The organism is Nocardia sp. NPDC046473, from assembly GCF_040645995.1.
In the GTDB taxonomy this organism is placed as follows: Bacteria; Actinomycetota; Actinomycetes; order Mycobacteriales; family Mycobacteriaceae; genus Nocardia.
This window is the reverse complement of sequence record NZ_JBEYZJ010000018.1, coordinates 1-55,324: the sequence shown is the minus strand read 5'-3', so window position 1 is coordinate 55,324 and position 55,324 is coordinate 1. Positions and strand designations below refer to the sequence as shown.

Below are 55,324 nucleotides of genomic sequence, written 5' to 3'. Positions count from 1 at the left end.
GTCTCGGCGCACGGGTATGGCTATGGTCCGGCGTTCCAAGGTTTGCGGCGGATGTGGCAGCGCGGCGAGGAGCTGTTCGCAGAGGTTGCGCTGCCCGAGGACGGGGGTTCGCCCGCTGGTGAGTTCGCCGTGCATCCAGCATTGTTCGATAGCGCGCTGCATGCGATGCTGCCCGGCGTCAGCGACCGTCACGACCAACTCGGTCGCGCAGGACTGCCGTTCCTGTGGCGCGGTGTGCGCGTGCATGCCGTCGGTGCCGACCGCGCGCGCGTCCGCATCGCGCCCGCCGCGGCGGACGGGGTAACGATCCGCCTGGTCGACGAGGACGATCACCCGATCGTGACCGTCGACTCGCTCACCGTCCGTGCAGTCCCCGGTCAACTACTCCGGTCGACAAACACGGCGCGGCAGGACTCGTTGTATCGGCTCGACTGGATCGAACAGCCACTTCCCGTGGCGGTGCCGGATGACCGGTCGCAGTGGATGTTCTTGGGCGCCAACAACACCGATACCGACGATCTGGCCGGTGTCGTGGCCGATGAGCTGCGGACACCGGATCTGACGGCATTGACCGCGGCCATCGATGCCGGCCGTCCGGTGCCGCCGGTGGTGGTGGCATCGATCGCGGTTCCCCGGTCCGTCGAGACGGTTGCCGCCGGTGTGCGGCAGTGCCTGGACGAGGTGCTCGGGTTGTTGCAGGCGTGGTTGGCCGAGCCGCGCTCGGCTGAATCCCGGCTGGTCGTGCTGACTCGTGGCGCCACCGGCATCGGTGGTGAATCCGATGGGGAGGCAACAGATCCGGCCGTGGGTTTGGCGGGCGCGTCGGTGTGGGGTCTGGTGCGTTCGGCACAGACGGAGAATCCGGGTCGGATCGTGCTGGTCGATATCGATGACACGGTCGAATCGAGCCGCGCGCTACCGGCGGTGGTCGCGGGCAGCGAAGCACAGGTGGTGTTGCGGGCCGGGGCTATCCAGGTCCCGCGGCTGGCGCGGGTAGATGTTCCGCAGCGGTTGGTGCTGCCCGAAGATCGGCCGTGGCGGATCGGTGCCCCGGAGGTGGGGTCGCTGGACGCGCTGCAGGCGGTCAGCGACCGAGCGGCCGAGCACGCCGCTACCGGAGTACTGGAGTCCGGACAGGTGCGGGTAGCCATGCGCGCGGCCGGGGTGAACTTCCGGGACGTGCTGATGACGTTGGGCATGTACCCGGGCGAGGTCGCCCTCGGCGGCGAGGGGGCCGGCGTCGTCGTGGAAGTTGGACCAGACACAACAGGTTTCGCGCCCGGCGATCAGGTGATGGGTATCTTCCGAGAAGCGTTCTCCCCGGCCGCGGTGGCTGATGCGCGGATGCTGGCGCCCATGCCGGCGGGGTGGTCGTTCGAGCAGGCCGCGGCGGTGCCGGTGGTGTATTTGACCGCCTACTACGGGCTGGTGGATCTGGCCGGGTTGCGGGCAGGCGAATCGGTGCTGGTGCACTCGGGCGCCGGTGGCGTAGGCATGGCCGCGATCCAGTTGGCGCAACACTTGGGTGCGCGGGTGTTCGCGACGGCGAGCCCGGGCAAGTTCGCAGTGCTACGGCAGTTGGGGCTCGATGACGCTCATATCGCGTCGTCGCGCACCATCGAATTCGAAACCGCTTTCCTGGCGGCAACGGCGGGCGACGGCATCGATGTCGTCCTCAACTCCCTCGCTTACGAATTCTTGGACGCCTCGCTGCGCACGACCGCCGCGCACGGCCGATTCATCGAGATGGGCAAGACGGATCCGCGCGACTCCCAGGAGCTTTCGCGCGAATTCCCGACTATCGAGTATCGAGCCTATGACTTGATACGTGACGCCGGCGCCGAGCGTATCCAGCAGATGCTCGCCGAAGTGCTGGAGTTGTTCCGAGTCGGCGCGTTGCGGGTGCGCCCGGTTCGGGTGTGGGACGTGGCACGAGCGCCGGAGGCGTTCCGATTCATGCGCGAGGGCCGGCACATCGGCAAGAACGTGTTGCGCGTGGACGGTTCCGCTCCGATGTGGGATGCGCAAGGGACGGTGTTGATTACGGGCGGTTCGGGTGTGTTGGGGTCGATGCTGGCTCGGCATGTGGTGGGTGTGCACGGTGTGCGGCGGGTGTTGTTGGTGAGTCGGCGTGGTGCTTGTGCTGAGGGGTTCGCTGTGTTGCGGGAGGAGTTGTTGTCCGCGGGTGCGGTGTCGGTGGTGGCGGTGGCGGCGGATGTGGCTGATCGTGGGCAGTTGGCGGCTGTGTTGGCCGGGGTGGATCCGGCGTTTCCGGTGCGGGTGGTGGTGCATACCGCTGGTGTGCTCGACGATGGTGTGATCACCTCGCTCACGCCTGAGCAGGTGGATCGGGTTCTGGCCCCGAAGGTGGCCGCGGCGTGGCACCTGCATGAATTGACCCGGGATCTGGATCTACGCGGGTTTGTCCTGTACTCCTCGGTGTCGGGAGTGCTGGGTTCGCCGGGGCAGGGCAATTACGCGGCGGCCAACGCCTTCCTGGACGGGCTGGCTCACTACCGGCGCGGTCTTGGTCTGCCTGCGACGTCGTTGGCGTGGGGTTTGTGGGAACAGGCCTCGGGCATGACCGGGCATCTGCAATCCAGTGATCGGGAGCGGATGAACCGGGGCGGGTTGGTGGCTATGACCGGCGGCGAGGGGCATGAGCTACTGGATCGGGCACTGACCATGCCGGCACCGGCCTTGGTCCCGGCGCGGTTCGATCCGAACATGCTGCACGCCAACGGTATCGGCGGCATCTTCGCCGGTCTGTCCGCCCTCGGCACGGATCGGCGCACGACCTCGAATCGTGGCCGCGCGGCGTCGGCCGGGTTGGCCGAGCGATTGGCCTCGGCGCCGGTGGAGCGGCGGCAGGCGCTGCTGACCGAGGCGATCACCGGTGAAGTCGCGGCCGTGCTCGGACATGACCACGGCGGCGAGATCGCTACCGGTCGCACGTTCAAAGACCTGGGGTTCGATTCGCTGACCGCGGTGGAGTTGCGTAACCGGCTCACCAAGCTGACCGGACTGCGGTTGCCGACCACTCTCATCTTCGACTATCCGGACGTCAGCACCCTCACCCGATACCTCGACGAAGGCTTCGGTCAGCCTGTGCGGCCGTTTGATTCGCTGATGAACGACATGCGCGTGATGCGAGGCAAGCTGCCGACCCTGCTGTCGAACGAATCACCTCGGGATGAATTCATCGCGCAATTACAGGAAATGATCGAACTCTGCCGGGAGTCGATCAAGTCCGAGCTGCCCGATCTCGACGCGGCGTCGGATGACGAGTTGTTCGCGTTGGCCAATGAATTGGACTGATCCAGGTCCGTCTCGAGAATTTAGGTGGGAATGACATGACCAACGAAGAGAAGCTGCGCGAGCACCTCAAGCTTACGATCGAGAAGGCGCGAACCGCCCGCGACCGGCTCCGTGAGGTCGAGGGCCGGTTGACCGAACCGATCGCGATCGTCGGCATGGGTTGCCGGTTCCCGGGTGGTGCCGCCTCGGCGGAACAGTTGTGGGAACTGGTCGCCGACGGGGTGGACGCGGTGGCGGGTTTGCCGACGGATCGTGGGTGGCCGGTGGATATGTTCGATCCGGACCCGGACGCGATCGGGAAGAGTTATGTGCGGGAGGGTGCATTCCTCTATGACGCAGCGGATTTCGACGCGGAGTTCTTCGGGATCTCGCCGCGGGAGGCGTTGGCGATGGATCCGCAGCAGCGGTTGTTGCTGGAAGCCGCGTGGGAGACCATCGAGCACGCGGCCATCGATCCGGTCAGCCTGCGCGGCACCGACGTCGGTGTCTATGTGGGCGCGATAGCCCAGGAGTACGGGCCGCGGATAGGCCGCGGACCCGCTGACGTGGAGGGGTTTTCGGTCACCGGCAGCACCTTGAGTGTGGCTTCGGGCCGGGTCTCCTACGTGCTGGGGTTGGTGGGTCCGGCGGTGTCGGTGGACACGGCATGTTCGTCGTCGCTGGTCGCGATGCATCAGGCGGTGTCCGCGTTGCGGGCGGGGGAGTGCTCGATGGCGTTGGCCGGTGGCGTGACGGTGATGGCGACCCCCGGGACATTCGTGGAGTTTTCGCGGCAGCGTGGCTTGGCTCCCGATGGCCGGTGCAAATCGTTCTCGTCGACCGCGGATGGTGTCGGTTGGTCTGAGGGCGTGGGTTTGCTACTGCTGGAACGGCTTTCGGAGGCGCAGCGGTTGGGCCATGAGGTGTTGGCGGTGGTGCGTGGTTCGGCGGTGAATCAGGATGGCACGTCGAATGGTTTGACCGCGCCGAACGGTCCGTCGCAGCAGCGGGTTATCCGGCAGGCGCTGGTCAGCGCGGGACTCGGCACCGCAGACGTGGATGTGGTGGAAGCGCATGGCACGGGGACTCGGTTGGGTGACCCGATCGAGGCCGAGGCGTTGCTGGCGACCTACGGGCAGGATCGGCCGTCGACGCGGCCGCTGTGGTTGGGGTCGGTGAAGTCGAATATCGGTCATACCCAGGCGGCCGCGGGGGTGGCCGGGGTGATCAAGATGGTGCAGGCGATGCGCGAGGGCGTGTTGCCGAAGTCGTTGCATGTGGAAGCGCCGTCGCCGCAGGTGGATTGGGCGGCCGGTGCGGTGGAGTTGTTGACCGAGGCCAGGCCGTGGGATACCGATGGTTCGCCGCGGCGGGCGGCGGTGTCGTCCTTCGGGATCAGCGGCACGAATGCGCATGTGATCCTCGAACAAGCACCCGAGTACGCGGGTGCGCAATCCCTGGCCGCTGGTGCCGTAGACCAGCCAGGCAAGAGCTGAAACAGTGGTCCCGGCACGGTGGGGCGAAGCCGGCGCACCGTGCCGGGAGTTACTCAGCCTCGGGCGGCGGACTGCAAACCGATCTGCATGTCCCGCAGCTTTGCGGTGAACGCGGCGACATGTGCGTCCACCTGAGCCGGTCGGTCGGCCGGTGTGGCGGGGCTCAGGAGAGGCTTCCTGGCATGCTCGAGCCGCCCCGCGGTGATGGTGTCTACGCCGAGGTTTTCGAATACATAATCACGGACGCCGAAGTAATCACCCTGGCCGAGCATGAAGGCTAGCTTTGTGCCGCAGCATGCATCGAAGGACTCCCGGTGACACACAATGTCGGTCGCGACAGTTCGGAGTGACATCGCGGTCCGGCGGGATTTTTGGTTCTGCGTCCCATGAATGGTGTCACCGCGCAGGACAAGCAGATCTCCCGCTGCCAGTTGTGGCGTCCTCGCAATCGACGCGAGGTCGGTGCGAAATGGCGTATAACTGCCGGTGTTGTCGTCGAAGCGCATATCTGTCGTGTAGCGAGCTGCCCCGGCCCCGACGACCAGCGCATGGAGATCCGGCTCGACTGTCGCGAGCTCTGAAAATGGAATGACAGTAACGTTGGAATTGGCAATATCGTCCTTCTGGAGAACGATGTACAGATTCGCGTACCGCAGGTGATCGCCGATGTCGTAGTAACTGCCGTGTTCCTGATGTAGTGGAAAATTTGCTGATTGTTCGGGACTGTCGGGATCTACCGAAAAGAAAACACCCTGGGTCAGTGTCATGTCGTATCCGAACAGTTCCGACTGCAGCTTCTTGACCTTATCTTGCACTGATGTGCTGATTTGTAGAGGGTCATTGATTACCGAGACGAGACGCCTGCCAAGCGATCCCTCGCCGCTGCCGTGGCCGGTGGACTCGGCGAATTCGAGTAGATCATCGATCTCGCGTGCATCGAGGAATGCTTCGATGTGGACGAATCCATCGTTTGCGATCGTTTCTTGTAGGGTCATTTCAGCCTGCTCCTTCCGGGGGTATCCCATATACTTCGCGTTGGAATCCCCTATTTGTCCACCCCTGTGTTACCCCTATTTTCGCTGTCTGACGTGGCAGTATTGGTAATCCGAAATGGCTGTCAACCTTCGCGCCTTCGTGTGATCGCAAGGAGAAAGATAGGGGTCTCATAGGGGTTTCAGTATGGGGATGCGAGCTACCTATGCTCTATCAAAAATCACTATGGCCGGCGGCGAGGAATTCTCCCTATGCATTTTCAGGCTCAATTGGATTCGCCTGGCGGGCAGCAGGGTTCGCTGCCGGCACCGGGGTGGGTGCTGTCCGGTCGTAGCGAGGCGGCGTTACGAGGTCAGGCGGCCCGGTTGCGGGAATTCCTGAACCGGCAGCCGGATCTCGTGTCGGCGCCGGACGGGTGTGCCGAGGTGGGCTTCTCGCTCGCCACGACGCGGACGCGGTTCGAGCATCGCGCGCTGGTGACCGGCGCCGACGGCGGGGATCTGCTGTCCGGGCTCGACGCTCTGGCCGGGCACATACCGGCGGCGAATGTGTTCACCGGCAGCGATTTGCGGGGCGGGACGGTATTCGTCTTCTCCGGTCAGGGTGCGCAATGGCTCGGCATGGGCCGCGAATTGCTGGAAACGGCACCGGTGTTCGCCGAGAGCATCCATGCCTGCGCGCGGGCGCTGGAACCATTCGTGGCATGGTCGCTGCCCGAGGTGCTCGGCGCCGAACCGGACGCCGCGGCGCTGGACCGGGTGGACGTGGTGCAGCCGATGCTGTGGGCGGTGATGGTCTCCCTGGCCGAACTGTGGCGTTCCTATGGCGTCGAGCCCGATGCGGTCGTGGGTCATTCTCAAGGCGAAATCGCCGCCGCCTGCGTCGCGGGCGCCCTGTCGCTGCAGGACGCGGCTCGGATCGTGGCCTTGCGCAGCAAGGCCTTGTGCGCGGTTGCCGGTGACGGCGCCATGATGTGGCTGGCTGCCTCCCCGCAGTCGGCCGCCGAACTGCTGGCACCGTGGCGCGATCGCCTCGCGATCGCCTCGGTCAACAGCCCCGCATCGGTGGTTGTCTCGGGGCCGTGTGGTGCGCTCGACGAGTTCGAACGGGTCGTGTCCAAGGCCGGGATCTGGCGTTGGCGCATCCCCGGTGTGGATTTCGCGGCGCATTCACCGGCGATCGACCGGTTGGCCGAGACATTGCACGAGGATTTGGGCGCCGTCACGCCGATGCCGAGCCGAATCCCGTTCTACTCCACCGTCACCGGCACCCGGATCGACACCATCGAACTCGACGGCGGCTACTGGTACCGCAACTTGCGTGAGACGGTGCAGTTCCACGCCGCTACCACCGCATTGCTGGCCGACGGTCATGCCTTGTTCATCGAGGTCAGCCCGCATCCGGTGCTGGGCATCACCGTGCAGGAAACCGTCGACGACACCGGAGCTCGTGCAGCCATAGTCGAGACACTGGCCCGGGACCGCGGCGGCCTGGACCAGTTCGGCACCGCCCTCGCCCGCGCTCATCTGTGGGGCGCCGAAGTCCATTGGCCCGCAGTATATTCCGGTCATCGTCGGCCGATCCGGTTGCCTACCTATGCCTTTCAACGCCGTCGCTACTGGCTCGCCGCCGGTGCCGAAGGCGGGGATGTCGCCGCGGTCGGATTGACCACGGCCGATCATCCGCTGGCCGGAGCCGTCGTGCTTGCGCCCGAGACGGGCGGTGTGACCTTGTCGGGCCGGTTGTCCTCGGCCACGCAGCCATGGCTGGCCGATCACGCGCTGAGTGGGACGGTGCTGTTCCCCGGGACCGGTTTCGTGGAGTTGGTGGTCCGCGCCGGTGACGAGGTCGGCTGCCCAGTGATCCAGGAACTGACGCTGCTGGCACCCCTGGTGCTGCCCGCCGACACTGCCGTGCACATCCAGATCCTGATCGCCGCGGTCGGCGAGAGCGACCCGGCCGGCAACACGGTCGAGTCGCGGGCGGTGTCGGTGTATTCCCGTGTGGAGAACAGTGACCGGGAGTGGACGCTGCACGCGCGTGGAGTTGTCACCCCCGACACCGCCGCTACGGCTGCGGTGGTGTCGGGTGATTCGGCGGATTTGACGGTGTGGCCGCCGATGGGCGCGGTCGCTGTACCGATCGACGGCCTCTACGAGCGGCTGGCCGCGGCCGGATACGAGTACGGCCCCACGTTCCAGGGCCTGCAAGCGGTATGGCGTCGTGGCGAGGATCTCTTCGTGCAGGCCGCGCTGCCCGAGCCGGTCACCGACGCGCAACGCTACGGACTGCACCCCGCATTGCTGGACGCCGTCCTGCACGCGACATTGGCCGACCAAGATTTCGGTCGCGACGACGACGCGATCGTTACGTTGCCGTTCGCGTGGGAGCAGATCGACCTGCGCGCGACCGGGGCATCGGTAGTGCGCGCCTGCATTACTCCGCAAGCTGAGAACGCAGTATCGATCGAGGTTGCCGACGGGACCGGTCACCCGGTGATATCGATCCGGTCGCTCACCTCACGACCAGTCACCGCCGAACTTCCCACTACCTCGGCCCGCGAGCCTCTGCACACCGTGCACTGGACGTCGCTACCGGTGGTCACCGACTCGGCGTTGCCGGTAGCGGCAACTCCTGCGCTGCTCTACTCCGACTGGATCGATAGCAGTGAGCCGATACCACCACCGGTGGTCGTGCTCGACATGCGAACCACTGCTGGACATACCGATACCGACGTGTTGCCGCGGGTGCATAGCGCTACTCATGAGGTGTTGGCGGTGTTGCAGGGGTGGTTGCCGGAAGAACGGTTCGCGTCGAGCACATTGGTGGTGCTGACATGTGATGCGCTGGGTGTGGCCGGATCGGCCGTCACCGATCTGGCCGGATCTGCGGTGTGGGGTCTGGTGCGGTCGGCGCAGTCGGAGAATCCAGGCCGGATCGTGCTCGTCGACACCGACTCCACCAGAGGCCTCGATACCGCGGATCTCACGGAACTCGCCGCGACGCTGTCGACATCACAAGAACCGCAGATCGCGATCCGCCGGGGTGTTCCGTATCGGGCTCGTGCCGTCCCAGCACGCCATGATTCGCTGTTGACGGTCCCTGAGGAACAACCGTGGCGGCTGGAAGTCGGTGACATAGGTTCGCTCGACAGTCTGGAGTTGGCCGGCTACCCGTCGGCCGGCGAGCCGCTCGAAGCAGGGCAGGTACGGATAGCGATACGTGCTGCCGGTTTGAATTTCCGGGACGTTCTGGTCGCGCTCGGCGTCGTGAACCTGCCCTGGGAAACCCTGCAAGGCGAGGGGGCCGGTGTGGTCGTCGAGGTCGGGCCGGGAGTGGTCGACCTCGCTCCAGGTGACCGAGTGTACGGCTGTATGGGGAGTGGGATCTGCTCTGTGGGGATCACGGATCACCGTCTGGTCACCCGGATCCCAGCAGGCTGGACTTTCGCCGAGGCCGCCGCGATCCCAGCGGTGTTCATGACGGCCTATTACGGTTTGCGGGACCTGGGCGGGGGGCGGTCGGGGGAGAAGTTGCTGTTGCACGCGGCTACCGGTGGGGTGGGTATGGCAGCGGTGCAGTTGGCCCGGCATTGGGGTATGGAGGTCTTCGCCACCGCGAGCCCCGGCAAGTGGGACACGCTGCGCGCGATGGGCTTTGATGATCAGCACATCGCGAACTCCCGGACGCTCGAGTTCGAGGCGGAGTTCCTTCGGGCCACCGGCGGCCGAGGAATGGATATCGTGTTGAACTGCCTGGCCGACGAGTTCGTCGATGCCTCGTTGCGGTTGTTGGTGCGGGGCGGACGCTTCCTGGAGATGGGTCGGACCGACCTCCGCGACAGCCGGCAGGTCGCCGCTCGATATTCGGGAGTGGCTTATCAGGCGTTCGGTATGTTCGACGCCGGAATAGACGGGATGCAACGCATACTCGCCGAGCTCGCTGTCATGTTCGACAGCGGCGTGATCAACCGCCTTCCGGTGCAGGCATGGAACATTCAGCAAGCCCGCGAAGCCTTCCGGTTCTTCAGCCAGGCACGCCATATCGGCAAGATCGTTCTGACGATCCCCGCCGGCCCCGACACGATGTCGGGTGGGACGGTGCTGATCACCGGTGGCACAGGTGGTCTGGGTGGTCTGGTGGCCCGGCACCTGGTGGCGGTTCATGGTGTCAGATCGTTGCTGTTGACCAGCCGCCAGGGCATGGCAGCTCCGGGTGCGGCCGAGTTGGCGGCAGAACTGCAGGGGTTGGGCGCCCGGGTGCGGGTGGTGGCCTGTGATGTGTCGGATCGGGCGGCGCTCGCGGAACTGTTGACCACGGTCCCGGTCGAGCATCCGTTGACCGGTGTGGTGCATGCCGCGGGTGTGCTCGACGACGGGGTGATCGCCTCGTTGACCCCGGACCGGATCGACACCGTGCTGGCACCTAAAGCCGCCGCGGCGTGGCATCTGCACGAGCTCACCCGGCACCTGGACCTGACGATGTTCGTGCTGTTCTCCTCCGCCGCAGGCGTCATCGGATCACCCGGGCAAGGTAACTACGCCGCTGCGAGCACCTTCCTCGACGGACTTGCCCAACACCGCCATGCACACGGCCTGCCCGCCACCTCCATCGCGTGGGGACTGTGGGCCATCCGAACGGGATTGACCGGGGGGCTGACCGACGCCGATATCGCACGGATGAACCAGGGCGGCTTCCTGGGGTTGTCCGAAGAGCAAGGTCTCGCATTCTTCGACGCCGCACTCGCACAGCCACATCCCACCGTGGTGGCCGCCCGCCTGGACGAGGCGGCCTTGCGCAACCAAGCCCGGACGGCCGGGCTGGCGCCTTTGTGGCGACAGGTGATCACCGCTTCGCGGCGCATGGCCGGCGACGGTGCGACGACTTCGGCCTTGCGCCAGCGCCTGCACGGACTGTCACAAGCCGAACAGGTGGCCGCGGTGCTCGAGTTGGTGCGGTCGCAGGCCGCGCTGGTACTGGGACACGAAGGGCCCGGCGCGATCACGGCCGACCGCAACTTCCGCGACCTGGGCTTCGACTCACTGACCTCGGTCGAGCTCAGGAACAGGATCAAGGCAGCGATATGAAACAGGTACCCAGCACGATGAACAACGATCCTGCGGTTCCACTGCGTAGTCGGTCCGCGGCTGGTGTGTCACTGCCAGTGACCGTGGTTTACGACTATCCGACGCCTCGACTGCTGGCCGAACACATCGTGGCTGAGCTTGCCGGAGCGACCGAGGCGAGCGTCGATGTGCCTCAGTCGAACGCGTCGGCCGAGCCGATCGCGATCGTGAGCACGAGCTGTCGTTTCCCCGGCGGCGTCGGCTCGCCGGATGACCTGTGGCAGTTGGTGATACGCGGCGAAGATGTCGTCTCCGGATGCCCCGACGATCGTGACTGGGATGCCGAGCAACTGCGCTCGGCCGCGACCCGCCAGGGCGGATTTCTCTACAACGCTGGAGATTTCGACGCCGAGCTGTTCGGTATCTCGCCCCGGGAGGCGGCGGCGATGGACCCGCAGCAGCGGTTGCTTCTGGAGACGTCGTGGGAATTGTTCGAACGCGGGGGGATCGATCCGCGGTCGCTTCGTGGTAGTCAAACCGGTGTCTATGTCGGCATGTCCGGGCGTGACTACGGCGGTGATCTGATGAACATGCCGGAGCAGACGGACGGCTATCTGGTCACCGGCAACGTCATGAGTGTCGCCTCCGGCCGTATCGCCTATACCTTCGGGTTCGAGGGGCCCGCCGTGACGATCGACACCGCGTGCTCGTCCTCGCTGGTGGCGCTGCACTACGCGGTGCGTGCGCTGCGCGGTGGCGAATGTACGCTCGCGGTCGCCGGCGGCGTGACCGTCATGGCGACGCCGGCGCTGCTGCTCCAGCAGGAATTCTCCAGGCAGGGTGGCTTGGCCGCGGACGGTCGCTGCAAGTCGTTCGCCGACTGCGCCGACGGGACCGGCTGGAGCGAAGGCGTCGGCGTGGTGCTGCTGGAGCGGCTGTCGGACGCGCGGCGCAACGGTCACCGGGTGCTCGCGGTGGTGCGTGGCACCGCGATCAATCAGGACGGCGCCTCCAACGGACTGGCCGCGCCGAACGGTGTGGCGCAGCAGCGGGTGATCCACCGGGCCTGGGCGGATGCCGGTGTGACCGGCGCGGACGTCGACGTGGTCGAAGCCCACGGCACCGGCACTCGGCTGGGCGATCCGATCGAGGCACAGGCCCTGCTGGCGACCTATGGGCAGGACCGTCCGGCGGATCGCCCCTTGCTACTGGGATCGCTGAAGTCGAATCTCGGTCATACCCAAGCCGCCGCGGGCGTTGGCGGCGTGATCAAGATGATCGAGGCGATGCGGCACGCGATGATCCCCGCGACCCTGCATGTCGATGCGCCGACGACCCACGTCGACTGGCATACCGGTGGGGTGGAGCTGGCGACGGAGTCCCGGCCGTGGCCCGCGGCCGACCGTCCCCGCCGAGCCGGTGTGTCGTCGTTCGGAATCAGCGGAACCAACGCACACGTGATCTTGGAGGAGGCGCCCGCCCTCGCGACCGACGCCGCAGGCGATGTGTCGAACAGGCCCGATGTGTTGCCCTTGGTGCTGACCGGAAAGAACCCGAATGCGTTGCGGGCGAGCGCATTACGCCTGTCGACCTACCTCGCGGAGCAGCCGCGGGTCGATCCGGCCGATGTGGCGTGGTCGTTGGTCGCCGCCAGGGCCGAGTTGGACTGTCGCGCCGTGGTGGCGGGCCGCGACCGAGACGAGCTGATCGCCGGTCTGACCGCGCTGGCGCAGGACGGAACGAGTATTCGTCCGGCGCATCCGGGTGAGCCGGTGGCGGTGGTGTTCTCCGGTCAGGGTGCACAGCGGCTCGGCATGGGTGGACAGCTGTACCGGGAGTTTCCGGTGTTCGCCGCGGCGTTCGACGAGGTGTGCGCCATCGCCGAACCGTTGCTGGACCGCTCGCTGCCCGACATCGTGTTCGGCGACTGTGCGCAGACGCTGAACCGGACGGAGTTCGCCCAGCCTGCGCTGTTCGCGCTCGAATACGCGCTGTATCGATTGATCGAGTCCTTGGGCATCCCGGTCGATTTCGTGATGGGGCATTCGGTCGGCGAGATCTCCGCCGCGTGCGTGGCCGGCGTCCTCTCGGTCGAGGACGCCACCCGGCTGGTGGTGGCGCGCGGCCGGCTGATGCAGACGCTGCCCGAGGGCGGCGCAATGGTGGCCGTGCGGGCCTCGGCGGACGAAGTGCAGCCGTTGCTGACCGGCCGGGTGTCCATCGCGGCGGTCAATGGTCCTGCGTCCGTGGTGGTTTCGGGTGCTGCGGGAGAGGTGCGACCGATCGTGGACCACTTCTCGGCGTTGGGGCGCGAAACCAAGGCACTATCGGTCTCCCACGCTTTCCACTCACCGCTGATGGATCCGATGCTGGCGGAGTTCGGCCTGCTGTGCGCGGGCCTCGAGTTTCGCGCCCCCCGAATTCCGGTGGTGTCCAATCTGTCCGGGACCGTGACCACCGGCGACGAACTGGGCAGGCCCGAGTATTGGGTTCGGCATGTTCGCGACACGGTTCGGTTCGCGGACGGCGTGCGCACCCTGGCGGTGCGCGGGGTCACCCGGTTCTTCGAACTGGGACCGGATTCGGCCCTGTCCTCGATGGTGCGAGAATCCCTGCCGGACAGCGCAGCACACGTCGTGACGGCCGCGTTGCGCCCGCGGCGGGCGGAGGTCGCCGGCGTGCTCGGCGCGCTCGCGGAGCTGTACGCGTCCGGCGTACCGGTTCGGTGGGAGTCCTATCTCGCGGCGGGGCGTGTAGTCGATCTGCCTACTTATCCGTTCCAGCGGCGACGCTACTGGCTGACGCCGACCTCCTGGTCGCGCCCGGCGGTGGTGGCCGGCGACGCATGGCTGTACCACGAGACGTGGCGCCCGATGACGCCGCCCGCGGCGCAGCCGACAGGCGCCTGGCTGGTCGTCTCCACCGAGGATGTCGACGACGAGTGTGTCCACACCGCGATCGGCCGGTCGGCGGAAGTGATTCGCCGGTTCGTCGCCGATGATGATCGAAATCTGTTGGCGGACAAGCTTCGTGCGCTGCCGCCGCTGACCGGTGTGGTGTCCCTGCTCGCCTTGGACGAGCGACCGCACCGCGACGAACCGGCTGTTACGCGCGCAGTGGCCTACACGGTCGCGTTGATCCAGGCGCTGGGCGATGCCGGCGTCGAGGCCCCGCTGTGGACTGTCACCCGCGGGGCCGTCGCGGTCTCGCCGGCCGATGCGGCGCCGAGTCCGGCGCAGGCGCAGGTATGGGCGCTGGGCCGGGTTGCGGCGCTGGAACATCCCGGGCGCTGGGGTGGGCTGGTCGATCTGGCCGCGGCCGCGGACGAGCACGAACCGCAGCGTTTGGCGGCGGTGCTCGCGGGCCCGGGTACGGAGGACCAGCTCGCCATCCGCAATTCCGGGACACTCGTTCGGCGGTTGACGCGCGCCGCCCGAGGAGCCGCCGATCCTTGGCGCCCGAGCGGTACGGTGCTGATCACCGGGGGCACCGGGGGCATTGGTTCGCGACTGGCTCACTGGGTGGCTGCCCACGGTGCGGAACATGTTGTGCTGGTAAGTAGGCGGGGCGCCGCGGCGCCCGGTGCGGACCGGCTCGCCGCCGAGTTGTCCGCGTCCGGTGCAACGGTGACCATCACCGCCTGCGATGTCACCGATCGCGCCGCGGTGGCGGAACTGATCCGGGACCTACCCGCGCCATTGACCGCCGTGCTGCACGCCGCGGGCGTGGCGCGATTGGCCGCGCTGGACAGCCTGACGACCGCCGGTATCGCCGAGGATGTCGCGGCCAAGGTCACCGGGGCCATGGTGCTGGACGAGCTGACCCGTGCGCATCCGATCGAGGCGTTCGTGCTGTTCTCCTCCGGCGCAGCAGCCTGGGGCAGCGGCGGACAGGGCGCATACGCCGCGGGCAATGCCTTTCTCGACGCGCTGGCCCGCCGCCGCCGCGCCGTGGATCTCCCCGCCACGGCGATCGCCTGGGGTAGTTGGGCAGCCGGCGGCATGGCCGACGGCGCACAGGCGCAGGAATATTTGCGGCGGAACGGATTGCGGTGTATGGATCCGGATCTGGCGATCGAGGCCCTCAGCGGCGCGGTCGGCAGCGGTGCGGACCATCTGATCGTCGCCGACATCGACTGGACCACCTTCGCTCCGCTGTTCACCAGCGCCCGTCCCAGCCCGCTGATCGGCGATCTCCCCGATGTCAAGACGCTCTCCGATCGGACCGTTGCACCGGAACATGCGGTAGCGCGGCGTGATCTGGCAGCGGTCGCCGATGCGGAACTGGATCAGGTCCTCGATGCGCTGGTCCTCGAGGCGGCGGCGCGGACGCTCGGTCACGCGTCCGCAGCGGACATCGCCCCGCAGCGGGCGTTCAGAGAGGCGGGCTTCGACTCGCTCATGGCGGTCGAATTCCGTGATCGCCTCGGCGCGGCCACCGGTATGACTCTGCCCGCGACGCTGACCTTCGACCATCCCACCCCGCTGGCCGTGCGTCGGTATCTGCGCGCCGATCTCACCGGGGCCGGTACCGATCGGAGCGCGACCGTACGGATTACGCCGGCCGACGACGATCCGGTGGTGGTCGTCGCGATGTCGTGCCGCTACCCCGGCGGCGTCGCCTCGCCGGAGGATCTGTGGCGCCTGATGGAGGCCGAACACGAAGCGCTTGGCGAGTTTCCGGCGGATCGAGGCTGGGATCACGCCCGGCTTCGAGACCTGGCCGGTGGCGGTTTTCTCGACGGTGCGGCCGATTTCGATGCGGCGTTCTTCGACATCTCACCGCGTGAGGCGTTGGCGATGGATCCGCAGCAGCGGTTGCTGCTCGAGGCGTCGTGGGAGTTGTTCGAGCGTGCAGGCATCGACCCGATATCCTTGCGGGACAGCGCGACCGGTGTATTCATCGGAAGCAACGGCCAGGAATACGACGCGGTGGTGCGGGCCGCACTGGAACAGGCCGAGGGCCATGGCCTGACCGGCGGCGCGGGCAGCGTGCTGTCGGGCCGGATCTCGTATGTTTTCGGTCTGGTCGGTCCTGCGGTGACGGTGGATACCGCGTGTTCGTCGTCGCTGGTGGCGCTGCACCAGGCGGTGGCGGCCGTGCGTGCGGGCGAATGTTCGATGGCGCTGGCCGGTGGCGTGACGGTGATGTGTTCGCCGGTGGCGTTCGTGGAGTTCGCGCGGCAGGGTGGTTTGGCCGCTGACGGGCGGTGTAAGTCGTTTGCGGCGGCAGCCGATGGGACCGGGTGGTCCGAGGGGGTCGGTCTGCTGTTGGTGGAACGTCTTTCGGATGCGCGTCGTGCGGGGCGTGAAGTTCTTGCGGTGGTGCGCGGTTCGGCCGTGAATCAGGATGGTGCGTCCAATGGTTTGACGGCGCCGAACGGTCCGTCGCAGCAGCGGGTCATCTGGCAGGCCCTGACCGCCGCGGGCCTGACCGCCGCCGAGGTGGATGTGGTGGAGGCGCACGGCACCGGGACGGTGCTGGGTGATCCGATTGAGGCGCAGGCGTTGCTGGCGACCTATGGTCAGGATCGGGATCGGCCGCTGCTGCTGGGGTCGATCAAGTCGAATATCGGTCATACGCAGGCTGCTGCGGGTGTGGCCGGTGTGATCAAGATGGTGCAGGCGTTGCGTCGCGGTGTGGTGCCTGCGACGTTGCATGTGGATTCGCCGACGCCGCAGGTGGATTGGTCCGCCGGTGCGGTGGAGCTGGCGACCGAGGCACGGGTGTGGCCGGAGGTCGGCCGGGTGCGTCGGGCGGCGGTGTCGTCGTTCGGGATCAGTGGCACCAACGCGCACGTCATCCTCGAGCAAGCGTCCGAGGTAGCCGACACCCCACTCGGTTTCGACCGACGACCGGTCGTGGAATTGCCGCTCGTGCTCACCGCGAAGACTCCGGATGCGTTGCGCGCGCAGGCCGCTCGCTTGCTGGAGTTCGTCACGGCACAGCCGGAGGCGGACCTCCTGGAAATCGGGCACTCGCTGTTGCGGCGGTCGGTTTTCGACCATCGTGGCGTGGTCTTCGGTGCCGATCGAGCACAGGTACTGCGTGGCTTGGCCGGTCTCGCCGAAGGCGACGCGGACGCGACGCCGCACGGCACCACCGACCGGCAGGGCAAGACAGCATTCCTGTTCCCTGGACAAGGATCTCAGCGACTCGGGATGGGGCGCGAACTGTACGACGCGTTCCCGGCCTTCGCCACCGCACTCGATGCGGTGCTCGACGAACTGGATCCGCAACTGCCGCGCCCGCTCCGCGAGGCGATGTGGGGCGAGGACGCGGCGCTGCTCGAGCAGACCGTCTTCGCCCAGCCCGCGCTGTTCGCGGTGGGCGTGGCGCTGTTCGAACTGCTGGAGTCGCAAGGGATTCGACCCGACTACTTGGTGGGACATTCCGTCGGCGAAATCACGGCGGCCTGCGTCGCCGGGGTGATGTCGCTACCGGACGCGGCGCGGTTGATTGCCGCGCGCGGTCGCCTGATGCAAGGACTTCCGGTCGGTGGCGTGATGGTCGCCGTGGCGGCGTCCGCGGCTGAGGTCACGCCATTGCTGCGTGCCGGCGTCGATATCGCCGCGATCAACGGACCGGCATCGGTGGTGGTCTCCGGCGCGGCAGCCGAGGTGCTCGCGGTCGCCGATACCCTGCGGGAGCAGGGGTACAAGACGACTCGGTTGACGGTGTCGCACGCCTTCCACTCGGCGCTGATGGAACCGATCCTGAACGAATTCGGCGCGGTTGCCGCGACGATCGCCGTTGCGGCGCCGCGGATCCCGATCCTGTCGAACATCACGGCCATGGTTGCGGACGACGATTTCGGCACGCCGGAATATTGGGCGCGGCACCTCCGCGAGACGGTCGCCTTCGCCGAGAGCATCGGGTTCCTCGAATCTGCCGGTGTGCGTCGGTATGTGGAGCTCGGCCCAGGGAGCGCGCTGACGGGGAACGTGACGCAAACGCTGGCGTCCACGACCGTGCCGGTCCTGGCACCGGTGCTGCGCGGCGGCCGGGGTGAAGTGACCGCGCTGCTGGAATCGCTACGCTCCCTGTATGTTTCGGGTGCTGACGTCGATTGGACGGCCCTGGTCGGCGCATCCCACGGGCGCCGGATCGGCTTGCCCACCTATGCCTTCCAGCACAAGCGGTACTGGCTGCAGCCGTCCGGCGATATCGGCGACGCCGCTGGTTTCGGCCTGACGTCGGCCGCCCATCCGCTGCTGGGGGCGGTCGTGCGGAGCCCGCACTCCGGCAACGTGCTGTTGACCGGGCGCCTCGCCCTGGACACGCAGAAATGGCTGGCCGATCACCGGATCGGTGGCGTAGTAGTCGTGCCCGGCGCGGCCCTGGTCGAGCTCGCGGCGTATGCGGCGGAGGTGACCGACGGCCTGCGGGTACAGGAGTTGGTGCTGCAGGCGCCGATGGCCGTGCCCGACCACGGCGGTCTGCAGGTGCAGGTCGTCGTCGGTGATCCGGACGCGTCCGGTGACCGGCCGATATCCATCTATTCACGCGTCGAGCAGGACGGCCAGGACCCCCGTTGGACCCTGCACGCCGAGGGTGTGCTGACCGCGAGCGAGCCGGCTTCGACGGCGGGCGAGGCCCGGCTGACGGACTGGCCACCGGTTGATGCGGCCGCGATCGACGTTGCGGGTGCCTACACCCGGCTGGCAGAACTCGGCTACGAGTACGGGCCGGTCTTCCGTGGGCTGCGGGCCGCCTGGCGGCGTGGCAACGAAGTATTCGCCGAGGTCGATCTCCTGGAACGAGTCGCGCTGCAGGCCGGGCGATTCGGCCTGCATCCGGCATTGCTCGATGCCGCGACACATGTCGTTATGTTTGCCGACATGCCAGGCGCGGCGGATCGAATGTTGTTGCCGTTCGCCTGGACCGGGGTGTCGCTGCACGCGATCGGTGCTACGAGGCTCCGTGTCGCGATGGCTCCGGTCGGCGATGATCGGGTGGCGATCCGGCTGGCCGACGCCGCGGGCGATCCGGTGGCGACCATCGAGGGACTGACGCTGCGTGCGGTGCAAGCCGATCGCCTTGCGGGCCAGCCCGCGGCCGATGTCGATTCGTTGTACGTCGTGGACTGGACCGTGCTGCCAGGATTGCCTGATACACCGACGATTTCGGCCGATTCGGTAGCGGTGCTGCGGTGTGACGACGCGGATATCGATGGTGCCGCAGTCGAATTCGGCGATGCGGTCCGCGATCGAGTGTTGTCGGTGCTCGACCGAGTCCAGCAGTGGTTGACCGATGAACGTGGCGATGCCGCCAGGCTGGTCGTCATGACCCGATCGGCGGTTGCCGCCGACGGCGGCGACGACGTGGCCGATCTGCGGTATGCGCCCATCTGGGGCCTACTCCGCAGCGCGCAGACCGAGTTTCCGGGGCGCATCGTCCTGGTCGACGTCGACGATTGGTCGGCGGCAGATCGGGCGGCCGCGGTCGCCGCGGCGGTCGACGAACCCCAATTGGCGTTGCGGCGCGGGGTGTTCCGGGTACCACGATTGGTTCGAGCGAGCAGCGACATCGTCGCGGGCACCGGCGACAATCAGCCGTGGCGGCTGACGGCTGCGGGTAAGGGCACCTTGAACGGTGACAACCTCCGCGCGACCGCGTGGCCCACAGCCGGACAGCCGCTGGCCGCCGGCGAGGTGCGGATCGCCGTCCGAGCGGTCGGGCTGAACTTCCGTGATGCGCTTGTCGCCCTGGGCATGTACCCCGACCCAACCGCCGAGCTGGGTTGTGAAGGCGCCGGACAGGTGCTCGAGGTCGCCGACGATGTTCGGGACCTGGCGCCCGGCGATCGGGTGATGGGTTTGTTCACCGGTATAGGTCCGGTTGTGGTGACCGATCGCCGGTGGGTGAGCACGATGCCTGCCGAGTGGACCTACGCCACCGCGGCCGCGGTCCCCATCGTCTTCCTGACGGCGTATTACGCACTCGCCGAACTGGCGCGGGCACGCCGGGGCGATGCCGTGCTGATCCACGCGGGCACCGGCGGCGTCGGCATGGCCGCGATACAACTGGCGCGACACTGGGGGCTGGAGGTGTTCGCCACCGCCAGCGCGCCGAAATGGAACACCCTGCGCGCGTTGGGTTTCGACGACGAACACCTCGCGGATTCGCGCACGCTGGAGTTCGAACAGCGGATTCTCGCCGCGACCGGCGGCCGGGGTGTGGACGTCGTGGTGAACTCGCTGACGGGCGACCTCCTCGACGCCTCACTGCGACTGTTGCCGCGCGGCGGCATGTTCATCGAGCTGGGTAAGACCGACCCGCGTGATGCCGAAGAGGTGGCTCGCACCCATCCCGGGGTCGAGTACCACACGTTCACCCTGTTCGAAGTCGGACCCGACCGGGTCCAGCAGATGCTGGCGGAGCTGGCCGGTCTCTTCCGAGCCGGGAGCATCCGGCCGCTGCCGACCGCGGCATGGGATGTGCGACAAGCCCCGGCGGCGCTGCGATATCTGAGTCAGGCGCGCCACATCGGCAAGCTTGCGCTCGTGCTGCCCACCGCGCCGAACCTCGAAGGCACCGTGCTGGTTACCGGCGGCACCGGTGCGCTGGGTGCGCAAGTCGCCCGGCACCTGGTGGCCGAGCACGGCGCGCGGCACCTGGTGCTGCTCAGCCGCCGCGGGCCGGCGGCCGCGGGGGCCACCGACCTGGCCGCCGAATTGACCGGACTCGGTGCCGAGGTCCGCATCGTGGCGTGCGACGTCGCCGATCGAGCCGCGCTGGCCGCGGTGATCGACTCGATCCCGCAACGTCATCCGTTGTCCGTGGTGATCCATGCCGCGGGCACGTTGCGCGACACGGTGTTCACCTCGGTCGACCGCGTCCGCCTGGATACCGTCTTCCGGCCGAAGATCGACGGCGCCTGGCATCTGCACGAGTTGACCAAAGATCGCGATCTGTCGGCATTCGTGCTGTTCTCCTCGGCCTCGGGCGTGATCGGCTCGGCCGGGCAGGCGAACTACGCGGCCGCCAATGCCTTCCTCGATGCGCTGGCTCGCCATCGACAGCATCGGGGTCTGCCTGCGACCGCGTTGGCCTGGGGGCTGTGGGCTCCGGACAGTGGGATGGCGGCACAACTGGACGAGCGAGGCGTCGCACGGTTGAGTCGTAGTGGATTCACCGCGCTGAGCCCGCGGGAAGGCCTGGCGCTCTGGGATGCCGCTGCCGCACTGGGTTATTCGGCGATTGTGCCCGCGAACATCGATACCCGCACGCTGGCTGCGGCCGATTCGGTCGCCCCGATATTCGCGCGACTCGTCCGCGGCGTGCGCCGTACGGCGAGTACCGATGCCGCCGCATCGGCGGGGCCGGAGATCGGGACGCGGCTGACCGGATTGACCGTCGGCAAGCAGATCCAGGAATTGCTATCGATGATCAGGACCCATGCCGCCGTGGTGCTCGGCCACGAGGCAGCCGAGGCGATCAAGCCCGAGCACGCCTTCAAAGAACTCGGCTTCGATTCGCTGGGCGCGGTCGAGTTCCGCAACCGGCTGCAAACCGCTACCGGGGTAAAGCTCACTCCTACCGCGATTTTCGACTACCCGACACCGCTGGCCCTGGCCGAGCACATCCAGACGCTGGTGGCCCCGGCCCAGGCCTCGGCCGCTCAGCTGCTCGCGGATATCGAGGCAGTGGCGTTGGCCTGTGCCGAAGTGGAGCTGGATGACGCCGAGCGGCGGGATCTGCTGGCACGACTGTCCGAGATCGACCGCCGGATTCGTGCCAAGGACGAGTCCGGCCAGGCGGAACCGGCGGTGCAGATCGAGACGGCCGATGATGCCGCGATCTTCGACTTCATCGACAGCGAACGGTGACCACCGGCCGCGCTGGCTCTATTTTCTCGTTTCGAAGGGTTGGAAGTGGCGATGGCGAATGCGGACGAACTCCGGAACTACCTGAAGAAGGCGGCTACGGAGTTGCAACAAGCGCGCGAGCGTTTGCGCGAGGTCGAGGCTCGGGAGTCGGAACCGGTGGCCATCGTCGCCATGAGCTGTCGCTTCCCCGGTGGCGTTGATTCGCCGGAACGGTTGTGGGAGTTGGTGTCCGGCGGTGCGGACGTGATCGGCGCAGCACCGACGGACCGCGGCTGGGAACTCGGCGCCTTCGCCGACGCGCCGGTCGGCGGCTTCATCGAGGACGTCGGTCGTTTCGACGCGGGGTTGTTCGGCATCGCGCCGCGGGAGGCGTTGGCGCTGGATCCGCAGCAGCGCCTGTTGCTGGAGAACTCGTGGGAACTGCTGGAGCGGGCCGGGCTCGACCCGGTGTCGTTGCGGGGCAGTCGCACCGGTGTGTTCGTCGGCACGGCCGGCCAGGACTACTGGGACGTTGCGCGGGCAGCAGACCCGGAAACCGCCGCCAACGCGGGGACCGGCACGCTGGCGAGCGTGATGTCCGGTCGGATCTCCTACCTCTTCGGGTTCGAAGGTCCGACGATGACCATCGACACGGCGTGCTCGTCGTCCTTGGTCGCGATGCATGTGGCGGTGCGGTCGCTGCGCGGCGGCGAATGCTCGCTGGCGCTGGCCGGCGGAGTCATGGTGATGTCGACACCGTTTGCCTTCGAGGAGTTCACCCGACAGGGCGGACTGGCCGGCGATGGCCGATGCAAGGCGTTCTCGGCGGCCGCGGACGGCACCGGGTGGAGCGAGGGCGTCGGATTGGTGCTGCTCGAACGGCTTTCCGATGCGGTACGCAACGGCCGTCGGATACTGGCCGTGGTGAAGGGCTCCGCGGTGAATTCCGATGGTGCGTCGAACGGGATGACCGCGCCGAACGGCCCGGCGCAGCAGCGCGTCATCAGGCAGGCGCTGGCGGACGCGCGGTTGGTCGGCGGTGATGTCGACGCGGTCGAGGCGCACGGCACGGGTACCGCGCTCGGCGATCCGATCGAGGCGCACGCGCTGCTCGCTACCTACGGTCAGGGACGTCCGTCCGAGCAACCACTTTGGCTCGGATCGATCAAGTCGAACATCGGTCATACACAGGCTGCCGCGGGCGTCGCCGGTGTCATCAAGATGGTGATGGCGATGCGGCACGGCACTCTGCCGAAGACCTTGCATGCCGAGCAACCGACGCCGCATGTCGACTGGGATGCCGCGGCGATGCGGCTGTTGACCGAGGCGCGCCCGTGGCCCGCGTCGCACCGGCCACGCTGTGCCGGGGTCTCGTCCTTCGGCCTCAGTGGCACCAACGCGCATATGATCCTGGCGGAGGCTCCACCGGTGCCGGATGCCGGTGCCGAGGCGTTGGTTGACTTGGAAATGCCTAGTACACAAGCAATTCCGTGGGTGCTCTCCTCTCGGAGTAGCGTCGGTGTACCGGCCCAGGCGCGTCGGCTACGCGACTATGTCGCCGCGCACCCGGATATCTCGCCTGCGGCCATCGGACGAGCGCTGGCGACTTCGCGTGCGGCACTCGAATGTCGTGCGGTGCTGCAGGCCGAGGATCGGGCGGGATTTCTGGCGAGCTTGGACGCCGTTGCGGCGGGCCGGCCCGCATTGGGCGTGGCACTCGGCCAGTCGATCGACGGCAAGGTGGCCTTCCTGTTCCCGGGGCAGGGCGCACAGTGGGCCGGCATGGGACGTGAACTGCTGGCCACCTCAGCAGTTTTCGCGGCTCGGATCGACGAGTGCGCGGCTGTGCTGGATCCGATGACGGGCTGGTCACTGCGGGCGGTGCTGGCCGGTAACGCGGATTCGCTGAGTCGCGTCGATATCGTGCAGCCGGTGTCCTTCGCGGTGATGGTGGCGCTGGCGGCCGTGTGGGAATCGCACGGCGTCACCGCGGATATCGTGGTCGGGCACTCGCAGGGCGAGATCGCGGCGGCTTGTGTAGCGGGTGCGTTGAGCCTGGCCGACGCGGCGAAGATAGTCGTCACGCGCAGCCGGGTGATCGCTGCGCGGCTGTCCGGTCGCGGTGCGATGGTGTCGATCGCGCTTGCGGCAAGCCGAGTCCAGCCGATGCTGGACCGATTCGGTGACCGCCTGGCCGTCGCGGCCGTCAACGGCCCTGCCTCGACGGTGATTTCGGGTGACGCCACGGCGCTCGACGAGGTATCGGCCGAGTGCGTGGCAGCCGATGTTCGGGTCCGTCGAATCGAGGTGGACTACGCATCGCACTCGGCACAGGTGGACGACGTGGCGAAGGAACTGACCGAGGCGCTGGCCGGAATCGCCCCGAGGGCGGGTCATATTCCGGTCTATTCCACTGTGCGTGCGACACAGTTCGACGGCACCGAGATGGATACCGCGTACTGGGTGGAAAACCTTCGGGAGCCGGTGCAATTCGCCCCGGTCGTGGACGCGCTGCTCGACGGCGGCTACCGGTTCCTCATCGAAGTGTCGTCGCACCCGGTCCTGGTGCCCGCGGTCGAACAGGCCATCGGGGACAAGGAGTTGACCGCGGTCACGATCGCCACGTTGCGTCGTGGCGCAGGCGGTCGTGATCAGGTGCTCGCCGCGCTAGCGCAGGCATGGGCACACGGTGTGGGTGTCGACTGGATGACGTTGCTCGCCGCCGCGTCTGGCGAAGTGGTGGATCTGCCTACCTACGCCTTTCAACGCACCCATTTCTGGCCGGAGTCCGCCGCCGCGACCTTGCATGCGGCGAGCGCCGATACGCCCGCGCTCGATGCTGAACGCGCGACCGACCTGCCGTCGAACCGTTTCACCGGGCTGTCGGCAGCGGAGCGCTCCCGGGCGCTGGCCGATCTGGTGCTCACCGATATGGCCGCGGTGCTCGGTTACGAGTCACCGGAGGCCTTTCAGCCCCGGCGGACCTTTCAGGAGCTCGGATTCGACTCGCTCTCGGCGGTCCGGTTCCGGAACCGGTTGACGGCGACGCTCGGCCTGCGGCTGCCCGCCACCCTCGTTTTCGACTACCCCACCAGGGACGCGCTGGTCGGATTCCTGGACTCGGAGTTGACCGGCGCGACGACGAGCACCCCGGCGATCGCGGCGTCCTCGACCGCCTCTCATGCCGATCCGATCGTCATCGTGTCGGCCAGTTGCCGCTACCCAGGCGGTATCGCGAATCCCAGCGATCTCTGGCGGGCCGTGCTGTCGGAGACCGACGCGATCTCCGACTTTCCGGCCGACCGCGGTTGGGACGCCGCCCGATTGGCCGGACTCAGCACGTCGACCGGTGGATTCCTGCGTGGCGCAGCTGATTTCGATGCTGGGCTGTTCGGTATTTCGCCGCGTGAGGCGTTGGCGATGGATCCGCAGCAGCGGTTGTTGCTGGAGTCGTCGTGGGAGTTGTTCGAGCGGGCGGGTATTGATCCGTTGTCGTTGCGCGGCAGTGCCACCGGGGTGTTCATCGGGCTGGCCGGTCGTGACTACGGCGGCGATCTGCTGAGCATGCCCGACCAGACCAATGGGCATCTGCTCACCGGCGTCGCGGGAAGTGTTGCGTCGGGCCGGATTTCATATGTGTTCGGCTTGGAGGGGCCTGCGGTCACCATCGATACCGCGTGCTCGTCGTCGTTGGTGGCGTTGCATTCGGCGGTCGGGTCGGTGCGTAACGGTGAATGCGAGCGGGCGATCGCCGGCGGCGCGACGGTGATGTCGACACCCGGTGCGTTCGTGGAGTTTTCGCGACAGGGTGGGTTGTCGCAGAGCGGTCGGTGCAAGTCGTTCGCGGCGGGCGCCGACGGGACCGGCTGGGGCGAGGGTGTCGGCCTGGTGCTGGTGGAGCGACTGTCGGAGGCACAGCGCTTGGGGCACAGGGTGCTTGCCGTGGTGCGTGGTTCGGCGGTGAATCAGGATGGGGCGTCGAATGGTTTGACCGCGCCGAATGGTCCGGCGCAGCAACGGGTTATCCGTCAGGCGTTGGCCAACGCGGGTTTGACGACTGCCGATGTGGACGTGGTCGAGGCGCACGGCACCGGCACGGTGCTGGGGGATCCTATTGAGGCGCAGGCGTTGCTGGCGACCTATGGTCAGGATCGGGATCAGCCACTGTGGTTGGGGTCGATCAAGTCGAACATCGGTCATACGCAGGCGGCGGCCGGGGTGGCCGGTGTGATCAAGATGGTCGAGGCGTTGCGCCATGGCGTGCTGCCCAAGACGTTGCATATGGATGAGCCGACGCCGCAGGTGGATTGGACCGCCGGCGCGGTACAACTGCTGACCGAACCGCAGGCGTGGCCGGAGATGGGGCGTCCGCGTCGGGCGGCGGTGTCGTCGTTCGGGATCAGTGGAACCAATGTGCACGTCATCCTCGAACAGGCACCAGACGCCGAGGTCCACGCAGTTGAGATCCCCGGCGCCGGAGAGCAGCAGGCTCGCGAACCACTGCTGCCTTTCGTGTTTTCCGGCAACTCACCCGAAGCACTACGTGCCCAAGCCGGACTGCTGCGCGACCTGGTGCACGCGAGTGCGGAACTCGATCTCGCCGATCTGGCCTGGTCGCTGACCATCGGGCGCGCGAGTTTGGATCATCGAGCCGTGGTGGTCGCTCGGGACCGCGACGAATTGCTCTCCGGTGCGGCCGCGGTGCTGCATGAGGACGCGCCGAAACCGCGTGCACGCCCGGACGGCCGACTGGCCTTCGTGTTCTCCGGGCAGGGTTCCCAGCGTGTCGGTATGGGGCGTGAGCTATACGAGACCTACCCGGAGTTCGCGAGTGCATTCGATGAGGTCTGTGCGGAGATAGACCCGCTGCTGGGTCGCTCGCTGCGCGACATCGTCTTCGACGAGTCGGCGTCGCTGGACCGGACGGAGTACGCGCAGCCGGGCCTGCTGGCGTTCGGCGTGGCATCGGCGCGGCTGCTCGAATCGTGGGGAATCGTGCCGGACGCGGTGCTCGGTCATTCCGTGGGTGAGATCGTGGCGGCGTGTGTGGCCGGCGCCGTGTCGGTGCCCGATGCCGCGCGAATGGTGGTGGCCAGGGGGCGGCTGATGCAGGCGTTGCCGCCCGGCGGCGCGATGGCGGCGGTGCAGGCCTCGGTGTCGGAGATCGACGCATGGGTGAGTGACACAGTCTGTTTGGCCGCGATCAACGGTCCGGACGCGGTGGTGCTCTCCGGCGCCAGGGACGCGGTCGAGCAGGTCGTGCATCGATTCACCGAGCAGGGGCGCAAGTCGAAATGGCTGGCGGTGTCGCACGCGTTCCATTCCGCGTTGCTCGATCCGATGCTCGCGGAGTTCGAAACCGTCTGTGTGAGCGTGCAGTTCGTCGCCCCACGGGTGACGCTGGTGTCGAACACCACCGGCCGCCCGGTATCGGCGGCAGAGCTCGGTTCGCCGAACTACTGGTCTAGGCACGCGCGGGAGACCGTGCGATTCGCCGATGGCGTGAATACGCTTGTCGAACAAGGAATCACCAGGTTTGTCGAGGTCGGCCCCGAGGCCGCACTGGCACCGCTGGTGCGCGGCTGTCTGCCGGCGGATGATCCGGCCGTCGTGGTCGCGATCACCCGGGCGTCCGGACCTGAACCGATGACGTTGCTTTCCGCTGTCACCGAACTGTTCGTGCACGGTGTTCCCGTTTCGTGGGAGCGCTACCTGGGCAACGGGCAGCTGGTCGAGCTGCCGACCTACCCTTTTCAGCGACAGCGCTATTGGGCCATGCCGGTCGCGACAGTCGCGGCGTCCGACGCCGACACGGAGTTCTGGAATCTCGTCGAACTCGCCGATCTCGACCAGCTCGAACAGCGGATGGGCCTGGACGCCCGGCTCCCGCTCGGCGATGCCCTCCCGGCGATGGCGCAGTGGCGCCGTCGGCAGCAGCAACTGTCGACCATCGACGGCTGGGCCTATCGACTGCGCTGGACGCCGGCCACCGATCTGCCGGCCGAAAGTCGTTCCGGCAGTTGGCTGGTGGTGCTGAGCGATTGCCCAGCGGCCGAGCGCGTAGCCGAACTGCTGACCGGCCCGCACTTCGTTCCCGTTGTGCTCGGACTCGACGACGATCGCGCCGCCGTCGCGCAGCGGCTGCGCGACGCGATCGACGGTTCGATAGCCGGTGTCGTCTCCCTGCTCGCGCTCGACGACGAATTGGGCGCGAAGTTCAACGCCCTACCTCGCGGACTGGCGGCCACGGTGACCTTGGCCCAAGCACTCGCCGATGTGCCGCGACCGGTGCCCTTGTGGATCATTACCCAGGACGCGGTGGCGGCGGCAGCGGGCGACACGGTCACCGGGGTGAACCAGGCCACGCTGTGGGGACTGGCTCGGGTATTGCCGAACGAATACCCTGATCGGTGGGGCGGCATCATTGATCTACCGAAAAATGCTGATGCTCAGCATGTTTCGTTGCTCGGCAGGCTATTCGCCGCAGCGGCGGGCCCCGATCAGTTCGCCCTGCGCGGGACAGAGCTTCTGGCTCGCCGCATGGAACGAGCTCAACTCTCGACCGCGCCGCTCTGGGAACCCACCGGCACCGTGCTGGTGACCGGCGGCACCGGCGCCCTCGGTGCGCACGTGGCCAGGTGGCTCGTCGACCGCGGGGCCGACCACGTTTTGCTGACCAGCAGGCGCGGGATGGATGCGCCGGGCGCGCGCGACCTCCACCGTGAGTTGCGTGAACGCGGTGCCGAAGTGAGCATCGAGGCCTGCGATATCAGCGACCCGGATGCGCTCGCGGCGCTGCTCGACCGCCGCACCGGCGAGTATCCGCTGACCGGAGTGGTGCACGCGGCAGGCCTGCTCGACGACTGTCTGCTCGACGAACTCACCGCCGACCGAATGGACGCGGTGCTGCGGACCAAACTGCTGGCGGCGACCAACCTCGATGCCGCCACCCGCCACCTGGAGTTGGACGCCTTCGTGCTGTTCTCCTCTGCCGGAGCCACTTTCGGCGCGCTCGGTCAGGGCAACTACGCGCCGGGTAACACGTTTCTCGATGCGTTGGCCGCGCGGCGGCGGGCGGCGGGATTGCCGGCGACCTCCATCGCGTGGGGTCCGTGGGCGGGCGCCGGTATGGGGGAGTCGGCGCGAGAACTGGCCGCGCGCAACGGGAGCCCGGGACTCACGCCGGGCCCGGCGTTGGACGCACTACAGCGCGCCGTCCGGCACAGCGAACCGCACCTGGTGATCGCCGACGTGCGCTGGTCGCGGCTGTCGGCGGCGAGGGAACGCGCCATCAGGCGGGACGCGCTGTTCTCGGTGCTGCCGGAGGTACGGGAGTCGGCAATCGATGCGGTGGTCCCGGTGGAGCGGTCGGCATTCCGGACGCGGATCGAGACGACGCCGCCCTCGGAACGCAGACAACTTCTGCTGGAGTGTGTGCGCCGCAATGTCACCGCGGTGCTCGGCCACACCTCACCGAGCTCGGTGAGCACCGACCGCGCCCTGCGGGAGCTCGGGCTGGATTCGCTCGGGGCGATGGAGCTGCGCAACCGGCTGGTCGTCGAAACGGGCGTGCCCATGGCGCCCGCGGTGGTCTTCGACCGGCCGACGGTGGGCGGCCTGGCACAGTATCTGCTGGAGCACTTCGAGTCCGCCGAAGCGGCGGCGGACACCTCGGTCCTCGATCAGCTCGAGCGACTCGGTACCAGTCTGGCCGAGGAGACCTTTGATGCCCGAGCTCGTTTCGAGGTGGCGGCCCGGCTCCGTGTGCTGGCGGCGAGGTGCGAGGAAACGGGGACCGATGAGCTGACCGCCGAGCTCGAATCGGCCAGTGACGATGATCTTTTCGACTTCATTCGAACGGAATTCGGGAAGAGCTGAGGACAGTGCTCCGGCCCGATCCAAAGGCGGCGAATCCGGAAAGCACTATGCGTTCGAGGGGTGGCGCAGGGGTTGTCGACAGGGGTATGAACCTCATTACTCTCCCGCTTATACGGCGTTCGCACCCCGATTGATCCGCGCACAGCCAACGTCAGTAGGAGAAAGAGATTCACATGGCGAATGAGCAGGAACTGCGGGAGAATCTCCGTTGGGTCACCGGCAAACTGCATCGCACGCGGCAGCAGTTGGCGGAAGCGGAGTCTCGCACGGCAGAGCCGATCGCCGTCGTCGGTATGGCTTGCCGGTTTCCAGGCGGAATCTCTTCGCCTGAACAGCTGTGGCGCGTCGCGGCCGACGGCACCGACATGGTCAGCGCCCTGCCCGCCGACCGTGGCTGGGAACTCGACGATCTCTACGATGATGAACCCGGCAGGCCGGGCAAGCTGTACACCCGCGGCGGCGGGTTCCTGGTCGATATCGATCGGTTCGACGCCGCGTTTTTCGGAATCAGCCCGCGAGAAGCCGACGCGATGGATCCGCAGCACCGTTTGCTGCTGGAGACCTCCTGGGAGGCATTCGAGTCCGCGGGTTTGGATATCGCCGCGTTGCGCGGCAGCCGGAGCGGAGTCTTCGTCGGCTCCGTCGGCGGCGACTATCGCAATCTTGCGTTGCGGGCGGCCGAGGACGTCGAGGGTCACCTGTTGACCGGCAACGCAGGCAGCGTCGCGTCCGGTCGAATCGCCTACACGTTCGGCCTCGAGGGCCCGGCCATCACCATCGACACGGCCTGTTCGTCATCACTGGTCGCGCTGCATCTGGCCACGCAGTCGTTGCGGCGCGGCGAATGCGACCTCGCACTGGCCGGCGGCGCGACCCTGATCACCACGCCGGCCCTCCTTGTCGAAATGAGCAGGCAGCAGGTGCTCACCCGGGATGGTCGTTGCCGGTCCTATGGGGCGGGCGCGAACGGCATGGGCTGGGGTGAGGGAGTCGGCATGCTGGCGCTCGAGCGGCTGGCCGACGCGCGCCGCAACGGGCATCAGGTGCTGGCCGTGATCCGCGGGTCGGCGATCAACCAGGATGGCGCGTCGAATGGGCTGTCGGCGCCCAATGGTCTTGCGCAGCAACGGGTTATCGGCGCGGCGCTGGCTGACTCCGGACTCACCGCGGCGGACATCGACGTCGTCGAAGGGCACGGCACCGGCACCGTACTGGGCGATCCGATCGAGATCGATGCGCTGATGTCGACCTACGGTCGCGGCCGCGAGACGGATCGCCCGCTGCTGCTCGGTTCGATCAAGTCGAATATCGGCCACGCCCAAGCCGCTGCGGGAGTGGCCGGGGTGATCAAGATGGTTGCGGCGCTGCGGCACGGCACCGTCCCGAAGACGCTGCACGCGGATGAGCCTACGCCGCATGTGGATTGGTCCTCCGGAGCGATTCGGCTGGCCACCGAGACTGCGCCCTGGCCTGCTGCGGACCGGCCGCGCCGGGCAGCGGTCTCCGCTTTCGGGATCAGCGGCACGAACGCGCATTTGATTCTCGAACAGGAACAGCCAGCGCCGTCGTCTGCCACCGAGCCGGGTGCCGATTCCCCGCTGGACTCTGCCGTGCTGCCCTGGGCACTGTCCGCTCATGACGACGACGCGCTACAGGCTCAGGCGCGGCGCCTCGCGATATTCGCCGAGGCGCATCCGGACCTCCGACCTGCCGATATCGGATTCTCGCTGCTGCAGACGAGAACCGCGTTGGCACGGCGCGCGGTTGTGCTGGCGGACGAGCGCGAGGGATTCCTCGCTGGACTCGAGGCGTTGGCTGACGGCGGTGCCGAGGCCGGCGTCGTGCGGGGGACCGCGACCGCCGCCGGCGGTGTGGTGTTCGTGTTCCCCGGTGCGGGTACGCAGTGGCAGGGGATGGCCGCGGGCCTGTTGCAGTCCTCGCCGGAATTCCGCATGCGATTCGCCGAGTGCGAGCGTGCGCTCGCGGAGTTCGTGGACTATTCGCCGTCCGCCGTGCTGCTCGGTGATCCCGACGCTCCGCCGCTGTCTCGCATCGATGTGCTGCAGCCGGTGTTGTTCGCGGTGATGGTGTCGCTGGCCCGACTGTGGAACGCCTTCGGGGTGCACCCGGCCGCCGTCGTCGGTCATTCGCAGGGTGAGGTCGCGGCGGCCTGCGTGTCCGGCGCACTCTCGCTGCAGGATGGCGCGCGGGTGGTCAGCCTGCGTGCCAAGGCCTGGACGCGACTGTCGGGCAAGGGCGCGATGGCTTCGGTGGCGCTGTCCTATGACGCGGCCCTGACTCGAATCGAGCGGTTCGACGGCAGGCTTTCGGTGGCCGCGGTCAACAGTCCGTCCGTCGTGGCGATCACCGGGGATGAGGCCGCGCTGGAGGCGCTGGTCGCGGAGCTGGCCGCGGAGGGGATTCACACCAGGTGGCTGCACGGGATCACCGGGGCCGGTCACTCGCCGCAGGTCGATACCCTGCGTGATCAGTTATTGCGGGATCTGGCTCCGGTGTCGCCGCAAGCCTGCGATACCGCGTTCTATTCAACGGTGACCGGTGGCTTGATCGACCCCACCGATCTTGACGCCGACTACTGGTTTCGCAATGCGCGCAGGCCGGTGCTGTTCGAGGGAGCCGTTCGCGCCCTTGCGGAGGCCGGCTACACCACTTTCCTGGAGATGAGCCCGCATCCGGCGCTCGGCCCCTCGGTGCTGGAAACGGTCGAGTCGACGGGGGCGAAGCCGGTGCTGTTGAGCTCCCTGCGGCGAGACGAGGGTGGGCCGGTCCGTTTCCTCACGGCACTCGCGCAAGCCTATGCGGCCGGTGTCGCGGTGGACTGGAACGCACATCTCAGTGTGCTCGCTCCGGCCCGAGTCTCCTTGCCTACCTATCCGTTTCAGGGCAATCGGCATTGGATGGAGCAGCAGTCCAGGTCCGGATGGGCGAGCGGTGGATCGGCGCACGACCAGATCGAGGACACCTTCTGGGCCGCGGTGGACGAGGGAGATGCCGAGGCGCTCACCAGAACTCTCGGCCTGCCTGAGGACGAGGCACAGACCTGGGATGCGACGCTGTCCGCGCTGCAGGGCTGGCGTCGGGACAACCGCGCCGGTTCGACAGTGGACGAGTGGCGGTATCGCATTCGATGGCAACCGATTTCGAGTGTGCGCAGCCAAGCGCTGCGTGGCACCTGGATCGTCCTCATCCCCGCCGACGGCGCGGCCCACGAGGTGGTGCGTGGGCTGGTGGACGGCCTACGGGCGCGTGGCGCGGACGTGGTCACCGCGACCGCCGACACGCTGCGGCCCGCGTTGACGGGCGTGGACATCGCCGGTGTGCTGTCCCTGCTCGGGCTGGACGAACAGCCCGCACCTGAGCACCCCACGTTGCCGAACGGACTCGTCGGCACCCTCGAGTTGATGCAGGTCCTCGATGCCACGTTCGACAGCCGACTGTGGTGTATCACGAATGGCGCTGTCACCACGGGTCTTTCGGACCCGCTGCGCAGTCCGACGCAAGCACAGCTGTGGGGTTTCGGTGTTGTTGCGGCGCTGGAATTCCCGGATCGCTGGGGCGGGTTGGTCGATCTGCCACACCAACTCGACGACCGCGCACTGGATCGGCTGGCCGGGCTGCTGACTGCGGCCGAGGGCGAGGATCAGCTGGCCGTCCGCGACTCCGGAGTGTTCGCGCGACGGATGGTTCGTGCCCGCCGCACGCCGCCTGCCACTGCGGGTGATCCGTGGCGGCCGCGCGGCACGGTGCTGGTGACCGGTGGCACGGGCGCGTTGGGTGGGCACATCGCGCGCTGGCTCGCCGCGGCGGGTGCCGAACACCTCGTCTTGGTCAGCCGTCGCGGACCGGCCGCAGACGGTGCTGACACCCTGCGGGCGGAGCTCGAAAAACTCGGCGCGACAGTGACATTCGTTGCGTGCGATATCGCGGACCGGCCTGCTCTGGCCCGCTTGCTCGATGACTGCCCGCAGGTGGACGCGGTAGTTCACGCCGCAGGCGTGCCGCAGTACAGCTCGTTGTCAACGACGTCGGTGGCGGAGTTCGCGGCCGCTCACGCCGCCAAGGCAGCGGGCGCGCACCATCTCGACGAGCTGCTCGGGGATCGGCCGCTGGACGCGTTTGTGATGTTCTCCTCGGGTGCCGCGGTCTGGGGCAGCGCCGGACAAGCGGCATACGCCGCAGCGAACGCGTACGCGGACGCCCTGGCTCGCGCTCGTCGTCAGCGCGGCGCGGCGGCGACGGTGATCTCCTGGGGCGGTTGGGCCGGGGGTGGCATGGTGGACGACGCGGTCGCCGAGAAGGCGCGCAGGCTCGGTGTTCGCCTGATGGCACCGGAGCTGGCCCTGCGCGCACTCCAGGAAGCACTCGATGACCGCGAGACTGCCCTCACTGTCACCGACATGGATTGGGACCGCTTCGCCGCGACATTCACGACGGGCCGGGCAAGTGCACTGATCAGTGAAATCCCCGAGGTAGCAACGGCTTTACGCGACCAGCACACGGCGGTCGATGGCGAACGGCCCGCGGTCGTGCTCGCCCTCGACGGGCTCACCGACGGCGAGCAGCGAGAGGTGGTGCTCAACCTCGTCCGCGTCGCGGTCGCCACGGTGCTCGGCCACTCCACACCGGATGCCGTCGGTCCGGACGCGGTGTTCAAAGATCTCGGGTTCGATTCCCTCACCGCGGTCGAATTACGTAACCGCCTCGCTGCCGAACTCGGGTTGCGCTTGCCGACCACGTTGGTCTTCGACCATCCGACGCCGAACGCAGTCGTTCGATACCTGCGAAACGAGTTGTCCGGCACGGTTGCCCAGCTGTCACCGGTACCGATGACCGAGGCTGTCGACGAGCCGCTGGCGATTGTCGGCATGGCCTGCCGATTCCCCGGTGGGGTCGAGTCGCCGGAGGATTTGTGGCAGTTGATGATCGACGGTGTCGATACGGTGGCACCGTTCCCGACCGATCGGGGCTGGGATCTCGAGCACCTGTACGACCCCGAGGGCACGCGGCCGGGCACCTCCTATGTCCGGGAAGGCGCCTTCCTTGACGACGCGGCCGGATTCGACGCCGAGTTCTTCGGTATCTCGCCGCGCGAGGCCATGGCCATGGATCCGCAGCAGCGGTTGCTGCTCGAGACCTCGTGGGAAGTGCTCGAACGCACGGGTATCGATCCGCACTCGCTGCGCGGCAGCAACACCGGCGTTTTCGTCGGCGGAGCGGCGCACGACTATGCGGCTCAGCTGATGTCGTCATCGGTGGCCTTCGACGGCTATGCCCTCACCGGCAGCGTCAGTAGTGTGATGTCCGGCCGGATCTCCTACCACCTCGGGCTGGAGGGCCCGGCCGTCACGGTGGACACCGCCTGCTCTTCGGCGCTGGTGGCGATGCATCTGGCCGGGCAAGCGCTGCGGCGTGGCGAATGCTCGTTGGCCCTGGCCGGTGCGGCGGCCGTCATGTCGACAGCAGCGGGGTTCGTAGAGTTCTCCCGGCAGGGCGGCCTGGCGCGCGACGGCCGTTGCCGTCCATTCGACCGGGCGGCCACCGGGACCGGCTGGGGCGAAGGCGTCGGTTTCGTTGTGCTGGAACGGCTCAGCGACGCTCGGCGCAACGGACACCAGGTGCTCGCGGTCCTGCGCGGATCAGCGGTGAACTCGGACGGCGCGTCCAACGGACTGACCGCGCCCAACGGCCCCTCCCAGCAGCGCGTCATCCAGCAGGCACTCGCTGCTTCTCGATTGGCGCCCGCCGACGTCGATATGGTGGAGGCCCATGGCACGGCGACAACCCTCGGCGATCCGATCGAGGCGCAAGCCTTGCTGTCGGCCTACGGGCAGGACCGCGAGCGACCGCTGCTGCTCGGCTCGGTGAAATCGAGCATCGGGCACACCCAGGCCGCCGCAGGCGTGGCAGGCGTCATCAAGACGGTGCTGGCCATCCAGCACGGCGTGGTTCCGCGAACCCTGCATCTCACCGAGCCGACACCGCATGTCGCCTGGGCGAGTGGTGCGGTCGAGCCGGTCGCCGCGAATACACCGTGGCCCGAGACCGGCCATCCTCGGCGGGCGGGGGTGTCGGCGTTCGGGGTGAGTGGCACCAACGTGCACGTCATCCTGGAGCAGGCACCGGAGGACCCCGAAGTGCCTCGGCCGCAGTCGGGTACGCCACTGCTGCCGTGGACCGTGTCCGCCCGGTCGGAAGCGGCGTTGCGCGCGCAAGCGGCCCGGCTGGCGCAGGTGGGTGCGGAACCCGCGGATATCGCACTGTCGCTGGCCGCTGGCCGCGCGCACCTCGAGCATCGCGCGGTGATCCTCGGCCGGACCTCGGAAGATCTGCGTCGCGGCTTGAAACTCGTCGCCACGGGGGGCTCTGCACCCGAAATCGTGACGGGCGTCTCGGTGCGCGGAAAGCTGGCCATGCTGTTCGCCGGTCAAGGCACTCAGCGGGTGGGTATGGGGCGTGAGCTGTACGACACCTACCCCGTCTTCGCCGATGCGCTCGACGAGGTGTGCGCACAATTCGATCCGGTGCTCGATCGAGCGCTACGTACGATCATGTTCACCGACGAGCAGGCGCTCGATCAGACCAGATACGCGCAGCCCGCGCTGTTCGCCCTCGAGGTCGCGCTGCACCGGCTGTTCGCGCACTGGGGGATGAAACCCGATGTGGTACTCGGGCATTCGGTCGGCGAGATCGCTGCGGCACAGGTATCGGGCGTGCTGTCGCTGCCCGATGCGGTAGCCCTCGTCACCGCACGCGGTCGATTGATGCAGCAGCTGCCGACCGGCGGGGCGATGCTGTCGGTGCGCGCCGGCGTCGACGACGTGCAGGCGATGTGCTCCGAGCAGGTGAACATCGCGGCCGTCAACGGACCGACCTCGGTTGTCCTGTCCGGCGACCTCGACGCGGTGGTGGCGGTCGAGACCGAGCTGGTGTCCCGAGGCATCCGAGCCAAACGACTGCGCGTCTCGCACGCGTTCCACTCGTCGCGGATGGAACCGATGCTCGAGGAATTCGCTGCGGTGTGTACCGGATTGGCGTTCTCGCCGCCACGGATTCCGTTCGTTTCCAGCGTAACCGGAGCGATCGCCGCAGCCACGGAAGTCAGCTCGCCGGATTACTGGGTGCGTAATGTTCGCGACACCGTGCGCTTCGCCGACGGCATCCACGCGGCGGCCGCCTCGGGTGAGCTCACTTTCCTCGAACTCGGACCCGATGGTGCACTCAGCACGCTGGTGCACGACTTGGGCACCGCGCCTGCGTTTCCCGCACTGCGCGCGGCCCATGCCGAAACGGGCACGGTACTGACCGCCCTCGCCGGTCTGCACAGTCGAGGGCTCAGCGTGGACTGGCCGGTGTACTTCGCGGCGTCGGGCGGGCGACGAGTTGATCTGCCTACCTACGCTTTTCAGCATCAGCGCTATTGGCTCGACGCGCGGTCGGCGCCCGTTGATGCGACCGGCCTCGGTCTCGACCCCGCGCCGCATCCGTTGCTCGGTGCCGGTGTGGCGCTTCCCGGGACGCACGGATGGCTGTTCACCGGCACGCTTTCCCCGGCGACCGAGCCGTGGCTCGATCAGCACGGCATCGACGGAGTCACCTTGCTGCCCGGCACCGCACTACTAGATCTCGCGGTAGCGGCGGGTAGGCAGCTCGGCTGTCCGCTGGTCGACGAGTTGACGCTGGAGACCCCGGTCACATTGTCCGGTGGTATCCGGATCCAGCTCTTGGTCACCGGTGCGGGCGAGGACGGCAGGCGTTCGTTCACCGTCCACTTCCACGCCGGCGACGAACCCGACGAAACGTGGATCCGGGCCGGGTCCGGCACTCTCGCGGCCGAGACCGCGGACGAACCCGTTCGGGTGGACTGGCCGCCGGCCGACGCCGTGTCCGTTTCCGTGGCCGGCTACGACCAGCGCGCCGAGCTGGCCGGGTTGACCTACGGCCCCGCCTTCCGGGGACTGCGGCAGGTGTGGACTCGCGGCGATGAGGTGTTCGCCGAAATCGAGTTGCCCGGCGACGTCGATGCGACGCGTTACGGGCTCCATCCGGCTCTGCTCGACGCCGCACTGCGAGCGCCGAGCATGACGGAGCAGGACCGCGTCCACGAACGCTTGCTGCCGTTCTCGTGGCGTGGCGTGCGGCTGCACCGGGCCGGTGTCCGGCACGTCCGTATTCGCATCGCGCCGCTCGGATCGGGCGAGCTGGCCATCAGGGCGGTCGATCCCGAAGGGCGTCCGGTGCTTTCGGTCGACGCGCTGGTCGCCCGGTCACTGCCGAGCGACCAGCTCGACCGCATCCGCTCGTCGGCATCCGGCTCGCTGTTCCAGCTCGCGTGGGAACCGGCCACGCCGGACGGTGTGCAAGACGACATTCCGGCCGAATGGTTGAGTTTCGCCGAAGGTGGCTCCGATGAGCTGATCACGTCGGCGCACACGGCAGTCGATGATGCGGTCTACCGAATCCGGAAATGGTTGTCGGACAGTGCGAATGACACCTCCCGGTTGGTGGTGTCGACCAGGCGAGCGGTGGCTACCCGAGCCGACGAGGACGTGCTCGACCTCGCACGAGCCCCCATCTGGGGACTTGTTCGGTCGATTCAGGCCGAGCATCCGGGACGGATCGTGCTGGTCGATACCGATGACGCGTCGGACCCGCCGCTGCCCGCCGCGTTCGGCGGTGTGCCGCAGCTGGCGATACGGGCAGGCGCGCTGCTGTCCCCTCGGCTCCGGCCGCTGGATCGCGACCCGGTGGTGGCCGAATGGGATTCCACGGGAACGGCTTTGGTTACGGGGGCGACCGGCGCACTCGGTGCGCTGGTGGTGCGACATCTCGCGATACGACACGGCGTGCGCGGCTTCGTGCTGGCCAGCCGACGCGGGCACGAGGCGGGCGGGGCGGCCGAGTTGCTCGCCGAGCTCGCCGAATTGGGGGCCGAGGTCCAGCTCGTCGCCTGCGACGTCGCCGATCGGACGGCGGTGGCGAACCTCATCGACATCGTGCCCGCGCATCGGCCATTGCGTACCGTTGTCCATGTCGCGGGCGTGGTAGCCGACGGTGTGCTCGACACGCTGACGCCGAGCATGGTGGACGCCGTCCTGCGCCCGAAATTGGATGCCGCCGTTCATCTCGACGAGTTGACTCGCGATCTGGACCTGTCCGCTTTCGTGCTGTTCTCCTCCACTGCAGGAGTATTCGGTTCCGCGGGCCAAGCGAACTACGCGGCGGGCAACACCTTCCTCGACGCTCTCGCCCAGCGCAGGCAGGCGCGGCGACTGCCCGCCGTTTCGCTCGCGTGGGGTCCCTGGGATCAGCAAGCCGGCATGGCGGGCGGACTGACCGCCGCCGATCACGAGCGTGTCCGGCGTGCCGGGCTGTTCCCGCTCGCGGACGACGAGGGCTTGGCATTGCTGGACGCTGCGCTCGGGCTCGGCGTGCCGGGCGTGATCGCGGCGAAGCTCGACCGCACCCGACTGCGCGAGCGCCCCGGCGATCCCGCTCTGGCGCCCAGTGAACCGACCGCGAGTACGCCCAGCCCATCGATGGATCGGGCCGCTGCATTGATCCGGAAGTTGACCGGTCTGGACGCCGCGGAACGTGAATCGATACTGGTGGAACTCGTACGCGCCGAGGCGAGTTCGGTGCTGCGGCACTCCTCGCCCAGCGCGGTGGCCCCGAACCGGCCTTTTACCGATCTGGGACTCGATTCGCTGGCCTCGGTCGAGGTGCGCAACCGGCTCGGGGAGATCACCGGCTTGCGGCTGCCCGCGACCCTCCTCTTCGATTTCCCGACACCGGCCGTGCTGGGCGCATACCTGGTGGCGCAACTCGTCGTCGACGAGCCCGCGGTGGACGAGACATACCTCGAGGACGTCGACCGGCTGATCGCGAGCATGGTGTCGGCATCGTCGGACGAGCAGCGCCGGGCCGCGCTGGCCCGCCGTTTGCGAAGTGCCCTTGCCGAGTTGGCGGACCCGGCTGATCGAGCCGAGGACCTCGACGAGGTCTCCGGTGATGAATTGATGTCCCTGATTGATGCCGAATTCGGCTGAGTCCGTGCAAATGACCGCAAGACCCGAGACCAGAATGGGTGAGCAATGACCGACGTCAGCGCGGATTCTCTGCGAAAATTCCATACCACCGAAGGCGCCGATGTATCGGTGGTGATCCTTCCGCACGCCGGTGGTGCGGCAAGTTATTACTACAGCTTGTCCGAGGCGTTGTCGAAGCACTTTCAAGTGTTCGCCGTGCAGTATCCGGGGCGGCATGACCGCCGGCGTGAGTCGATGCCGCGCGAGCTGCAGACGCTCGCGCGCGATATCCATGCGGAGATCGAACAGCGAGCACCCGGACAGGTCGTGCTCCTCGGCCACAGCATGGGATCGGTGCTGGCCTACGAAATCGCCTCGCGCTGGTCGGATTCCGAATCCGCACGCCTGCTCGGGCTGTTCGTCTCCGCGCGCGTCGCGCCATCGGTCGAATGGAAGATTCCCGACGTGCGTTCGGCCAATGCGGCGATCGCCGAGATGAAGGCGCTCGGCGGCACCGACATGCGAGTGCTGGCGGACAGTGAGTTCCTTACCGCGGCATTGGATGTCATGCGCATGGACTACCGCCTGCTGGCCGACTACCAGCGCGATCTCGACGCGGTGACCGATCATGCGATCGACTATCCGATCTATGCGCTCGCGCCGGACAGTGACGAACGGGCACCGGTCGCCGCGATGGCGCGGTGGGCGCAGCACACGTCGCGATTCGATCTGCGTACGTTCGCCGGCGGGCATTTCTACATCAACGACCGCATCGACGAGGTTGTCGATTATCTGCGCACGTCGATCCTGTCCGAAGTTTCGAGTATTGGTACGCAGCCGTAACCGGACCGCACGCCATGGGTTTGTCGGTGGAATGAGTGGAAGCTGATGAGTGAAGTAGCGCTGGGATCCCGGTCGTACGCGACGACCGAAGAGATATTTGAGGTCGGATATCTACCCGAGCTCGGAGTGGTGCCCGAGAAAATGTACGGCTCGGTGATCCGGCCGGAGCGATACGGTAGCCCGGTCGACGCCTTCCGTACCGAACTGATCGACGTGCCTGCTGTCCCGCCCGGCTTCGTTCTGGTCGCTGTGATGGCCGCAGGCATCAATTACAACAACGCCTGGGCAGCCATGGGGCAACCGCTGGATGTCATCGCGGCTCGTAACCGCAGCGGCGAGCCGGAGAAGTTCCACATAGGCGGCTCCGAGGGCTCCGGCATCGTCTGGGCCGTCGGCGAAGGCGTGCGCAGCGTCACGGTCGGCGATCCGGTCCTGATGGTCGGCGCCCGCTGGGACGAACGCGCACAAGACATTCGATTCGGTCGCGACCCGATGATGTCGGACAGCCAGAAGACGTGGGGCTACGAGCTCAACTACGGCTCGTTCGCACAGTTCGCCTTGGTCGCGGAGTTCCAGTGCCTGCCCAAGCCGGCCAACCTGGACTGGGAAGAGTCCGCCTGTTTCCTGCTCACGGCGGCCACCGCCTATCGGCAGCTGACGCATTGGGTGCCGAACCGGGTCGAACCCGGCAGCGTCGTGCTGGTGTGGGGCGCCGCGGGTGGGCTCGGATCCATGGCGTGTCAGCTGGTCGATCTGTTCGGTGGCCGGGCGGTCGGGGTGGTGTCCGGCAAGGACAAGTTCGACTACTGCCTGGCCAACGGCGCGGTCGGGGTGATCGACCGTCGTGAATTCGGACATTGGGGAATGCAACCGGAGCCGGGTACACCGGAGGCGGACCAATGGTCCTCGGAGGTCCGCGGATTCGGCCGGGCGATCTGGCAGATCCTGGGCGAGCGCCGGTCACCGGACATCGTCTTCGAGCATCCGGGCCAGGACACGCTGCCGACCTCGGTCTACGTCTGCGACACCAGCGGCATGGTGGTGTTGTGCGGCGCCACTTCCGGTTTCATCGGCACGCTCGATCTGCGCGTGCTGTGGATGCGACAGAAACGGCTACAGGGTTCCCACTTCGCCAATCTCAGCGAATGCCGCGCCGTGATCGAACTCGCCGGGATGGGCAAGCTGAATCCTCGACTCGGCCGGGTCTATTCGTTCGACGAGATCGGACTCGCGCACCAGGACATGGTGGACGGCTGTCAGTCGCACGGGAATTCGGCTGTGCGGGTCGGCTGCTCAGCGGATCAGCCCAGCACTGAAGGGACCCCGGGGAGTTGACCACACAGCACACGCCCGCCGATCGAACGCACGACATCAGTCCGGCGGCACACTACGACCGGGTCACGGACGCATGGGCCCTGTTGCTCGGCGACGACCTGCACTACGGGGTCTTCGACGAAGCCGCCGAGTCGTTGCCGACGGCGACGCATCGACTGACCACGCTGATGGCCGACGCGGCCGACTTTCACAGCGGGGACCGCTTTCTCGACGTCGGCTGTGGCGTCGGGACCTCGACGCAATGGGCGGCCCGGCAGCACGGCCTGGTCGGGGTAGGCATCAGTACCAGCGGGCACGGTGTGGCGCGAGCACGGGCGAATGCCGCCGCGGCCGGGCTGAGCGAGTCGCTGACGTTCGAGATCCGCGACGGTATGCGCAACGAGTTCGCCGACGAATCCTTCGACCGGGTATGGGCGTTGGAGTCCTCGCATCTGATGCGCGACCGCACGGGGCTGTTGCGCGAGTGCGGACGCGTGCTGCGCCGCGGTGGACGGTTCACACTGTGCGACATCGTGCTGGCGCAACCGATCACCTTTCAGCTGGTGCGTTCCTTGCGTGCCGAATTCGGTTTGCTGAGTAGGGTTTTCGGCGACGCTCGAATGGAAACGCTGGACACCTACGCCGAGTTGGCCGCGGCGGCGGGACTGGAGGTCGACCTGCGGCGGGATCTGTCGGCTCAGGTTCGACCGACTTTTTCCGGGTGGCGCGCGAACGGACTCGCGCACCGAGCCGAAGTCTGCGCGCTCATCGGCGTGGAGTCCTGGCAGGAGTTCATGGACTCCTGCGATGTGCTGGAACAGATGTGGGACCGAGAGATCCTCGGCTACGGAATGTTGTCCGCAATCAAGTAATGAAAGGATCGAGAATGTCGTCGACCGGCCGTGTTCTGCGTTTCGACGAGGCCAAAGGCTACGGCTTCATCGTCTCCGATTCGGACGACGATGACGTTTTCTTCCATGTCAATAATCTGCTCATCGACCAATCGGTCGTGCAGCCGGGACTGCGGGTCGTTTTCGAGGCCCGCAATGGGGACCGCGGACTGTACGCAATGAATATCGCGGGTTCCGTCGAGGGTGCCGAAAGCCGGGCCAATGAGGTGTTCGCGGTAGATACCCGCCGCTCGGCGGAAGCACGGCTGTGTGACGCCCGCGAAGCGCTGCTCGCCGAGTTCACCGAGTTGATCATCGTGGCGGCGCCGGATGTCAACGGTCATGAGATCGCAAGAATAAGAAGTGGATTCATCGGACTCGTGGAGAAACACGGCTGGCTGACTGCGGGCGAGGGCCGGCAGATGCCGACGGGTTCTCCAGACGCAGACCGACTCGAGATCGGACAAGAATGCTGAGCACCATGGGCACCGCGCCGCTGTCGCAGGCAACGCTGCTGCGGCATGGCGCCGAACTGTTCCCCGACACGTTGATTTCGACCTGGACCGGTACCGAATTTCGGCACGCCGATTTCGCGCGGCTCGGCCGGGACGGCTCACGACTGGCTCATCTGCTGAGCGGGCTCGGCATCGCGCCCGGCGATCGGGTGGGCACGTTCATGTGGAACAACTACGAGCACCTGCTGGCCTATCACGCCATACCGGCGATGGGCGCGGTGATTCACCCGCTCAATATCCGGCTGCTTCCCGAGCAGGTCGGGTACGTCGCCACCCAGGCGGCAGATCGGATCGTCCTGGTCGACGGGTCGCTGCTGGACATCTTCCTCGAATGTCTGCCCGAGATGCCCACCGTGGAACGTGTGATCGTCATCGATGGTCCGCTACCCGCACCTTCGGTATCGGGGGTCGAACTGCACAGCTTCGCATCGCTGATGCGCGAGCAGCCCGAGACCGAATATCCCTTTCCCTCGGTCGACGAACGGTCCGCTGCCGCGGTCTGCTACACCTCTGGCACCACCGGAAACCCGAAAGGCGTTGTCTATTCCCATCGTTCGAACTTGCTGCACGCGATGTACCTGTGCAGTGCGAACGCCTTGGCGATCGGCAGGGCCGATCGGGTGCTCCCGATAGTGCCGATGTTCCATGCCAACGGCTGGGGGTTGCCGCACGCCTGCCTGATGGCGGGAGCGGCACTGCTGCTGCCGGACCGGTTCGTGAAGCCGGCGGACCTGCTGCACATCATGGCGCAGGGACAGCCGACATTCGCCGCCGCCGTGCCGACCGTCTGGGCCGGCGTGCTCGCCGAACTCGACTGCAGGCCACAGGATATCGGCCACCTGCGGGAAATCATGGTGGGCGGCGCGGCGCTGCCCGGCGATCTGATGGCGGGCTTCCAGGAGCGGCACGGAGTGCAACTGCTCGCCGCCTGGGGCATGACCGAAACATCGCCACTGGTGACCGTCGCGAGACCGCCCGCCGACTACGACGTCGCCGCCGAACCGGCATATCGCCTGAGCCAAGGCAAGATTCCGGTTGGCATCGATGCTCGGCTCGTCGGCGAGGACGGCGTGGTGTTGCCGAGGGATGGCCGATCCGTCGGGGAGTTGCAGGTGCGCGGCCCCTGGATCACGGCCTCGTACTACGCCGGCGCTGCCGCACCCGTAGGGTCGGACTCGTTCGATGACGGCTGGTTGCGTACCGGCGACGTCGGCTACATCACCGCGGACGGATTCCTGACGCTGGTCGACCGGGCCAAGGACTTGATCAAGTCCGGCGGCGAGTGGATCTCGTCCATCCAGCTCGAGAACGACGTGATGAGCCACCCCGGTGTCGCGGAGGCCACGGTTGTCGGTGTCCCGGACGACAAATGGGGCGAACGCCCGCTGGCCGTCGTGGTGCTCAGGGATGGAGCGGACATCGACGCCGCCGCCCTCCGTGCGCACCTGGTCGGGAAGGTGGCCAAGTGGCAGCTTCCCGATCTCTGGTCGTTCGTGCGCGAGATTCCGAAAACGAGCGTCGGCAAGTTCGACAAGAAGCGTCTCCGCGACGCCTTCGAGCCTGGTTCACCGATCGACCTGCGGGTCTCCGGCAAGCAGTGATTCTTTCCTTAAGGAGTACATACATGGCCGACGACCGTGGCGTGATCGCCGAGGCGATCACTTCGATTCTGTCTCAACGACCCACCGGTGCCGCCGAGCTGACGCCCGGCGCGAAGTTGAGCGCCGAGCTGGGCTTCAGCTCGCTGGAGTTCGCGGAACTCTCCGCCCAGTTGGAGGATGTCTTCGGACACGATCCGTACTCGGCCGGACAGTTCCCGGACACCGTGGACGGCATTGCCGAGTATTACGAGCAAGTGCCCGCGTCGGGCGCGGGCCGTTGACCGTCCCATGCTGACCGATCTACTTCGGCAGCGCGTGCGCGAGGACGGCGATGCCGTCTTTCTGCGGACGACGAGCGCCGCGTTGACCTATCGGGAGATCCTGGTTCGGGCCTCCGCGTTGGCCGAACGCCTGCGCCGATTCGCGGGTTCGTCGGTGGGGTTTGTCGCGGACGATGTGCTGGACGCCATCACGTTTTTGTTCGCCGCTTGTGAAGTGGGGGCCGAGGCGTGTCTCTACCCTGCGCACAGCAGTCGGAGCGCGGTACTCGACTTCGCCGAGCGCTTCGGCCACGTGCCACTCGCGCTCCAATCCGATGGGCGAGTCACCGTTATCGGCGGGGACGAGTCCGTGACCATGACCGGTGCGGGCGCATCGGTGTCGGTGTTGACGAGCGGGACAACGGGTAAACCGAAGGCCACCCGGCATCGTTACGGCAGTTTGGTGGCCTCCGCCGCGCAGGGCCGGGAACCGGACAGCATTACCGATGCGGTGTGGCTTCTGGCCTATAACGTGAATCAGTATGCCGGGCTGCAAGTGCTCGCATATGTCCTCAAAACCGGTGCGGCGCTCGTGATTCCGCCCGACAATCGGCCGGTCACGGCCCTCGAATCGATGATTCGGCACGGCGTGACCCACGTCAGTGCCACCCCGACGTTCTGGCGCGTGCTGCTCGCAGCGCTGGTGCACGATCAGCAACGCGCGCCAGAGCTTCGACAGATCACCCTCGGCGGCGAGGCGGTGTCGGAGTCCTTGTTGCGGGAGCTGGCGGCGCAATTCCCGGCCGCGCGGATCTCGCACATCTACGCGACCAGCGAAATCGGGTCGGCGATCGCCGTGAGCGACGGGAAAGCGGGCTTGCCCGCCACGATCCTCGATCGGGGTGCCGGTGCCCCTGTGCGGTTCCGTATCGCGGACGGCGAGCTGCAAGCCCGTTCGCAGGTCGGCATGTTCGGATACCACGGCGCTGAGATCAGCTGCGACGACTGGGTTTCCACCGGCGATCTGGTGGAGCTGCGGGACGGACGGGTGCATTTCGTCGGTCGCGTGGGCAGCGTGATCAATGTCGGCGGGATCAAGGTGCCGCCGTTGCCGGTGGAGGAGGTCATCGGCGCGGTCGCCGGCGTGGAGCTGGTCCGCGTCTACGGCCGAGCCAATCCGATCACCGGGAACATCGTGGCCGCTGACGTGGTGGCACGGCCCGGATTCGACAGCAGCGAACTGCGCCGAGACATCGCATCGGCCTGCGAGGTGCTTCCGGACGCCCATCGCCCCAGGATCGTGAAGATGCTGGATTCCTTACCGACGATCCAACACAAAGTTGATAGGCGACAATTGTGAGTGAACGTGTTGTAGTGGTCACCGGTGGTAGCCGCGGGCTCGGCGCCGACCTGGTCCGTTCCTTCCTGGATTCCGGGGACAAGGTCGCGACGTGCAGTCGGTCGATCTCGCCATTTCTCGAGAAACTTCTGGCCGACGAATCCGTTGCCTCGCGCCTGTACTACTCGGCAGTCGACGTCGCCGATCGAGCGGCCGCGGAGTCATTCGTGCGAGAGGTATACGGGCACTGGGGTGGTATCGATGTTCTGGTCAACAATGCGGGTGTGGCCCGGGACGGCGTGCTCGGCTTGACATCCGCCGACGATGTCGACACCGTGATCGACCTGAACCTGAAGGGCTCGATCTTCGTCACGAAGGCGACCGTCCGAAAGATGCTGGCGGCGGGGGCAGGTGGGCGGATCGTGAACGTGTCGTCGGTCGTCGGCCTCACCGGCTACCAGGGCTTATCCGTGTACAGCGCCACCAAGGCCGGGCTGGATGGCATGACCCGATCGTTGGCGAGGGAACTCGGCCCGCGTGGTATCACAGTCAATTCCGTTGCGCCGGGTTACCTCTCGACCGAGCTGAGTCATGGGCTCACCGCGAATCAGCTCGAACAGATCTGCCGCCGCACGCCGCTGGGTAGATTGGGGTCGCCGTCCGATGTGTCCGCAGCCGTCCAGTTCCTCACCTCCGAGTCCGCCTCGTTCATCACCGGCCACGTTATGGTCGTGGATGGTGGATTGACGGCGTAGCAGGCAGTAGCACCTGTTTGATCGACGCGACCAAATGGGCGGTCTGGTCATTGAGATAGAAATGGCCGCCCGGGTAGGCGTGTAATTCGAACGAGGCAGTGGTGTGCAGTGACCAGGCCTCGGCTTCTTCGCGATTTACTCTCGGATCAGCGTTGCCTATATGTGCGTAAATTGGTGTCCGGAGTGGTGGGCATTCCGTATAGCGGTAGGTCTCGGCTGCGGTGTAGTCGCCGCGGAGCGCCGGCAGGCTCATTCGCAGAATCTCGTCGTCATCGAGGACGGCGAGACCGGTGCCGTTGAGGGTTTTCAGTTCTCTGATGAGACCCTCGTCGCTGAGTAGGTGCACAGATTCGTCGCGGTGTCGTGATGGCGCCCGACGACCTGATACGAAAAGCGCCGTCACTTCGGTCCCTCGTTGTTCGAGCCGTTGCGCGACCTCGAATCCGAGGGTGGCTCCCAGGCTGTGCCCGAATACGGCGAGGGGCCGGTCCGTCCAGGTCAGCAGTTGTTCGGTGACGGCGTCGGCCAGCTCGGGGATATTGTCGATGCATTTCTCCGTCCTGCGGTCCTGACGGCCCGGATACTGCACCGCGAGCACATCGCAATTCGGTGCGAGCGCGCGTGAAACAGGGAGAAAGAAACTAGCGGCACCGCCCGCGTGCGGGAGGCAAACGAGTCGCACGGCGGGTTCTGAGACCGGATTAAATCTTCTTATCCACAGGTTCGTACCGTCCGTTGTCGTTGTCATACCCCATACCCCCACTACTTACTTGTACGCCCATCGACCACTCGATGCATCAGGTGTCCGCTCATCTTGTTAGCAGGGGCGTCCGGGTCTGTCCAGTCGGGGCGGAAAACCTGATAGTCCCTGTGTGCTCGAGCCTCGTAGGGCGGCATACTCGTCGGCACGCATTGTTTAGTGATATTAACTGACGTGTTAGCGGATCGATCTTGTTCCGGATGTCTCAGTATGACAGATTGTTATCTGTGTGTGATCTGGTGGGGAACGGGTAGCAGGCGCTGATGGCCGAGAACAAGGCTATCGCTGTTATCGGCATGTCGTGTCGATCTCCTGGGGCGAGAGATGCAGCAGACCCGATGTCGCGCGCGGTGGTGGAGTCGCTGCCTGCGCTCGCGCAGGCGGAATTGCATCGCAAAGTGGCGCGATTGCAAGCTCGGGGTTTCCGGTCGTAATGAGATCGGTCTGGTACTGCGCAGGCAGGTCGCCAACAGTGCTTGATTCCATGACCGCTCACTCGTCTTCGGCACGGCCGAAGACCGACAACACATCGAATTCTGAACTAGCGCGGGGAGTTGCTGACCATGACCGAGACACCCACCGTTGTGACCCGGATGCCGAAAGCGCGTCCGCCGGGCTGTCCTTTTGATCCGCCGGCCGAATTGGCGGACATTCGCGTTCAGGCGCCGCTGACCCGTCTGGTGTTCCCGGACGGCCACCGCGGCTGGCTGGCCACCGGGCATGCCGCGGTGCGGGCGGTGCTGTCGGATCCGCGCTTCAGTGCGCGTTATGAGCTCATGCACTTTTTGCGGGAGGATGTCGACCGGCTGCCACCTGCACAGCCCGGTGACCTGCTCGGCCTCGACGCTCCCGAGCACACCCGGTATCGAAGACTGCTGGCGGGCAAGTTCACGGTGCGCAGGATGCGGCAGCTGACCGAGTTCGTCGAGAAGATCATCCGCGAGCATCTGGATGCGATGGAACTCGGTGGTGGACCGGTGGATCTGGTAGAGGCTTTCGCCCGGCCCATCCCGGGCCTGGTGATCTGCGAACTACTCGGGGTGCCGTACACCGAGCGCGACCAGTTCCAACAGCACATCGGCAACATGTCCGATCCGAACAACACGCCCGAGCAGGTCATGGCCGCTTTTGTCGCGGGCCAGGAATATATCCGCGACCTCGTCTCGGCGAAACGTGTTGCGCCGACCGACGACCTGCTCAGCGACCTGACCACCGCCGATGTGACCGATGACGAGCTCTGCGTCATCGGTGCCCTGTTGCTGGCCGCGGGCCTCGACACCACGGCCAGCATGCTGGGCCTCGGCACTTTCGCATTGCTGACGAATCCGGACCAGTTCGCCATGCTGCGTGATGATCCGGCCCTCGCCGACAGTGCGGTCGAGGAGATGATGCGATACGTCACCGTGGTCCACACCGGTACCCGGGCGGCGCTCGAGGACGTCGAAATCGACGGACAGCAGATCCGGGCGGGGGAGACGGTGGCGCTATCGATGGCAGCCGCCAACCGGGACCCGGCCAAGTTCGAGGATCCTGATCGTCTGGACCTGTCCCGCAACCAGGTCGGGCATCTGGGTTTCGGGCATGGTGCTCACCAGTGCCTCGGCCAACAGCTCGTCCGAGTGCAGCTGCGAGTTGCCTTCCCTGCCTTGGTGACTCGATTTCCGACCCTGCGCTTGGCGGTGCCGGCCGCCGAGGTGCCGTTGCGAGATGGCGTCATCTTCGGCGTGCAGCGGCTGCCGGTCACCTGGTAGGAGCGAAATATCATGGAGCTCATCGTGAATCGCGAACGCTGCATCGGTGCGGGGATGTGCGCGCTGATGGCGCCGGCGCTGTTCGACCAGGCTGCCGATGACGGGCTGGTGATTCTGCGCGCTGAGGCGCGGACGCCACAACAGCAAGCCGACGCACGTGAGGCGGTGGCGGCCTGCCCGTCCGGCGCGATTCGGTCGGCGGAGGAACCGGCTCGTGCGTCGGATTGCGCAGGCGATGGGGAAGCCGTCTGACACGCCGAACCGCTCCACTCCACCATTACTCACCCGAGCCGAGCCGCACCTGCGGGAGGGGCATTCATGACAACAGCTGAGATTCTGCGTGCGCTGGCGCCCACCGAAAAGCCTTATGCGCACAACGAAGTGTACGAAGGCTACACGGTGCGAACTTCTGGCCGACTGGATCTGAAGGCACTCGACACTGCTTATAAGGCGGTATGCGGCGCATACCCGGTACTTGCGGCCAGGCTGGAAACCGGCGACTCCGGGCCTGTTCTCGTAGCGTCCGGCACGCTGCCTGACGTCCGAGTCTGCGACGGAGAGCCCGAATATCCGTTGACCGGCGCGGAACTGAATCAGCACCGGGCGCTGAGTGCGCTCAACGTGGTACGCGACGGCACCGACGCCAGCGTGACTCTGGCAACCCATCACAGCGTTGCCGACGGTGCCTACTCCCTCGAGGTGCTCGCCGCACTGTGGTCTTGCTACACCGATGCGGTCCACGGCATGGCCGTCGACTTGCCCCGCCACCCGTACCCCAAGTCGTTGGAGGAGTTGCTGGCCGAGCGCGGTATTCACCGGGCAGTACCTGCCGAAGCGGAAACTGCGCAGCCGCCCGCCACCACGACCCAGCCGGCATCCGAACTGTTCGAGATCGTCCCGTACGTGGCTCAATATCGCTTGACCGCGGCACAGACGACCGCATTGACAGAACTCGGCCACCGCGAGCACGTGACAATCAACGAGCTGTTGTCCGGTGCGGTGCTGCTGGTCGAAGCCGAGGTGCGCGATCTGCCGTTGACCGACCTTTTGTACCTGTTCGCGGTGAATTTGCGCAGTCACCTCGCTCCTCGGGTCGGTGACACCGAGGGGACGAATGTGGTCGGCTCCTCGTGGTTTATGGCTACCGGCGGAATCGAGCCCGATGCCGTGACGATCGGACGAGCGGTCGGTGCCCAGCTGCGGGCGGGACTGGCCGACGGATCCGTGCAGCGGAGCCTCATGGACATGGCCGACCAGCATGCGGCAGGCGCGGTGCCGCATGATTTGGGCCCCGTCGTGATCAGCATGACGAACTGGGGTTTGATACCGCCACTGCGATCGCCGGATGATCTGGTCCTGACGAACTTCCACTCTGCTTCCCGCGGCAAGATCGCGCCGGGGCAGGCCGCGCTGGTCTGTAGCTACGTGGCAAGCACTTTCGACGGACGGATAGGTATCGACCTGGGCTGGCCCGAGAAGAATTCGGAGCAGTCACGCCGACTCGAATGCCTGCATGAACATTTGAGCCGACTGGCGTCGCAGTCGTGAACGTCGGTGAAGTGGGCGGTCGGTAAGACGGCGGCATATTGTTGGACCGATCGAATATTTTCGCGCCAGCGTCCGGATAGTATTCTCCGAATGTTTTCCGGGGTCGCATAGAGAGGGGGTGATCTGCTTAATGCTCGGATTCGTTCGTGGCGCATACAGGTCTGCTCGAATTGATTAGCGAAATTAACTGAGAAGTTAACGAATTGATCTTGTTCGCGATCGTTCTACGTGGCACTTTGTTATCTGTGCGTGATATTTACGGGGATGGATAACAGGCGCTGATGGCCGCGGGTGAGGCTATCGCCGTTACCGGCATGTCGTGCCGGTTTCCTGGAGCGAAACATGTGGCAGATTTCTGGAATCTGCTGCTCGATGGCACTAGTGGTATCGGCGCGCCATCCGTCGATCGGGCTGTGCGCGGCGAAATGGTCGACCGTCGTGCCGGATACCTCCGGCATATCGACCAATTCGACGCTGCTTTCTTCGGCATTTCTCCCCGCGAAGCCTCCGCGATCGATCCGCGACAGCGACTCGCTCTGGAATTGAGCTGGGAAGCGCTCGAACACGCCGGAATTGTACCTGGATCGCTGGCGGGCACTCGGATGGGGATATTCCTCGGGGTTTCCGGAGACGATTACCTCCCCGCGGTCGACTCCGACGGAGATAATGCCTATCTTGCGGTGGGGACGAACCGCGCGGTCATTGCGAACCGGGTCTCGCATCTGCTCGATCTCAACGGCCCCAGCCTGCTGGTCGACACCGCACAGTCGTCATCTCTTGTCGCCGTGCACCTGGCCTGTCAGAGCATCGCTCGCGGCGAATCGTCGGCCGCCCTGGTAGGCGGGATCACGCTGAATCTGTCCGGGGACCGCGTCCGAATGCTGGCAAGCATGGGCGTGATTTCCCCCGACGGGGAGTGCTTCGCCTTCGATGCGCGGGCGAACGGCTTCGTACCCGGTGAAGGCGGCGGCATCGTCGTCCTGAAGCCGCTCTCCCTGGCCGAGTTGGACGGCGACACGATCTACGCAGTGATCCGTGGCTCCGCGGTCAGCCAGGATGGGGCGACCTTCGGGTTGTCCGCGCCGAACGCCGCGGCCCAGGCGGCGGCGATCCGGGCGGCGCACGCCGGCGCCGGCGTCGAACCCGGCGCGATCAGTTATGTGGAGCTGCACGGCACCGGAACTCGGGTCGGTGACACGACCGAGGCGAGTGCGCTCGCCACCGTCTTCGCCGACGACCCGGCGCGTTCCGCACCGCTGCTCGTCGGCTCGGTCAAGACGAACATCGGCCACCTCGACGCGGCCGCCGGGGTGGCCGGCCTGATCAAGACCGTACTGAGTCTCGCCCATGGCACTGTTCCGCCGAGCCGCAACTACGCGGAGCCGAATCCGGACATCGATCGTTCGTACCTCGAGGTGGTCCAGGAACCGGTCGAACTCCCGGCCGTGGCCGGGCCGCCGCATGCCGGGGTCTCGTCGTTCGGGATGGGCGGCACCAACTGTCACGTGGTGGTGTCGGGGCCCACTCGCCGTGGCGCTTCGCAGGCCGACGCGGTCCACGAGGAGCGGCCCGGCATGGTGCCGTGGGTGCTGTCCGGACGTGGCACGGCGGCCGCACGGGCACAGGCGGCGCACCTGCGCGACTGGGTTCGGCTCCATCCCGGGACGGATACGCGGGACGTGGCATCGTCGTTGACTTCGACCCGTTCGGTGTTCGAGGACCGGATGGTCGTGCTGGGCGCCGACCATGCCGCGCTGCTTTCCGGGCTGGATGCCGCGGCCGAGGGCACGTCGTGGCCAGGTGTGTTTTCCGGTTCGGCCGTCGCTACCGATGGTGTGGCATGGGTTTTCCCCGGCCAGGGATCGCAATGGACCGGGATGGGCCGGGTATTGCTGCGTGAGTCGGCGGTCTTCGGCGCCCGGCTGGCCGAATGTGATGCGGCCCTGTCGCCGTGGGTGCCGTGGTCGGTCCGGGATGTACTGCTCGCCGGCGAGAACGCGCCGGACCTGGACCGGGACGACGTCATCCAGCCGGTGCTCTTCGCTGTGATGGTCTCGCTGGCAGCGGTATGGGAATCGTGGGGCGTGGTTCCGGCCGCTGTCGTCGGTCATTCGCAGGGCGAGATCGCCGCGGCATGCGTCGCAGGGGCACTGTCGCTCGAGGAAGCCGCACGTGTGGTGGCATTGCGGAGCCAGGTGCTGTGCGGGCTGACGGGCGCCGCCGGGATGCTGGCCGTCGCCCTGTCGGAGGACGAAGTTCGCCTGCGGTTGGCCGGCCCGCTCGGCGACGGGCGCGTGTCGATCGCCGCGGTGAACGGTCCCGACGCGGTCGTCGTCGCAGGTCCCACCGATACGTTGCAGGCGTGCGTCACCGCGCTGGCGGGCGTGCGGTGCCGAATTGTCCCGGTCGGCTACGCATCACACTCGTCGCAGGTCGACGAGATCGAGCAGATCGTGCTGGACCGGTTGGCCGGCCTCGAACCGCGAGCCGGACGGATTCCGTTCTACTCCACGGTGACCGCCGCGCCGATCGACACGACCACCCTCGACGCCCGTTACTGGTTCGACAATCTCCGGCAGACGGTTCGATTCCGGGAGGCCATCGAGGCCATGATCCAGGACGGCCTGCGCGTGTTCCTGGAGGTGTCGCCGCATCCGCTGCTGACCATCAGCGTTCAGGACGTCCTGGACCGCGCCGATACGCCGGGCGTCGCGGTGGGGAGTCTCCGCCGCGACAGCGACGACACCGAGTGCCTGCTCGGTGCTGCCGCAGAGCTGTTCGTGTCCGGCAATCGGATCGACTGGACGGCGGTGCTGATCGGACTCGGCCGGGCCGGTCGGCGCGTGCCGCTACCGACCTACGCTTTCCAGCGCCGTCGCTACTGGCGTGATGCCGCCCCCACATCGGGGCCAGGCGTCACCGCAACGGTGCCGACGCCGGAGGTGGAGCCGTCCGCCGAGGCTGCGCCGGGCGGCGGATCTCTGGCCGATCGTCTCGTCGGTCTCGGTGTGCCTGAGGGGCATCAGCTCGTCCTGGACATAGTCGCCCGCGAAACGGCGACGGTACTCGGTCATACGAGCGCGAGCGAGCTGCCGCTGGACCGGGTCTTCCGCGATCTCGGCTTCGACTCGTTGATGTCCGCCGATCTCCGTACCCGGCTGTCCGTCGCGACCGATCTACGCCTACCGGCGAGCCTGGTCTTCGACCATCCCACGCTCCCGGCGGTCGCGGAGTATGTGCTCGGTCGGCTGCTCGGCCGGGAAGACCGGGGAGGACGGGTACCACGCCGACCGGCAGGCGCAGACGAGCCGCTGGTCATCGTGGGCATGGCGTGCCGGCTCCCCGGCGGCATAGCGTCGCCGGACGAGTTGTGGCGGTTCGTTGCCGACGGCGGTGACGGCGTCACCGGCTTTCCCGAGGATCGCGGCTGGAACCTGAGCGCCCTGCGCGAATCCGGCCATGACCGCCGGGGCACTTCACACACTGACCGGGGCGGCTTCCTGCATGACGCCGCCGGGTTCGATGCGGGGCTTTTCGGGATCTCGCCGCGTGAGGCGCTGGCGATGGATCCGCAGCAGCGGCTGCTGCTGGAGACGAGCTGGGAGGCATTCGAGGCCGCCGGCATCACTCCGGCGTCATTGCGCGGAAGTGCGACGGGCGTCTTCGTCGGTGCGATGCCGCACGACTACGGCCCGAGACTGCACGAAGGTGCTGAAGGCCACAACCTCGACGGCTACCTGCTGACCGGCACCACGCCGAGTGTGTTGTCCGGTCGGCTGGCGTATGTGCTCGGTTTGGAGGGGCCGGCGATGACGGTGGACACGGCGTGTTCGTCGTCGCTGGTGGCGTTGCATCTGGCGGGTCAGGCGCTGCGCCAAGGGGAATGCTCGATGGCGCTCGTCGGCGGCGTCACCGTGATGGCGAATCCCGGGATGTTCGTGGAGTTCAGCAGGCAGGGGGGTTTGTCGCTGGATGGGCGATGCAAGGCATTTTCGGCGGCAGCGGACGGCACGGGCTGGTCCGAGGGCGCGGGAGTGCTTCTGCTGGAGCGTCTTTCGGATGCTCAGCGGTTGGGGCATGAGGTGCTGGCCGTGGTCCGGTCCTCGGTGGTGAATCAGGATGGTGCGTCGAATGGTTTGACGGCGCCGCATGGTCCATCGC

General features: G+C 67.0%; 19 protein-coding genes and 1 pseudogene. 18 read left to right on the top strand and 2 right to left on the bottom strand.

Going from position 1 to position 55,324, the window contains the following annotated elements; translation table 11 throughout:
• On the top strand, nt 1–3,318 hold a 3,318-nt coding region (locus ABZ942_RS43585; protein WP_357392209.1), incomplete at its 5' end, for an SDR family NAD(P)-dependent oxidoreductase.
• Nucleotides 3,319–3,353: 35 nt separating this feature from the next.
• Nucleotides 3,354–4,733 (top strand): annotated as a pseudogene (locus tag ABZ942_RS43580) (beta-ketoacyl synthase N-terminal-like domain-containing protein); the annotation flags it as partial.
• 113 nt (nt 4,734–4,846) lie between these two features.
• Here the strand turns inward: ABZ942_RS43580 and ABZ942_RS43575 are convergent.
• Nucleotides 4,847–5,788: a hypothetical protein gene (locus ABZ942_RS43575; RefSeq protein WP_357392207.1), complete on the bottom strand. Its 942-nt coding sequence runs from the start codon at nt 5,786–5,788 to the stop codon at nt 4,847–4,849.
• Between the two features lie 249 nt (nt 5,789–6,037).
• On the opposite strand from ABZ942_RS43575, the gene ABZ942_RS43570 reads away from it, so the two are divergent.
• The 12 genes from ABZ942_RS43570 (at nt 6,038) to fabG (ending at nt 47,104) form a co-directional block, all read left to right on the top strand.
• Nucleotides 6,038–10,873 carry a type I polyketide synthase gene (locus ABZ942_RS43570; protein WP_357392205.1) on the top strand — a complete coding sequence of 1,612 codons (4,836 nt, stop codon included), beginning with the start codon at nt 6,038–6,040 and terminating at the stop codon, nt 10,871–10,873.
• A 65-nt stretch (nt 10,874–10,938) separates the two neighbouring features.
• Complete coding sequence (locus tag ABZ942_RS43565; RefSeq protein ID WP_357392203.1) at nt 10,939–21,684, top strand: SDR family NAD(P)-dependent oxidoreductase; 10,746 nt, start codon at nt 10,939–10,941, stop codon at nt 21,682–21,684.
• A gap of 51 nt (nt 21,685–21,735) precedes the next feature.
• Nucleotides 21,736–29,541 (top strand): type I polyketide synthase, encoded by a 7,806-nt coding sequence (locus ABZ942_RS43560; protein ID WP_357392201.1) that lies wholly within the window; start codon nt 21,736–21,738, stop codon nt 29,539–29,541.
• Between the two features lie 173 nt (nt 29,542–29,714).
• Entirely contained in the window at nt 29,715–39,608 is a 9,894-nt protein-coding gene (locus tag ABZ942_RS43555) for a type I polyketide synthase (RefSeq protein WP_357392200.1), read from the top strand.
• A 45-nt stretch (nt 39,609–39,653) separates the two neighbouring features.
• Nucleotides 39,654–40,430 carry an alpha/beta fold hydrolase gene (locus tag ABZ942_RS43550; RefSeq protein WP_357392198.1) on the top strand — a complete coding sequence of 259 codons (777 nt, stop codon included), beginning with the start codon at nt 39,654–39,656 and terminating at the stop codon, nt 40,428–40,430.
• A gap of 45 nt (nt 40,431–40,475) precedes the next feature.
• Nucleotides 40,476–41,765: a crotonyl-CoA carboxylase/reductase gene (ccrA, locus tag ABZ942_RS43545; protein WP_357392196.1), complete on the top strand. Its 1,290-nt coding sequence runs from the start codon at nt 40,476–40,478 to the stop codon at nt 41,763–41,765.
• Entirely contained in the window at nt 41,762–42,616 is an 855-nt protein-coding gene (locus tag ABZ942_RS43540) for a class I SAM-dependent methyltransferase (RefSeq protein ID WP_357392194.1), read from the top strand. The genes ccrA and ABZ942_RS43540 overlap by 4 nt, the downstream gene beginning before the upstream one ends.
• 14 nt (nt 42,617–42,630) lie before the next feature.
• The gene (locus ABZ942_RS43535; RefSeq protein ID WP_357392192.1) at nt 42,631–43,110 is read left to right on the top strand and encodes a cold shock domain-containing protein; all 480 of its coding nucleotides are present in this window, start codon (nt 42,631–42,633) and stop codon (nt 43,108–43,110) included.
• The gene (locus ABZ942_RS43530; RefSeq protein ID WP_357392190.1) at nt 43,104–44,750 is read left to right on the top strand and encodes a long-chain fatty acid--CoA ligase; all 1,647 of its coding nucleotides are present in this window, start codon (nt 43,104–43,106) and stop codon (nt 44,748–44,750) included. The genes ABZ942_RS43535 and ABZ942_RS43530 overlap by 7 nt, the downstream gene beginning before the upstream one ends.
• 23 nt (nt 44,751–44,773) lie before the next feature.
• Complete coding sequence (locus tag ABZ942_RS43525; RefSeq protein ID WP_357392188.1) at nt 44,774–45,031, top strand: hypothetical protein; 258 nt, start codon at nt 44,774–44,776, stop codon at nt 45,029–45,031.
• A gap of 7 nt (nt 45,032–45,038) precedes the next feature.
• Complete coding sequence (locus ABZ942_RS43520; protein ID WP_357392186.1) at nt 45,039–46,370, top strand: class I adenylate-forming enzyme family protein; 1,332 nt, start codon at nt 45,039–45,041, stop codon at nt 46,368–46,370.
• A complete protein-coding gene (gene fabG / locus ABZ942_RS43515; RefSeq protein WP_357392184.1) occupies nt 46,367–47,104 on the top strand; it encodes a 3-oxoacyl-ACP reductase FabG in 738 nt (245 codons plus the stop codon). Before ABZ942_RS43520 ends, fabG begins: the two co-directional genes overlap by 4 nt.
• On the opposite strand, the gene ABZ942_RS43510 is transcribed toward fabG, so the two are convergent.
• Nucleotides 47,073–47,852 (bottom strand): alpha/beta fold hydrolase, encoded by a 780-nt coding sequence (locus tag ABZ942_RS43510; protein ID WP_357392182.1) that lies wholly within the window; start codon nt 47,850–47,852, stop codon nt 47,073–47,075. The genes fabG and ABZ942_RS43510 overlap by 32 nt on opposite strands.
• A gap of 575 nt (nt 47,853–48,427) precedes the next feature.
• Between ABZ942_RS43510 and ABZ942_RS43505 the strand changes: the two genes are divergently transcribed.
• The 4 genes from ABZ942_RS43505 to ABZ942_RS43490 form a co-directional block, all read left to right on the top strand.
• The gene (locus ABZ942_RS43505) at nt 48,428–49,615 is read left to right on the top strand and encodes a cytochrome P450 (RefSeq protein WP_357392181.1); all 1,188 of its coding nucleotides are present in this window, start codon (nt 48,428–48,430) and stop codon (nt 49,613–49,615) included.
• A gap of 12 nt (nt 49,616–49,627) precedes the next feature.
• Nucleotides 49,628–49,867: a ferredoxin gene (locus tag ABZ942_RS43500; protein ID WP_357392179.1), complete on the top strand. Its 240-nt coding sequence runs from the start codon at nt 49,628–49,630 to the stop codon at nt 49,865–49,867.
• A 66-nt stretch (nt 49,868–49,933) separates the two neighbouring features.
• Complete coding sequence (locus ABZ942_RS43495; protein WP_357392178.1) at nt 49,934–51,163, top strand: hypothetical protein; 1,230 nt, start codon at nt 49,934–49,936, stop codon at nt 51,161–51,163.
• A gap of 281 nt (nt 51,164–51,444) precedes the next feature.
• On the top strand, nt 51,445–55,324 hold a 3,880-nt coding region (locus tag ABZ942_RS43490; RefSeq protein WP_357392176.1), incomplete at its 3' end, for a beta-ketoacyl synthase N-terminal-like domain-containing protein.

Excerpts from the sequence above, each read along its gene's own strand:
- ABZ942_RS43575 (WP_357392207.1), bottom strand. The coding sequence starts at position 5,788 with ATGACCCTACAAGAAACGATCGCAAACGATGGATTCGTCCACATCGAA.
- ABZ942_RS43570 (WP_357392205.1), top strand. The coding sequence starts at position 6,038 with ATGCATTTTCAGGCTCAATTGGATTCGCCTGGCGGGCAGCAGGGTTCG.
- ABZ942_RS43560 (WP_357392201.1), top strand. The coding sequence starts at position 21,736 with ATGGCGAATGCGGACGAACTCCGGAACTACCTGAAGAAGGCGGCTACG.
- ABZ942_RS43555 (WP_357392200.1), top strand. The coding sequence starts at position 29,715 with ATGGCGAATGAGCAGGAACTGCGGGAGAATCTCCGTTGGGTCACCGGC.
- ABZ942_RS43550 (WP_357392198.1), top strand. The coding sequence starts at position 39,654 with ATGACCGACGTCAGCGCGGATTCTCTGCGAAAATTCCATACCACCGAA.
- ccrA (WP_357392196.1), top strand. The coding sequence starts at position 40,476 with ATGAGTGAAGTAGCGCTGGGATCCCGGTCGTACGCGACGACCGAAGAG.
- ABZ942_RS43535 (WP_357392192.1), top strand. The coding sequence starts at position 42,631 with ATGTCGTCGACCGGCCGTGTTCTGCGTTTCGACGAGGCCAAAGGCTAC.
- ABZ942_RS43530 (WP_357392190.1), top strand. The coding sequence starts at position 43,104 with ATGCTGAGCACCATGGGCACCGCGCCGCTGTCGCAGGCAACGCTGCTG.
- ABZ942_RS43525 (WP_357392188.1), top strand. The coding sequence starts at position 44,774 with ATGGCCGACGACCGTGGCGTGATCGCCGAGGCGATCACTTCGATTCTG.
- ABZ942_RS43520 (WP_357392186.1), top strand. The coding sequence starts at position 45,039 with ATGCTGACCGATCTACTTCGGCAGCGCGTGCGCGAGGACGGCGATGCC.
- ABZ942_RS43510 (WP_357392182.1), bottom strand. The coding sequence starts at position 47,852 with ATGACAACGACAACGGACGGTACGAACCTGTGGATAAGAAGATTTAAT.
- ABZ942_RS43505 (WP_357392181.1), top strand. The coding sequence starts at position 48,428 with ATGACCGAGACACCCACCGTTGTGACCCGGATGCCGAAAGCGCGTCCG.
- ABZ942_RS43500 (WP_357392179.1), top strand. The coding sequence starts at position 49,628 with ATGGAGCTCATCGTGAATCGCGAACGCTGCATCGGTGCGGGGATGTGC.
- ABZ942_RS43495 (WP_357392178.1), top strand. The coding sequence starts at position 49,934 with ATGACAACAGCTGAGATTCTGCGTGCGCTGGCGCCCACCGAAAAGCCT.